The following is a 57099-nucleotide window of genomic DNA, read 5'->3' as shown; positions in this document are numbered from 1 at the left end:
TTGTAGACATAGCAGAAGTAGCCGTTTATGTAGAGTTGCCTGATTTTTTGTTTGCAGAGGCTTGAAGAAGGCATAAGGCTATAAGCCATTTTATATACATCGACATCAGGCTTGTCCTTGTAGAAAGCCTTGAGTTTTTTTATGATAGAATTTATGAACTTTGGGTTATTCTCAGTTACAAAGGTTTCAATACCTGAAGTATCATAAGCGATAGTGGATGCAAGAGTAGTGTTAATTTCCTGGCAAATAGGTTCTGTAATATCTACAAGGTGGTTAAAGAAGTTTTCCAGGTAAATAACGAAATCTTGTTTGAACCGTGTAAACTGAGAGTTATGAGGGACGTCTGGAAGGCCACAGAATTCACGGGCTTCATGGCATAAATTAAGAAAAATAATGAGTAGCGAAACTGTAGGAATGCCAAGAATTTTCTGCAGAACTAATGCTGAAAGCATTGAAGAGAGTGAATATTTACGGTCTCTCCCTAGAGTTTTGTGGTAAGACCAATAAAAATCCTGTGGTATAAGCGAAGATAAATCAAGATGTTGTGAGAGTAGCTTAAGAAATTTTGGCTTATTATTTTGAAAAACATCTTTACATTCTTCGAATGTGTCAGCAAAAGAAATTTGTTTATAAAGTTTTACCATTTGTTTTCCCCTTCTCTTGTTTAAAATTGGATTAGATACCTATATTTTACTAGAAGCGGAGGGGGAAAACAATAAAAATATCAATTTGAAATGCAGTAAATTCAAGCGTTATAGCATTTCGCAAATAACTATTATTAATTTATTTTTGGGGGTGTACTCTTAAAATGTATCAAAGAATGCAGAAACTATCGGCAACGTTAGTTGCATTGGTCATGACAACATCAATATTCACTACAACCTTTGCACAAGAATCAACAAATGTTAAAACTCACTGGGCTCAGGAAAAAATGCAGAGATGGTCAGATATCGGTATTATAAAAGGATCCGGTAACGGAGATTTAAGACCCGATGACAATATCACAAGAGCTGAAGTTGCGACAATAATCAACAAAGTATTTGGACTCATTTCTAAATCATCTATTCAGTTTAGCGACGTAAAGCTAAACTCCTGGTATGCTGATGAACTGTTAAAAGCTAGAGAAGCCGGTTATTACAACGGATATACAGGCAACATTTCAAATGCCGATTCAAAAATCACCAGACAAGACACAGCTGTAATGCTTTTAAAGGTCTTCGGTCTAGATACTTCTAGTGCCCTTGACTCATCCAACTCATTTATAGATGCCGGAAATATTTCCAGCTATGCAACTGCTGCAGTAAATAAGCTATCTGGTGACGGAATTATTAAAGGTTATTCAGATGGAAGCTTTCTTCCAAAATCAAATATAACCAGAGCCGAATTCATTTCTATTATCGATAATCTTGTAAAATTGTTATGCAATGCTTCAGGTACATATGGTTCAAATAACGTGTCAGGTCACGTAATTGTTAATCAACCTTCAGTTGAATTAAAGGATATGACTATTGGCGGAAACCTGTACCTGACTGAAGGTATAGGTAACGGCAGTGTTACACTTAATAACATCACTGTAACAGAAATGACTTATATTTCAGGCGGTAAGGATAGCATAAAATTCACTGACTCAAAATTAAACCTGGTTATAGTTAACGTTAAAGACCCAAATGCCAGTATAATATTTACAGGAACATCAAATATCAGCAAACTGACTGTAAACAGCCCTGCACAAATTCAGTTTGATACAAATGTACAGGCAGAGCTGTTAATTAATTCCGACGGTGTAGTGATAAATGGTCAAACATTAATAAAAGGCATCGCAAAGGTTGGAAATGGAAAAGTTACACAGAATATCAGTGAAACTAATCCTGAAATTCCAGCTGCTGGCCCTTCCAGCACACCTGCAGCCACTCCTGCAATTACACCAACAATCGGAAGTAATTCTGGCAACTCTGGTAATTCTGTTAATTCTGGTAACCCTGATAATTCTGGCGGAAATAAAACAGACATACCTAAAGCAACACCTACTTCTACCCCAACATCGACTCCTACTTCAACTCCTACTTTAACTCCTACTTCAACTTCTACTTCAACTCCTACTTCAATACCTACTTTAACTCCTACTTCAACTCCTACTTCAATACCTACTTCAATACCTACTTTAACACCTACTTTAACTCCTACTTCAACTCCTACTTCAACTTCTTTAATTGTGTCTATATCAGACCTTAATGACGTTACAGTTGTACCAGGTAATATTCCTATACTTCCTGAAACAGTCACTGTAACCTATTATGATGGATCTACTGAAGTTATTGCTGTTACATGGCCAACAGTCGATACTTCAGAGGCTGGTGAACAGATAATTGAAGGTACAGTAGCTGATACTACACTTACAGCTATTGTTAAAGTTATAGTAGTTCCAGAATTGGTACTCGAAAGTGCAACAGTAGATAATCTTATGGAAATAGTCCTTAACTTCAACAAACCTTTATTAGATAGCGATAAAGCTGAAAATGAAGAAAACTATGAGATAAGTGATGATTATTTTATAGAAGATAATTACGTTGCAAACGCAGAACTCTCATCCGATAAGAAAGCCGTAACCTTACTTCTTAAATACCCACTTGGGGAACAGGATGATATTGTGGTTACAATTCTATCAGATATTGGACTAAAAAATGATACTAAAATAACTATTGATAATATTGAAGATACTGTAGCTCCTACAGTTACTGGAGTAGCAGCAGTGGGTAGTTCCATGTTGAAATTAACATTCAGCGAACCTGTTCAAAATTCAAATGTTATTTCAAACTACACCATAGATGGAGAGTTATTTGAGTCTTCACAGCCTGTATTATCTAATAATGGCAAAACAGTAACCTTCTATTTGACAAACCATTTAACATTAGGTTCTCATATGCTGGTTGTAAATAATGAAATTTGCGACTACTCATTTTGGGGTATTGGAGAAAACGAAACCGAATTTACAGTTGTTGAAGATACAACCGCACCAACCGGAGTAATTGAAAGTGCTACCCAAACAAAAGTTGTGATCAAATTCAGTGAAGAAGTTGAATTTTCAGACATGGATAATATATCCACTGATTCAAGTGCTATAATAGAGGCTGTTGAACTCGATGATGATGACATGACACTTTCAATTTATTTTAGTATTGATGCTCCCTTGCCAACAACCGGCAGTCTATTAACTATCAAGAATCTCACTGACTACAGTGGAAATAAAGTTGATTTTAAAATTAGTGTACCACCAACTAATGATATAATCAGTCCGGAATTTGACATGTATTTCTTATCCCAAGATCAGACACAACTTATTCTTGAGTTTTCTGAAGATGTAAGTGCACTTGCTGACATAACGCTTATAGACCAGGAAGGCAATGAAATTCCAGTTACAGTTCTTGGATACTATTATAATACGGAATACGATAAAGTTGAAAAATATAGACTTGTTGTGGAAAGAACAGATTCTAAACCTTTTGATTTGGAAGCATACATTTTGACAATTTCAGATGTAACTGATTTGAGTCCAATTGGTAATAAAATTCTTGAAACTACTGTAGGTATTGATTTAGGCGATCAAACCGCCCCTAATGTTTCAAATATTTATGCAAAACCAGAAGATAACACTCTTTTAATAGTGTTTAATGAAAAAGTAGATGCAGTAACTGCAGAAACTAAAACAAACTATACCTATACCCTATCCGATCACATATGTTATCACTTAAATGCTGATACTTCTGTGACATTATTACCAGATGGGCAAACCGTAAGTATTAAGTTCCCAATTGATGATGACAAGGTTGATGAGGCAAACTGGATAAACATTAATGATATTGAAATTTTCCAGATAAGCGCAGTAACAGACCTTGCTGGAAATAAAATGCCACCGCTTGCATTCACAAGCTTCGATGAAATTGGTAACGAACCTGAAGTTAAATAAGTAAAAACAACTGATATTTATGCCACTGCAAGTAGAAAGGATATGAATTTAAGGCCTCAAACCCCTAAATTCATATCCTTTTATCCTTTTACTATAGATGATCAGACACTAAATACAGGTGCCTGATTTTCTTAATGCTGAACTTTTTTATAAAAACAATGCTCCTTACTTTCCATATTAAATGGAGGTAAAGAGCATTAATACAATTCTAATAATAGGTTATTTACTTGCAAGCATCTGTGATAATAGATCATTTCCCTTTGGTACCATTTCAATAGGTATATCCTTGTCAATAATCCGTTCAGTCTCTAAAATTTCAAACATTGTAGCTGCAACATCCTTGTCATTTGCAATTTTTCTGAGCGTTTCTCCTACTATCTTAGGTCTAATGGTTGCAGCTTTACCAAAATCTACAGCAGCAGTTTTATCTGCTGTACTCCTGATAATGTTAACCTGATTTGCTCCATCCTGCTTAATAGCCGAAGTTACCTGTCTTAAACGATTCACAACCTTGCTCTCAATCTGCCTTATCATTTCCAGATCTCTGAAATGTACCTTACGAACATAACACGACCCTAGCATATAGCCCCATTCGTTGGACTTTTCGGAAACTTCATCCCTTACGGTCTTACTCATTGTATGTCGGTCAACCAACATTTTTTCCAATGGCAAATTACTAAGACATCTTACAGTTGAATTGCCTACATTTGCAGCAAGTGAGCCACGTGGATCGGTATTTCTGAATATATAATCGAGAGGATTGCTGATATACATCTCATACCAGATACCTATACCCATTGGTGCTCCTTCTTCCGAGTTAACAGGCTGACTTCTAAGATACTCCTGGTCAAGCTTCATATTTACCTTATAGCACCTTCCCAGCCAATTTATCACAAGAGCCTGCATTCCAAGCTTTGGCCATAAAAAATGCAAACCAGGCTCATCAATTTGCCCAACCACATTACCAAAGAGCACATATACTAGTGCCTGCCTCTCCTGCACTATAACATAAAAACCGAAAAACCTTAGAACACCTAAAAACAATGGAATACCAATCAAAAATACAAAGAATGATACTAATGCAAATCCAGTAGTAGTCATAATCAGCCCTCCTTAATAATTCTCTTGGTTTTATCCAAAAGACTTAGCTTAACATTGCGTAAATAAACATCCAGAGATTCCTTGCTTCCCTGAGTTTTCAACTCAGATAACTGCTGCGCTAGACGGTTCAATTTTTCAACCTCAGCTTCAGCATTTAGTGTTTCAATCTCAACAGCACGTTTAGATTGAACTACTTTCTGATCTGCTGCTGCTTGTGCAAGGCTGATATCCGAGGATACCTGATTGTGAGCAGTATTAATAGCTGCAAGAGCAGATTCTACTTCTGCTGGAGGATCTATACCTGTTATAAGTGAAGCTTCCAGTACAACTCCGTAACGCGCAACTGATACCTGACATTCTTTATCCATATGGTCATTTAAGTCCCGCAGGTTTTTTCTAAGGTCATTGATAGATATTCCCTGTGCTGCAGCAGCTGGTGTTTCATTATTACCTTCTGATTCTGGAGCTTCAAAATTGGAAATACGTTCCCTCAATACTGAGACAAAGTATCCCATAACGTGGGCAAGCGGATTCTTTACGCCAAATATATAGGCATACAAATTACGTTCCGATACCCTAAAACGTATCTGTCCTGTAAGTCCAATATTCAACTGGTCCTTTGTAACAGCATCCAATACTGTGTTATTATTATTTGCCCTTCTATCTTCCGGATCAAAAGCCATATTTACTGTTTCTGTGGCAATTGAAACCTTATAAACTTTCTCCCAAGGCCACTTGAAATATGGTCCTCCCGGTTGTATTACTCTAAGCTGAGGATAAGCATATCTTGATTGTTCATCCTCACGAAGAAGCTCAGAAATCGGATCATCCAACGTAGTCTTATTTTCAATTCTCTGTGCACGTCCAAACACTGTTTTTACGGCTCTTTGATTTTGGTTTACAATGTAAAACCCTGTAAAAACGAATCTTACAATAAACCAGGCCAATAAACCTAAAAACACTCCACTTAGCATACTCATTCATTTAGCCCCCTTGATAAGTTATTTTTTTGCTCTTTAGTAATTTATACTTAAAAAGCAAAATCTTTACAGACTCTCTCGATACAGTCTTTTCAATATTCTACATTTTTCTTCATATTCCTGCAAGAGCAAATATATCTCTAATATATGTTATATGCTGTATGTCCAATAACTTCGGGCAATAAGTGATAGCGCAATAATATAAAACTAAAAGTTCCCATGAATGCTTGATCCATAGGAACTTAAAAGATTATTCAAATATGTAATTAAATACTCATTTGTAATTACTCCTAACCTATATCAATTTTCCAGATTACGTTTACGCTAAAATCATTTAGACTTTTTTCAACTACTACGGTCTTATCATAACCATTTATATCAACACAATTGAGAGTATACGCAAACTTTGAATCTGATCCGACAAATGATACCATTCCAACTTTCCTGTATTTAACCTTAATGTTAAAACTATAAGGACTTATAACATATTTGGTCCCATCATAAGTGAGAGTTATATTTCCCAATAACCCGGAAACCTTGTATCTGTTTTTTCCGTCCACCAAAACCTGTGTTATATTCATTCCTGAAGGTACTTCACTTACAACTACTCCTTCTGGATATATTTCCTCATAGAGTACATTTTTTAAAGTAACCTTATCCACTGGTTTTTTATATATGTTCCTAATAATTGAATCCATATCATAAACCGCTGACGTGCTGTAATAATGCGTTCCGGTTGATACCTCTTCCGATCCCGCAATTAATGATATAGCTTCAAGTTTGCTTGTAATATCTGAATTGCCAGAGTAATCAATAAAGATTGGTTCAATACTGCTTGAATTAATTATACCTCCGATTTTTTTCGCATAGTCTAAGCCTTTCCCATTAGTATCCAATTTCCCATCTCCAGACGTATAAGCTGCACTTGTATTATCAGTTTTATATGTTGAGTAAGCAGCATCATTACTTGTCCATTTGTTTGGTGAAGATGCACTTAAAGTTATTATATATTTTGAAGCATCGGACGATGGCTGGTTATTTAACGTATGATAAGCCCTTCTTAAGCCATCTCCCATATTACTTTGTGTTGTGTTGTTTACTAATATGTTGTCAATTTCCGCCTTCAAATTTGATACTCCAGCCGAACTAGACAGGTCATAAAGTAAAAAGCTGTTCAAATTAGCAGAATCAGAGTATTGAACTACTCCCATTTTTGTTTCTGAACTTGCGAATTTATCTACAAATTGCTTGGCAATTTCTTTAAAACAAAAACCCGATCCTGTAGCACCATAGTATTTACTTTTAGCATCACCAAGACCTTCTGCTGGATATTCAACTTTTGTATTTGACCCTTGCAAAATAATATCATTTCCAGCAACTACCGAGCCAAAAACTGTATTTCCAATACCTTCTAAAAAGATATTTCCAACTTCAGTAGTATATTTTGGATTTCCTGTTATCCCGGCCGTATACATAATACCCTGTATTGTAGCATAATTGGTACTAAAACGAATCGAACCATATATTGAGTATAGATTAAGAATATCAGCCGAATCAGCAGGTGAGTAATCATTTCCCTGTATTACTATATTTCCGTCAGCCAACAGAAAATTTTGATTTGTGTTTTCCGTTCTGGTTACAGAAATTGTTACATTTCCTTGGAAGTACATGGATGACTCAATCTTTAATGTACCTGAACCTGTTATTAAAAAAGTATTAGTCGAAGAATAGTATGTAATCATAAAATTAGGTTGCCCTGGCATTAGCTTAAATTTGGAATCAACAAAATCTTCAGGCTTAAAAACCATTGAATTGGCTTCTGCATTATTTATTAAAGCTGTATGGAAATCAGGCATTTCTATAGGTTCCACGTTGTTTATAAACCAATTAACATTTAGGTTTGGCGTTGATACTGAGTATCCTTCAGCCGAAAGAATATCCCTTACGTTAAGGGTTGTTATGTTGGAAACTAATTTACTATTTGCATTAACACTTCCATTAATGGTTGCAATATCTCCAACTGATGATATGTTTCTTTTTGCAAACAGTCCATAATCTAAAGGTGTTGAAGCGTCAGAGTAAAGGCTGTTTGTAGCTAATGAATTTTCCATTACAAGTATTATTTCCTTCTTTCCTTTTATGGCTCCAGGAATTGAAATACTTCCGTTCTGTGATAATGACATAGTGGAAGCAATACCAAAATCCACACTGTTCGTTGCAGCTCTTGAAACAGATAAACTTGCAGCTAAATCAGCAGGAGCAGGTGAAGGACTCATTACTAGGGTAGTTGTTGGTGCTGGCGTTGTCGCTGGTGTAGCTGTTGCTGTTGATTTAGCCGTTGCTATTGGCGTTGCTGTTGCTGTAGCTGACGGTGTTGCAGTTGATTTAGCCGTTGCTGTTGGTGTAGCAGTTGATGTAGCCGTTGGTATAGCTGTTGGTGTTGCAGTTGAAGCTTCAAAAACCCTAAGGCAATCAAAATTTGGACCACTGATTGAGTCTGTAGAAGTTAAACGAATAGAATTGCCTCCTGAATTCAGATTCACTGTAACAGATTTTTCTAGCCATGTTGACCAACTGCCAGTGTCTTCAAACATGACCCCACTAAGTACTTTAACATTATTAACATATAAATCCATTGGTCTGCTCGAAGTTGTTCCATTAGCATACCTGAAAGCCAAGTTAGTATTTACCGATTTAGGTAAATTTATATGCCATTCTATATAACTTCCTACTGCATCATTTGGATTCAAATATGCATACCCAGTATATCCCTTATTTATAGATTCAATAACACAATTACAATAACTTGCCGATTCTGCAAGATATAATGTACCAACAGGCGTTGGAGTAACAACCAATGTTGGAGTTATTGTTGGAGAAGGTGTCGCACTTACTAAGGACAAAGACGAACTTCCATAGATTCTCAGGTAATCAATATTAGGTCCACCGTCTGAGGTAACTGCAGAAATCCTGATAATGTTGTTTCCAGCATTCAGATTTGCAGTAAAAGATTTTTCACTCCATGTTGTCCAACTATCGGTTTCGGGAAAAGAAGCACTGTAGTTAACGGTATTACCGTTAACTATTATATCTACTCCTCGCGTTGCATTCGTTCCGTTTGAATATCTTAAAACAAAAGTATTACTTCCAGAGTTTATAGCATTGACCTTCCATTCAATGTATCCTCCAGCTTCGTTATAGAAATTTAAATATGATTCCCCAGTATATCCCAAGTTTGATGTTTCACTATAACATTTACCATAGCTGGCTGATTCCGCCTGATATATCACACCTGATAATGATGGGGTTGGGGTTAATGTTGGCGTTGATGTTGCTGTCTTTGTTGGGGTTGCTGTTAATGTTGGTGCTGGTGTTGGTGTCGCTGTCTTTGTCGGTGTTGATGTTAATGTTGGCGTTGATGTTGCTGTCTTTTTTGGGGTTGCTGTTAATGTTGGTGTTGCTGTTGCTATCTTAGCTGGTGTTGGAACAAACCATGCTTTAAAATATCCAAAAACCCTAAACTCATAAAAACTTGGCTTATAACTTGGTGGAACGCCCGTTATAGTAATTTTTACATACCTTGCAGTTGCTGTAAAGCTGTCACTTTGAGTCTGAGTCTTAGCAGTGTTGTCTGTTTTGTCAACCACCGTAAGCCAGGTTAATTTATCTGAGGATACCTCTATTTTATATTTGTATAAAACTTTATCGAACTGCCATACAACTTCTGAACCAGAAAGAGTATATAAATACTTCAAGTCCACCATCCACCAGTGGTTAGGCTTATCATCCTGTGCTGACCAACAAGTTAAGAGGTTATTGTCATTTCCACCAAAAGCCCAACTTCCAAACTTCATGCTGTCGGAAGTAGAAGCTTTTCCGATAGCAAGATTAAATTCTCCCGCTGCAGATACAGTTGTCGGAAATGATATGCCTAAATTTGAGTATAAAGCCATCGTAAGAAATAGGCATGCCATAAACAATGAAAACTTTCTTTTTCTTGAATTATTTTTATACATTCCAGATCCTCCTCCAGACACTAACATAAAGGTATGTTTTATTGAAATACTAAATAGTTGGGTATGTTTTATAAAATGTGCACTGGTATGCTAAATGAAAATGATTCATTTTAGTAAGAAATTATTATGAAGCGCATATTGGATAAAAATGTCGTTGTACAAGTATTATTAATTTTTAATAAGAATTTATAGACTGTAGAGATAAGAAAGCAAATTTCAGAGTTTATAAAGAGTAAACAATTGAAGATTAAAAATGATGAATATAATTAATAATTTAAATAAATACAATAATATTATACCCTATTTAGCATATAATTGCAAATTGTTATAAAAATTTTTTTAATATGCTATAATATATTAATTCGTATATTTATATGTTAAAGAGGGGGTTAAATATGGCGAAAGCTTTGGTTTTTAAGTTAAATGATAAGGAATATCCGTTTTACCCGGTAAAGATCGAACGAAAAAAGCTTTACGGTTGGACAGAAACAATAGCTTTAGATGACGAAGGCAATGAGTGCAAACTTGTAAGTATGGACGAATCGGGTACTGTTATAATACCTAAAGGAAGTTTGGGACTTGGAGTACTGAACAATAATTTTGAGTGGGTTGACAGGTCTGAAATAATTGCTGTTGATGAAGGAGGCAATGAAATTGAGCCTTTTCCATCAAGCTTCTCTGAACCTATTGAGCTAAGTATAAAAGTAAGTCCGGAAGAGCTGCTAAACCACAGTATAAATGCTGTCTACCAGCTAGATGAAGAAAGTGTATGTGATGATCTGAAGAAAGAAATATCAAATGGAGATATATTCACCTTCAATTTTAATTATAGAGACGGCTATGAAACAAAAACAGCCTTTCTAGTTGAAAGTGAAAGCAAGCTTTTTATGCTTGTAGGAAGCCCTATTGAGTTTACTTTTATTGGTCTCGAGGAGCAAGGTTACATAGATGAGTTGGAATCCGAAGATGAAGAGCTGTCTGAAGAGCTCGGCATTGATTTTAGCATGATGTAGGAGGAGTCTTTATGAGAATGCTTAATATTTCAAACGAAAAAAAGAGAGATGCCGCCGTTGGAATGGAAAACAAAAAGACCACAAGCAAAATATACTTTGCTTTAAAGGACGGTTCTCCAAAAAAGAATGTACGAATTCTCAAGGGCACTCTCCCGGTTGAACTTGATGCCCTTGTAAGTAAATTCGGAGATTTGCACAAGGTTGGCGAATCAATCATTGAAAATGATCCTGAAATTGATTTTGAAAACACCGGAAGAGTTGTTGCCGGTACAAGAAAGCTCTACTTGAATGCTCAAAACCGTATTGCGTATAGAGTTAATCTTGTTGAGGTAGTTAAAAACCCTGACGGAACCGAAAAAGAAAGAAAAGAACTACATAAGACCGAGGCAAATATATTAAATGAAATACCTCTTAAATGGACTGGAGTTAAAATCCCTAAAGACAAAGCTGTAAGAAAATTTGTTTTCTCGCTAAAATACCAAATCAAGCATGTAAACGGTCTTACCTATGACTTTTTATATGATATGGCCAAAAACCTTGAAGAGAGCAATTCACTAATGCTTGTTGGCGGTGGAAAAAAAGGTACTGACCCGATAGTGCTGACAGGCGGTGGTACTCCTTACAGAGGCTTTTTGGAAGGCAGGATTAAAGACGATAAATACTGTCTTATTCTGCACCTAACAAATCTAGAACTGAAGGAGTTGGGACAATGAAGCTATATACAGAAAAATTAAAGAAAACAAAAGGTTATTTGGAAGGAACGTTAGAATCAGTTGATGCTTTGACCTCTACAACTGCTTCCAGCTATAAAAAAAGAGTCTGCAAGAGCTTTATTTCCATATCACCTGACCAAATAGATTCTAGAATAAGCGGTGATGATTTTTATGTCACCAAAAAACTTGACGGAGAAATGAATGTCATATTTTTTGATGGTTCAAATGCGTTTATAATCAACACAGGTGGAAAAGTAAGAACAGGTATCCCCTGTATTGAAGAAGCTGGTGAAATCCTAAAGCTTGCAGGAGTTAAAAGTGCAATCATACCGGCTGAACTATATGTAGAAGAAAAAGACGGCAGGACAAGAGTTTTTGATGTACTTTCAGCTCTTTCCAAGGAAGACAGCATTGGAACTCTTAATCTTGCACCCTTTGACTTGCTTGAAATAGACGGCCAGCCTTTTAATGCAGACAGTTTTGAGCAAACATACCAAAAACTCTCCGAGCTCTTTTCTAAGTCCTGTAAATTAAAGCCTGTTCCATTTAGGAAGCTTTCTTCTAAAGGTGATATCAAAGAACTGTTTGATGACTGGGTCGTAGCTCAAAAAGCTGAAGGGCTTGTAATAAGGAGCAATCTCCCTCTTATATACAAGCTTAAGCCAAAACATAACATGGATGTAGTTATAGTAGGATACACAGAGGCTTCAGGCGAATTAAAAGGTCAGATAAGAACTTTGCTTTTGGCAATGATGACAAGTGAAAACTGCTACCAGATTGTTGGAAAGACAGGAAACGGTTTTACGGATTCTGAGCGAAAAGAATTTTACGAAAAGCTTTCCAAAATGCATATTGATTCTGAATATATTGAAACAGATTCCAATCATGTAGCATTTCACATGATAAGACCTGAAATTGTTATTGAAATAAGTATTAACGATATACTTACAGATGCCAATACAAACGGCATTACCAATCATGTTCTTGAGATATCGGATGGTACTTACAGGCTTTTAAATACTGTGCCTGGAATAAGTTTCATTTATCCGATGTTTGAGCGAATCAGGACTGATAAGCAGGTATGTGTTGAACATGTGCGTTTTTCTCAGGCAAGCGACCTGGTTTACATCCCTGATGTGGATAGCTGTAGTACAGTTGAGCTTCCTCATAGTGAGTTTATCTTGCGTGAAGTTTATAAAAAAGAGGTCAAGGATAAATTAATGGTTTTGAAATTCCTTGTTTGGAAGACAAATAAGGAACTTATTGACGAGAATTATCCTGCGTATGTAATGCATTATACCAACTTCAGCTCAGACAGAAAAGATCCTCTGCAGCGTGAAGTAAGAATATCAAATAGTAAAGATCAGATTCTAGCCATTGCTCAGGAGTATATTGAAAGCAATGTAAAGAAAGGCTGGGTAAAAGCTTAATAAGGCTGTCAAAACGGGGTTGGTAGTAATGCCAGCCCCGTTTTTATGTATTTTCAACCAAAGTGCTTTTATCGCTGATAAATCATATTAATTCTCTCAATACCCCTGCAATGCACTTAAGTCCTTCTACAATTCTATCTTCCGGCATGTTTGAGAAATTAATCCTCAAGGTATTTTCCTTGCCTCCATTAGGGAAAAATGAGCCTCCCGGAACAAACGCAACATTCTTTTTGAGGCATATTTCCAGTACATCCCTTGCATTTATGTGGGCAGGAAGCTCTACCCACGCAAACAATCCACCCTTAGGCCTTGTGAAGGTTACACCTTCCGGGAATTCTTCCTCCATAGTTTTAACCATTATATCCCTACGTTTCCTGTACACCTCGCGAATTTTTTCAATATGTTTATCAATATCATAGAGTTCAAGGTATTTGGCAATTTCCATCTGTGCAATGGTATTGCACTGTAAATCTGCTCCCTGCTTTACAAGAACATACTTTTCAATTGCACCTTTTTCACCTGCAATCCATCCAATTCTATAGCCCGGACAAAATGTTTTAGAGAAGGTTCCAAGACAAAGTACACATCCTGTCTTGTCAAAGGACTTTAACGACGGCAGAGTTTCGCCTTCAAACCTTAGTTCTCCATATGGGTTATCCTCAATCACCACGACCTCGTACTTCATAGCAGCCTTTACAAGCTGCTCCCTGCGTTCTAAACTCCAAGTTCTTCCCGTAGGGTTCTGAAATTCAGGAATAACATATATTATCTTAGCCCTTTCTGTTTTTTCAAGAATCTTTTCAAGTTCGGAAGGTATCATTCCATCATCGTCAGTAGGTACCTCAACAAATTCACAGCCATATGCTCTGAATGCACTGATTGCAGCAAGGTATGTCGGGCTTTCACACAATACAACATCCCCCTCATCAAGGAAAACCTTTCCAGACAAATCCAAAGCCTGCTGTGAACCATGCGTCAGCAGAATGTTATCTGCAGCGAACTGAGTTCTAAGCTTTGAATTCATTCTTTTTGCAATCCACTCCCTCAAAGGAGTGTAACCTTCTGTTGTAGTATATTGTAATGCCTTTGAGCCTTCCTCCGAAAGTACAATTCTGTTTACTTCCTTGATCTCTTCAACCGGAAAGAGCTCCGGTGCAGGCAATCCCCCGGCAAAAGAAATAACTTCCAGTCTTTCGGTTACTTTCAAGATTTCTCTTATCTCTGATGCCCTCAATTGTGACATTCTTTTTGCAAATTTAAAATCCATTTAAACCACCTCCGACATATACCCAATATTTCTGATTTAATCATTTAAACGATAGGGTTTATTTCCACATCGGTATAAACCTCATCATGCTCTTCAGCATCCATCAACTCTTTCATAGCATCGCATAACCGCTTTACCCCTTCTTCTATATCTTTTAATGGTGCAAATGTGAAATTCAGCCGAATAAAGTCATCACCATGGCCTGATACAAAGAAAGGATTTCCGGGTACAAAAGCCACCTTATGTTCTGCAGCTTTTGAAACAAGCTTCCCCGCAGATATTCCCTCCGGCAGCTTACACCATATATAATAACCGCCTCTTGGCTTATTCCATATTAGATCAGCCGGAGCATATTTCGATAAAGCATCATACATAATGTCTCTTCTCATCCTGTACTCCTTGCAGATCTTGGTCATATGGGTTTCGAGAGAACCGTTTGTTATAAATCTTTCAATAATCCATTGTGATAAGCTGTTTGGATGCAAATCTGTTACCTGCTTTACAGCTGCATATTTCTTCACAACTTTTTTATGTGCTACCATCCAACCTAATCTTAAGCCCGAGTATACATTTTTCGAAAATGTACTCAAGTAAATAACGTAACCTTCATTATCCATAGACTTAATCAACGGTAATGAATAACCTTCATAGCAAAGATCCCCATAGGCATCATCCTCTAAAATCATAACCCTGTACTTATACGCAAGCTCTACAAGCCTTTTTCTTCTTTCAAGTTCCATTTCAACACCAGTCGGATTCTGGAAAGTCGGCACAGTATAAATTAATTTTGGCCTGTACCTATGTAAAAGCTGTTCTAAAATATCAATTCTCATACCTTTATCATCAATTGGTACTCCCATTACTCTGGCTCCTATTGTTTTAAAAGCCTGAATCGCCTGAAAAAATGAAGGTTCTTCCACAACAACTATATCCCCGGGATCAAGCAGTATCCTTGCTGCTATATCTATACCTTGCTGCGATCCTGAAAGAAGCATCACTTCATCGGGACTGCAATAAACCCCTCTTTTCTGCATCAAACCGCATATTGTTTCACGCAGTGACATAAACCCCTCTGTCGGAGTATGTAGAAAAGCTTTATAGTTTTTCTTTTCAACCAACTCATGTTCAATTCCAGAGAGCACCTCTATTGGACCCGATTCCGGCGAAGCTATTCCAGTAGCAAAAGAAATCAAATCTTTTCTGCTCGCCAGCGTTAATAAGTCCTTAACCAAAAAGGAGTCAAAATTATTTGAGTATTGACTGAAAATCTGATTCCAAGTGGGCTCTTGCAATTTCCCGCTTCCAGTATCTACTTCCTCATCTGGATATGAAAGCACAACTGTCCCGTTTCCCACATGGGACCCCACCAATCCTTCAGCCTTAAGTTCCCGATAGGCATTTAATACTGTTGTTCTGTTTACGCCAAGACTTTCAGCCAGCTTTCTTTCCGGCGGAAGACGAAAACCAGCGACAAGTTCTCCTGATAAAATTTGACGGCGTACTTGCTCAAAAATCTGTATATATACAGGAGTATCACTTTCTCTACTTATTGTAATCCTCATACCAAATCACCTCATTGGATTAATCCAATTTCATTATATCGATATTTCAAGCAGCAAACAACCACCAATTATTATTTATTTAATCATCCAATTGTTCCGAAATCTTATCTCTGACAAACAAAGTAATAAAAAAATATCGCAGCGGTCTCTTTACTTAATAGCAAATACCACTGCGATATATAAAATCGCTATTCTAAAGCTTTTCTACACACCCACTATATTAATTTTTGGTATGCAACTAAATCAAGCCAATTTCCAAACTTCCTACCTACTTCCTTATAATGAGCACACTTTACATATCCATTTCTCTCAAATAATCTTATACTTTTTTCATTTTCCCCACAAATAGTCGCTATAAGAACATGAAAACCTTTGCTTTTTGCAATACATTCAATAAAAGTAATTGCACGACTTCCTATCCCCTTACCTATATAATCACTTTTCAGGTAAATCGTAATCTCTCCAGTATTATCGTACGCTTCTCGCTTTTTATGTTGTGTTAAAATTACATAACCACATAATTGGGTTCCATCTTTTATAACATAGGTCTCGTATTTTGAATCCTTAAAGATTACCAACTCTCTCATTTCACTTATAGACAACGGCTTTTCATGAAATGTTGCAGTAGTATTTAAAACATAATATGTGTAGATATCCAATAATTCAGGCAAGTACTCCTCTTTTACCTTTTCAAACTCATAGTTCATCATGTTATATATCTCCCTCGAATTTTGATGTGCAGCGAACCAAATGTGTTAGATATTCTTTATCAATCTTCATGCTTTGCTTGTCTTTCTTCCAATTCCGTCCTTTTTCTTTAGATTATTTCAAAATTAATAGTGCAACAGAAATAATAATTATTATTGATATAATGATTATTTGCAATACACCGATCTTTTCGTGGATAACTACACTATTGCAATGTTTATCCCATGAAGTAGCTCCTTTAGAATCTATATTAATAAATGCTATGAACATCGTAATTGAAGAAAATACTCCAAAGCCCAGCCCAATAACAAACAGAAGTACACTTCTTTTGATGGCTGAAGGAAAGCTCAACTTATTTAATTTATAATCCCTTATTTTAGTTTTAAATAACCACTTTCCAGGTGTAGTCCCCCATGATGATAGTAATTGAGCTTCAATAATACCCCATAGAATTAGCCCCGCTAAACCTAGACCCCTATCTTCAATAAAGTTTCTTGAGGGAAAAAAAATAATCTGAATTAAACCCAAAATAATTCCGAATAGATAGATATCTATCATTCGGGAAAAAAATCTTACCCACGGCCTGCACTGTGGTACTTCTTCCGTGTATCTGGTGTTATTTGGTTTCTTATTTTGGTCAAGGTAATAGTCCTTCATTTTATTAACCCCCTAGTATAATAGGTATCTGCCACTATATTTTCTCCACATCTCAGAAAGTTTGCATTATATATAAATTATATAAATTATAAAAATTACTCCAATTATACAAAATAGAGTTCCTATAGAAATAAAAATTGCAGGTATACCCCAGATTGAAAACCAAGTGTTTAATCTGACCTCACTACCGTTCTCATCTCTATAATATCTTAACTCAACTAATAAACATTTTCTCTTGCTCTATTTGTAAATTATGTCCTGCTTTATCTAATACAACAAATGGTGCTCTTGGATAGTTTTCTAGAAGTCTAAACTGGTCTTTGTAACCAACCTCTGTATCTTGCCGCCCTACAACAATAAGACTTGGTTTATCAAATGCTTTTTCCAGTCTATCAACATCATATGAAAACGCTCCATCAAGTACATTATTAATAAAATCGCTATTTTGATTTATTACGGCATTGTATATATTTTCTTTAAAGCTATTCCAAACCCTCTGATTCTGCACTATTCCAAAGTAGATTTTGAGATTACCATATATATCCAATAATCTAATAAAGCAATTTGGTAATATTATATCATAATATCAAATTAGAGCTCAGAATAGATTAAAAACAACCGAATCATACACAATACATTTATGTATGATCGGTTGATTGCTAAATTGGTAATTAATCTGATAACAATAGTTGGTTTGAGACCTAATTGGAGCATTCGTGTTCTGTACTTTAAAGTATAATTATCAAGGAAATCTAAATGTCTTAAACCAATTAATAGACAAACTCGCATCCTTCTTCTTGGCATATTTCTTTAATGCTTTCGGGTCCGGTAAACAAAGCGGTTGGAAGTCCACTAAATCTGCCGGTCCACTGCCCTGCTAAAAATAGGCCCTTTAATCCGGGTAAACTAGTTGGTATAGGTTGTTTTGGATTTCTCCATCCCATATATCCGCCCTTCAATGAATCGGTATACCGATGAAAAGTATATGGCGTCGCAACATCAATAGTTTCAACCTTTCCTTTAGCTTCCGGAAATCTTTCTTCCAAAACCTTAATGACTTCCAAAGCTATACGCTGTTTTTCATTTCGATATAACGCAGAATCCTTCCTCAACTCTTCCCAGTATTCAAAATCAGATGAGATCAATGATATCACAACTGACTTGCCAGGTTCGCTAACTGTCGGATCAAAGCAATAATTCTTGAAAGATAAATTAGTATTTTCCATATTTCCGATTTTAATAGGTTGAAGCAATTTTAAATTGATATAATGTGGCTCAGCCGACAAATCGCAATTTATCCCCATTGACACTTGAACACGTGAAGGAATAATATCTGCCTCATCATATAAATTTTTAATCTCATCATTCATATATTTGCCGTCAAGTAATTTGAAAACTGTTGAATATCCATCTGCCGCTGAAATAATATAATCTCCTTTAATAATGCTTTCATCATCTAACATAATTCCTGTGGTTCTATCATCCTGGACTAAAATTTTCTTAACTTTGGATCGATAATGTATCTTACCACCAAGTTCGGCATACCTTTTCGCAATGCCTTTGGAAAATTCCAGGGAGCCGCCTATTGGCCAACCAGCATCCTGATTATTATACACGGCAGTTTTCATTAAGAAAAAGAATATATTATTTCCGGATATAACAGCTTCAAAAATTTCACGGAGAAATGGATTTTTAAATTGCTCGATAAATTCCTTCTTTGTCATTAAAATATATTTATTGTTGAAATCAGGCTGAATAAGTTTTTCCCATTCTGCCCTGCTGCGTATTTCATCGGCAAACTTCCTGATTACCGGTTCATCCTCAGGAGATATTTTCAATAATTCCTCTTCCAACCTATTTATATCACTGTAAAAAGTGAACTTTTTGCCATTACCTAATTCAACTTGAACTACGGTATCGTGCTGGATAAATTCTTTCCCTTCAATAGCCCCAACACGCTCCCATGCTTTATAAAGCGGATATTTAGGATTAGTACCCATCAACCAATGAATACATCCATCAAATAAATACCCGTTTCTTTTCCAGCCTGTACAAAAGCCTCCAGGGAGATCATGCATTTCATATATCTCGGTTTCAAAGCCATTAATCTGGCCGTAGCAGCCAGTTACTAAGCCTGTTATACCTCCGCCTATAATTAAAATTTTCTTTCTCATATTTCTCAACTCCTCGTATAATATATTTTGTAAGGTTTAAGTCTTAGATTTTCCAGTTGAACCCCTTACATTTCCTTGTTCATTTACCATAAATCAACTGGGAGTTTTCTTTACGAAAACTCTTTGAGGCAATGTAGCTGGGGTGCAAAAAAGTTTTTTAAGTGCGGTTTACAATGAGTGGGGCCCATATGATAGCCTGCTAAGGCTGCAGCCGCCATATCCCCTTTACTCCTTCTCCAAAGACCTCCTTTGGGGATAGGGTGGCTGCCTCTTCGGCTGCCTAATCATATGGGGGAGGCTCGTTGTCAACTGGATTCTTGAAAAAGTTTTTTGTACTCTAGCACTGACTCAAAGCTAATGCTCCTTGATAATTTGATTTTTGTTAGCTATTGAACTTAACTAATGCTCGTGTAACAATAATAGTGGCTATTGAGGATGGTTCTGTTCAACTCCTGTAGGGCATTTTTATGTCGCTTCTGTTAAAGTCAGTTCCCCTGGCCTGATGTTAGCTTTAAACCGCTGGGTGTTTTTCTCTTTTTATCTCTCTCCTGTATGGCAGTTCAAGGAGTCGTGCATAGAGATTCAAGAGGTGTATTCTAATTGCGAGGATGTTGATGCGTCAGGTACCACGGGCATTAGTTAAGTTCAATAGCTCAAAATTTTTAATCAGAAAGGTGGTGATTTCATTGTCAAATTCATTGTTGGTGGGTATTGATGTTAGTCTCAAAGACAATAAAGTCCGTATCCTCCATCCTGATGGAACCAGTCTTGCTAAATTTGTTGTTTTAAACTCAGTTCCAGGTGCAAATACTCTCTCTAAAAAAGTTACACAACTCGCTGAAAAAAACAACTTTGACTCAATCACTATTGGTCTTGAATCTACTTCTGTCTATGGTGATCCTCTTGTTTATTTCTTAAAACAAGATACCTCTGTAAATAGATTTAATACTAAAATACATGTTCTTAATCCCACACAGGTTAACAAGTTTAAAGCAATGTATCCTGACCTTCCAAAAACCGATGATATAGATGCCTGGATTATAGCAGAACATCTGCGTTTTGGTCGTATAAACAAGGAGGTCTACATGGACGAAAGATATAAAGCATTGCAAAAGCTTACGCGAGCTAGATTTCATACTGTTCAAAACCTTTCAAGAGAGAAAAACTGGTTCCTTAATAATTTGTTTCTGAAATTTTCTTCTCTTGCCCAAGAAAAGATATTTTCAGATACATTTGGTGCTACATCCAGCAGCATTATTGAAGAATTCTTTTCTGTTGATGAAATTTCGTATATGCCAATTGAAGAACTGGTTGACTTTATCAGCAAAAAAGGTAAGGGCCGCTTTGATAATCCTGATGAAATTGCAGCCACTCTTCAGAAAGCTGCAAGAAGTTCATACCGTCTTCCCAAAACGGTTACTCATTCAGTAAATCAGGTACTTGCTGTGTCTTTTTCGGCTATAAAAGCTTATAAGGAACAGCTCAAAATCTTTGATAAGGCTATTGAGGAACAAATTAAACTTATTCCTAATCCTTTAACCTCTATCAAAGGAATCGGCCCTGTATACTCTGCCGGAATAATAGCAGAAATTGGTGATATTCATCGTTTCAAAGATCATGCTGCATTAGCTAAATTTGCGGGTATTTCCTGGACAAAACACCAATCAGGAAACTTTACGGCTTCAAATACTAAATTAATTAAGTTTGGTAACCGTTATTTGCGTTACTACTTCATGGAAGCAACTAACAAAGTGAGATTGCACGATCACGAGTTAAAACGCTTCTATGAATTAAAATATAGCCAAACCCCAAAAACAGCTCATAAAAGGGCACTTGCATTAACTGCCAGAAAATTCGTTCGACTTGTCTATGCACTGCTGCATAGCAATCGACTTTATATTCCACCAAAAGGAGATTAATTTCCATTTGGTTAACCATATCCTACCATATTTACAAACTTACTTTGGTAGGCTTAATAGGTGATGCCTTTTTATGCTCAAAACCGGTAAAATATCATCAATATTTCTAAATTTATTTCCAATTTGGTATTGACATTTTACCGCTGGACTTTTGGTTTTATTTTATGAGTATTAATCAATTTAATAGTTTCATTACAGATACGGAACTTTAGACTTAATTTTTATCAGTAATCAAAAAGCATTTATTCAAAACTATGTCCACAATTTGTACATTCTTTCTGATTTACATCCCGTTTACTAAAACAAATCGGACATTCATCCTTTTCTGCTTCTGAAGTTTCGTAATCTAAAGGCAAATCCTGTGTCTCAATTTTCTTTTCCTCATAGTAAGTTTCTATATATTCTCGTCCATCATCAATAAACCATTGGATATAGCCACAAGTATCACATATGTAGTTTAATGCACTTTGACTTGCCCAATCGAGACCTAGAAACGCCATCCCTCTCGAATTAAGTAGGCTACTTCTTTTCTCAAAATTTTTCCCCTTGCAGATAGGACATACCAATTCATAACCATTTACTTTTACCATTAATCTCCACTCCTCAAAATCTTCGATATCATTTTTGGGTTTATTCCTTATGGCACATCCCCACTTTATATAACCTTTAGATAATTATAACAGAACAACAATATATTTGAAAATTTATTTTAATCCTGATGTACCAAATTCGCTACTATCTTTAGACAATTATGACAAGACCATGCCAAATTTGGAGCCTTTCTTTAGAACTCGCCGCAGGACGCGGCAAACCCAAAGTCAATTTCACTTGACAGTTTGTCTTCACGGCGCACCTGAACAGGATCTTAATTACTATTCATACTTCTTAATGTATTTATCTCTCCACGTTCTCATAAGTTGTTTCCTCCAATACAATTCTAATTTTATAACCTGCAAAGCTCATTCCCAGCAAATCATGCTTATGGATGGGCACGCTATCCGCCTCATTTCAGTTGATCCAGTAATAATGGCAACTCTGTTCATGTCAACCCCTCCACTCATCTTCTAAGATTGCATACTCATATGTATCAATCCAAATGGATTCACCTTTCTCATTCTGTTTAAAAAATATATTTTTAAGTAAATGTCCCTCTCGCCTCATCTTTAAGCGTTCTAATAACTTCCATGATGATGCATTTTCCGGATTACACATAGCAACTATTCTACGCGCCTTCAACTTTTTGAATCCATAATCGATAACTGCTTTGCAACTTTCTGTAGCGTAGCCATTACCATAATACTGAGGATTAAAAACGTATCCAATTTCCCAATTTGAAAATTCTTTTGGATCCTGTTGATTAAAATAAATATTACCTATCAATTTATTACTTTCTTTTAAGCATACAGCCCAAAAAGCTTCATTTAATGAACGTTTAGCGGCTTCATTTATACAATCTTCTTTGGTATAAATACCATATGGCTCATATCTTACTACTTGTTCTTTAGAAAGATATTCATATAAATCCTTCCAATCCTCGCAAGAAAATCTCCTTATTTTTAATCTGTCGGTTTCTATTATAGTCATATTATGACACCTCACTTTTATAAAATTTTCAAAACCCTTCCCTATCAATCAGTCCAACGTATTGGACGGTGTGCGCCCGATTTTATGTTGTCATAGGTATCTAACGTTCCTGAACCGGTCCCCCTTTATTCATCACTGATCTGCCTATTTCTTAATTATTTTTTCAAAAATGTAATTATAATCAGCAATAACAATGTCAAGAAATTCATCAACTTCCTCTTCTTGATATCCACCTAAAAACTTCTTTTTAAAAGTCTTATTTTTTATTACATCCGCGTTTAAATAAATACCTGGGCAAAGTTCCTTACCTTTATCTGGTAACTCGTATTGAAAAACTGTTTCCTTATTCTCTTTGCTAAATATAAAACTTGTAAGTAAAATTCTCTTTCCTGTGCTTTTTTCACAAATAAGTCTTACTTCCTGTGAATTTAAAAGAGTCTTGCTGTTCGCATTCATTGTAATATCAATGACACTATATCCCTCATTCATTAGTTCCGTAAAAGTAACCATCAACTTAGGAAACCTTTGCAATAGCAATTTCAGATCTTCAAATATCATTTTTGAGTCAGCCCCTTTAATTATTTTTTTCTTGAACCTAGGCAGCAAGGGGACGTTGTAACGGAACATAAACACTCTGGTGAAATACAATCCTCACATTTTCCACTAACCGCACAAGGCGTTTTTCTATTGTATTTCTTCGCCCAGGACAGGACTGTTAAACCCATTCATTTCCATATGATTTTATAAATTCAATTTCTTTTTGATAGTGTAAAAGATGTCCTTCATTTATCATTTTTTTAAATGCCTCATCACCTTCGTTTGCTTTAGTAACCATTGTTTTACATAAGCTCTCCAGTCTAAGTACAATTTGTTTTATAATATCTATTGGTTTGTTTATACCATAAGCATTAAAAAACAATGCTATTCTTTTCATTCGAATATCTGCATGTTTGATTGAATTATAATTCACTAAACCGTCACCAACTGGTTCAAAAACATATCTGCCCAGTGGTACAAATGTATACAATGTATAAGCAATATCCCATATGCGTGGCCCTGGACAAGCAGTATCAAAGTCAATTATTCCGTTAATTTTCCCATTCGAGAATACTACATTGTATGGTGCACAATCATTGTGACAAATAACCTCTATCGGCAAATCCCCCGGATATGATATCATCCATATGTCATTTATGCCTCTTTCAAAAGAAATTGATAAATCGTGAAACTTTCTTAAAATTATAGCAATATCTACAAGAACCTCATCAGTTATCATATACGGTTTTACACGTGGAAATTCTACTGCTGTTTCTCCATGAATAAATGATAATATTTCGCGATTATTTTCATCGATGCCATAAAATTTAGGAGCTTTATCAAAATTATTATTTTCCAGATGTATCAAAAGCTTATGTATAGTTGGGCTCCAAGTTTTTAATGGTCTTCTCACTGTATCCTTGATCCGGGTAACTTCATTTAAATTTCCACCGTCCAAAATCTCCTCATTTTCATTCATAAATACACCTATACCTTAATATTTTACTTAAGTTATAAAAGCACAATCCTATAGTGAGTGTAAATATAGAAATAAGCTGTGATGTAGTTAAAATTCCTATAAAACCTCTTGGGTCATTTCTTAAGATTTCAATAAAAAATCTTCCTACACTATATAATATTAAATATAGCCCAGCAATTTTGCCCTTATCTTTTTTCCTTTTTGCATATACTAAGAGTATAATTGCTATTAAAAAATCTCCTACGCTTGAAATAAGCTGGGTTGGTATTACTTTGACCCCGTTAGGCGCATAAAGAGAATCTTTAAAAATAATTCCCAAAAACCAATTTGTTTCTCTTCCATAACAACAACCCGCGAAAAAACATCCTAACCTACCAAACCCTTGCGCTAGTGCAATCGATGGCGCTGTTAAATCAAAATATCCCATGAAATCAACTTTTTTTATCTTACTATATATGTAACCTGTGAGTACTCCCCCGATAATGCCACCAAAGACTACAAAGCCACTTGATATATTCATTAATATGGCAGGGTTCTCAAAAATATTTTGAATTTCTATAATAATAAATAATATTTTCGCACCTGCAAAACCACCGATTATACAGAATAACCCAAGATTAAAAACTATGTCTTCCTTTAAACCTAATTTCTTCGCTCTGTATGTTGCGAGCACTATAGCAAACAAAAAACCTATTGCTATCATAAATCCATAACTATTAATATTAACTGGACCACATTTAAATAATTCCGGATGCAAATCTCTACCTCCTTAAATATCTTAACCAATTTTCGATGTTGCATTTCCAGGTATACTTCCACTTTTTACTACCTTTAAACAATCATAACAATGATGGTCGCCCCTTAAATCCCAACTGGAGTTTACTATTTCAAACTGTTTACTTTTTCATTGGCTTCTTTTTAATTTTCAAAAGCTTTATTATGTCTTCAACATCATTTTCATCTCCAACTCTTATCCATAACCACTTTCCGTCGTGAAATTGTTTTGTTTCATTAAAAATCTCGACAGTCTTGGCTCCAAATCGAGAAATATCATCTTGAAACATTTCAACTTCTTTCTTACCCAATACAATAAGAATTGTAAATGCATTTCTTTCAGGGTATAACGCACATAAGCTCTTGTTACTTCGCCGATATTTGTATTCCCAGCCATAGTTTATTCCAGCAAATTTCAATTCTGGTATGTAGTCATAATTCTCTTCTATAAATTCATTAATCCTTACCCAGAGTACTTTTGCATTTTCACCAATATAATCTAATATATTTTCATAATGCGGTTTTCTTGTTTTATCTAACATTCTTTGCGGTTCCATACTCAATTATCTCCTCTTTAAAATGCTATATCATGTAAAATCATTCCATTTGCAGCAAATCCATTAAGAATCTTAGAATTAGCAAAATGCTTCAGTTTAAAACTTTAAGCTTTTTCCGGTATTTAAGAATCTTTGATTTTATTTTTGAGTTTATTCCTTGTGGTATCTCTCCACTTTGTACTATCTTTAGACAATTATAACAAAACCATGCTAGATTTGGAACCATGTTTATTTTATCATGGGGATAGTAAAACAGCTTTCCTGAAATTTAGTTTCAGAAAAGCTGTTTTTTTAAGCTATAAGGTTTACGTTATTACTTTGTGCTTTCATAAAACGAAATTTTAACACCGCCACCTGATCCCATACCTGGGTCTGAACTCAAATATAATTTGCTGTTCAGATATGAATATTTACTATCTGCACGAACTTCAAATGTAGGCACAAGTGACCCAAATTGGCCTGCGTTTCGTACAATAATAATTTCTCCATCATTAGTCTGCCAAAGATACCTTGCATCAATTGTCATAGGGTTTGAAGTATTCTGATAATCCGCTCCGGCTGCTATAATCTTACCATTGAGGCTTCCGGTTACAGTACCTCCGGTTATAGGAATAATATTTCTGCTTATATTATTTTTAGTTGCCCCAACAGTTTGACTACCTGCAAGTGCGACATCTTCGGTAATGAACAATGTTCCTTTTCTTTCGTCGAATGCCTTCCTAAAATCCCAAGATTGATATTGAACATCAGTTGGTTTAGTTACAGCAATAGAGTTTGTTGAATCAGCTCTAACGGTTACACCGGATATATCATAAACACTTATTTTTATTGTTTTAGCAGCAGTGTCTACAATACGTCGACATGCAAATTTACCTGAATTTATCCAGCTATATGATCCGTTGTTGGGAGCTTCAATATTAGGTACAATTCTCACATCATTCTGATTTGCAGCTGTTCCCGCACTTCTGAAATACACGTAGTTACCATCGTTGGTTTTAAATACTAATATTTGTTCGATTTCCATTGCACCATTAGAAAGATCTAGCTGGAAGTCTAGTCCGCCTGACATAACAGAACCTGAAATTTTTGAACCTGTTATAGTACCGCCTTGAATTACAAAAACTTGTCTCTGACCATATTGTGTTTTACCCATATTATAAATCTGATCAAGTTTCATATTTATTTCAAAAGCAAGTACACCGCTTTCCGGCTTTGGAATTCCATCCGCCATTCCACATGTCCATGATTTGTGTGGAATGAGTATCTTATCTTCATCACCAGATTGTGGAGTTGGTGTTGGTTTTGGTGTAGTAGCTGGAAATTCAGTAATAATGCCTAAAAGGAACTTTCTAAAAATTCCAAAATCAATGGAGTTTGCAGATCCGTCTCCATCTAAGTCTGCAACTGAGGGGTCTTCGAATGGGCACAGACCTAACAGACACCTTCTATATAAACCGAAGTCTATTGAGTTTACGTTATTATCTGAATTCAGGTCGCCTAGTTCTGCAGCAAATGAAAAACTTAAGCTGTTCGATAAGATAAATAGTACAAAAATGGTGGTAAAAATCCATTTACTTTTCATACAAAATTCCTCCTCATCACCAATAATTGTATTTTGACGGAATTATATTTTTTCATAATTCTAAAGCTTGATTATAAAATTACAAAAAACAGCTTTTTTGAAACTATTGTTTCAGAAAAAGCCGTTTTAGGGACTCATATCCCTGTATAGGGGTATTTTAACTATTTACCAAGCAATATAAGTCTTACTCCAGCAAAATCAAGTGAGTTAACTCCACCATCATCATTTATGTCTGCAGCTTTAATGCCATTAGCTGATGGGAAAGTAGATATCAAACCAAGAAGGTATTTTCTGATATAGCCAAAATCAATTGAAGTAACTGAACCATCTCCATCAACATCACCTTTTACTATTTTGGATGCAGTTGGAGTTGGTGGGACTGGTGTATTTGTGCTACCCCTTAAAATCGAAATTGTGCTATCATACCAAACTTGAGCTGCCTTTTTGTATCCAGCAATATTCAAGTGAAGTCCATCAGATGAAGTATCAGTGCTTTTTACATAGCCCATATCACTTAACTTAACAAAGTAAACAGCCTTACCTGCATTAGCCTTTTCCTGAACTACCCCAGGAATTGCCTCATTATATGGCAGGACAATATCAGGATTAGGATAATAATCAGATACAAATATTTTCACATTAGGTTTGTTTTTAAAAATCTGATCTATTAAATTGCTAAGGCCAGTAGGGTTTATTTTCCCAGTTTGAAATATATCATTTCCTCCAATCCATAGAAAAACTACGTCAGGATTTTGAGTGTTAAGCCAGTTATCAATATTGCTTGCAACCTGTGGTATTGTCCACCCGGAGTGACCTTCATTATCTCTATCTGGTAAAGAACTCGGTCCACGCTGGTTTGAACCGACGAAATCAAAATCTAATCCAGCATTTTTATATAAATTATATAATTCAGTACGATAGGAGCCCATGTCAGGATCTCCCATACCTTCAGTACAAGAATCGCCGACAGGCATTATTTTTATTGGTGCTGCTTTAACTATTGAAGGTACAGCCATTCCTCCAACAATAATAGTACTGATTAAAAACATTGAAAATAAAGCTTTTTGAAACTTGGTTCTAAATTTTGTCATTTTATTACCTCCCTGATATTTTTAGTGATCTTTTTGGTAGTTATTATCTAGTAAACTAGGATTAACTTGAATTGATGTTAACAACTAAAGTAAAACTTTTTGCCAAAGTAATTGATAATTCCCCTTCTTATGCGCACTCCTTTCTTAGGCATATTTGTATATATTAGTAAAATTTAATCAAACACTATTCCTTTGTCATTGCAGTCCTATGTTTGGATTGGATATGCCTATCTGTCTATCCCGACAGAAGCTTTAAGACATACACTTATACATTTTCCTCCTAAAACTAAATATTAATTTTATATAGGTCTGTAACCCTCAATTTTAAGAGGGTAACAGATACTTTCTATTTTACATATTCGTAATATATATTTATTTTCAGCGGGGATTTTGATTATATTTTTAAAAAGTCGTAACCTTACAGTTAAGACGCCATCGGTAGACTTTCCTATGCCAGGAAGAAATGTACTTTCAAAGAATAAATAGATTTTTTATAGATTTCTAACTAAAAAAAGAGTAGATAAAAAAGTAGCTGCCGGTTACCCAACAACCATGGCATAATAGTTGAAATATCCCATCAGCTTTTTATTTAGCAATCTGCCTTACGATATGGTGGTCTTTGCGTCAGCATGCAACTGCATCCAAAAAACGGTAGGAACGCTTTCTACATGAAACTTATCACAAAATCATAGTTTATCTTAGAAATACTATCAACTATTGTAGATGCACTTGATAAATCCTGTGAGCCAGAATTCATTTTTAAAAGGAGGAATTTTGATATTTTCTGCTATTTCAAACAGAATACGCTAGTCCATAAACTTCACACCCAATTGGGTTAATTTCGCGTTTACCTTAGGCAGTTTATGCGGTACGGTAGTCGCTGTCGCTTTTCGATTAATCACCGCCTCTAGTCCAAGTTTAACGGCTTCTTCAGCAGTGGCTGCACAACATTGAGCAGCATCGATACCAGTAATCTCAACATGTGTAACCTCGTTATCTTTGATCCAACGAACCAGATTCTTATTTGCAAATGCACTCGGTTTCATTTTTTCAAAATAATGATTCCCTACTATCTTAATGCGCCGATCTATGCTACATCCGGGTGTTCCTTTAATAGCGATCCCGACCACCTTTCTGAAAAACCACTTATTCGGTAACGCAATTGCTATGTATGCGATTTCATCACCTGCGGCTTTGTAAGCCTCTATCCGTTCATTCACCGCATCAATCAATTGTTGATGTTCTCGGATGGGGAAAGGCCCTTTGGAAGCCGTTGTACCCGTTGTGTCTTCTTGAAGATCCATTACAAAAAGAACTTTTTTCATTATCATTTCACTCCTTTTCATTCTCTTCAGCGATGAAGAAAATATTTTCTACCGTCTCATGAAAGACTTTCGCTATCTTAAGTGCTAAAAAAGCCGATGGGATAAAAACCCCGTTTTCTATGGTATTGATCGTTTTCCTTGTCACTCCGACGCTTTTAGCCAAGTCCTCTTGGGTCCAATTCATTTTTGCTCTATAAACGCGCAGATTATTTTTAAATAGTTCATTTCCCATTTACTCACCCCTTGACTGAACTATTTTTGATATGTCGCTGACCAAAATTCCGCTATACAAGACGATCTCACTCGGAATAACCATTGACACATGGCCAAGGTCTAACATTAAGCCTAATAGTATCAAAGCAATAATCACGATGAGCATAGCCACAAACCCATGATATCCTGACTTAATCTTAATCATGTAGAAATACTCATCTCGAAAAGCATTCTTCAGATAGGTATTCTTTGAAGCCTTGAGCGCCATCACAACATACTTGATGTAAACAAAAAGCCATAGAGCAGTACAAACCGAAATAATTCCGATTTTGATCAACGTAAAATCCGATCCTATTTCAAAATAAATGGAAAAGTGCAAAAGTATTAAACCAAGTAAAAATGCATTCCGAATAACTAACCATCTGTTCGCCTTTTTAATGAGCAAATTTTCCGTACTGACATTACCCATAACATCCATCTCCTTCTTGCATGTAACTTTTATTTCCCTTATTGAGTAGTTTAGGTTACATTTACAAAATACCATAATACGCCATCCCTTGTCAAGAGGGGGTGCGTAAAAAAACTCGTTTAAAGCAAAAAATGGCCCTTACCGTAAAAGCATGGACCCATAATAAAGTGAAAAATTTCAAATTCTTCTTATCCTATACTGCTGACTAAAATTTCATCTGATAACAATAAAAATCAATATTATACATGAAAACTTCCCCACATTTCTCAAAACCATTTTTATCATATAAAGCTAAAGCTGCAGGATTGGTTTTGCTGACTAACATTCTTATCCCATCAAAACCTTTTTCTTTTGCTGTTTTAATGATGTTTTTAAGAATAGTTGTACCTATGCCTTGCTTTTGCATTGTTGGGATAACTCCTATCCTCGCCAATTCACAAGGCACTTTCAGTGTCCATGGTAAATGTTCTAATTCGTTAAACTCACCTAATGATGTTATAGCAATTATTAGTCCATTCTTTTTCAGAACATATAATGATTTGCTGTCAATATCAGATTCTGCTGTTTCTCTATTTGGATAATCCAAACTCCAAGTACATCCTGGGGTACCTATCAAACTGTGATATATATCCATAATTTGTGAAATTTCATCATAACTCGCTAAAGAAAATTCGTAGCCATCTACCATACCAAAACCTCCACTAATACAAATAATCTAAAGTACACACTTTCAAACTAATATGTAATAAACAAATCTCCATAGTCCTTCTTTCACAATCGGCGCAAGGATGCGCCGCCTTAATAATTCCTTGGCATATACAACTTTGTTCTTAAAGATTCATTAATATGCAAATCATGGTCCAAAAATTAATGTGCCTACAATCCAGTATAGAAATGGTAAGACAAACATTATTACATTACAAATTAGACTCATCATTGATAATTTATTATGTGCTTGTTTAAATGATATAAGACTTAACACAAATCCTACCACTCCTACAAATGGAGCTATCAGCAAGGGCATACCAGCTAACTTCTGAAATGGTGTAATTTTAAATAGCCAGTTTACAATCAACAGAAAAATAACTAAAGACATACAAAGAGATATTAAACTAAGAATATTTTTATTATTTCCTTCAGATAATTCACTTTTCATATAGTGTGTATCCTTTCTGTTTTTAAATATTATTATGGTATTTTCTTATACTTCAAAGCCCTTCTTTCATTTTTTGCCGCCGGATGCGGCGACTTTTGCATTCGATTTTCACAACATGCCGCTCGCTTAGGCTCACATCATAAATAACAACAGAAACATTATACCAAATTTACCTCCCTTTTACTATCATAGTATCATTGGTAACAATACGAATACGTGAGACGTAAATAACTATTACCCTTTTCTTGTCACTCATATTTGCATACCTTCTAACATTATTAGACAATTAAACTGCCTACTGTACTTCTCTTCCCATACTTGGTAACATTTATAGTTTTTCAACTGCATCAAGTATTCTTCCTATAAACTATAAACTCGCAACAAGAATCGGAAAACAAAATTACGTCTTTGCCAAAAATTAACCGGTGTAAAACTATCAAAAATCACTCGGTTGAGCCGGTACGAAATTATAATAAAAATCTATGGTCCAGATATTTTTTGTTGCCCAATTTGTTGTTGTGAGTTTGTTAGCAGATTTGTTTTGAGGGAATAAACTAGAGTTTCCTGAATAAAAGTTTTTAAAGCCCTTCTACCAAGGGTCTATTTTAGTGTACTCATTTTTAGTTACGGGCGAAAAAATGCTGGTATTTTTTAGTGTTTACGGTGTCAAATATGCATAACAAACAATGAATTTGAAACATCAAATCCCCATATAGTCGCATAAGTTCCAGCGGCTTCGTTCATCATGCAATTCTGAAATTTCTGGCGAGTTTGAGGTAACTTGACGTTCTATCCTTTTTAGTCTAGGATAGAGCTTTTTTACACCGAAAACTTCAGAATGTTGGCTAAGTGTTACACGAAGTCAGGTGCCCCGCGTAGCGAGAGTGCATCCACGGATGGTGTACCCTTTAATCTCACACAAGCCACTTTTAACCTTATTTCCGCAAAACATAAGTATTGCAACTTATCATACCACATAATGTGCACAATCTTATACGCGTTTATTTTGCAGTTTCTCATTAACTAATTCTTCATGATAAAAATAGTTGATGCGCTTTATATTATTTTGTTTACAATAATTTTCTATTTGTATTGATAAATCTATCCAGTACATTTTCTCACCTTTAATATATATTTTTTCATATTGACTATATAAATTTGGATATTTTACTTTAATATAGTCTAATATTTTTTGCTTATAATTCCCTCTTAGATTTAGATTTTCAAACCAGTATTCATCAACATAAGTATTAGTTCTTTCTATGATTCCTTTAAAATCCGTAATATATGGAAAAATTGGTGACATAAATAGCACTGTATAAATCCCTTGGTTGTGTAATTCTTTCAATGTGCAAAGCCTGTCATTAATGCTACTTGCATTATCCATATCATTTTTGAAATTTTCATCCAAACTATTTATTGATATAGATACTTTTAAATCATTGCATTTTTTCAACAAATCAATATCCCTTAGAATAAGTTTGGATTTTGTAGAAATTCCAATAGAGCATTTTACGTCAACTAATTGTTCTAATACTTTTTTTGTAACTTGATATTTCTCTTCAAAGCAATTGTAACAATCTGTAACGGAAGAAAGAAAAACAGTTTTGTTTTGTATTTTTTTTAAGTTAATTGGCTTATCGCAAAGTTTTACATCAATAAATGATCCCCATTCTTCTGTATGCCCTGTAAATCGCTTCATAAAGCAAGCATAGCAATATTTACAAGCATGAGAACAGCCAATATAAGGATTTATGACGTAATCGCTTGCAGGTAAATTTGATTTTGTTAAATAATCCTTAACTTGCAATACTTTTTCTTTTATTTCCATTTCTTTTACTCCTAGTTTTATTATAGCAAAATGCTTCAGTTTAAAACTTTAAGCTTTTTCTGGTATTTAAGTATCTTTGATTTCATTTTTGAGTTTATTCCTTGTGGTATCTCTCCACTTTGTACTATCTTTAGACAATTATAACAAAACCATGCTAAATTTGGAACCTTGTTTATTTTATCAAGGGGTAATGTTCCGTCAATTCTTTGACAGTGCCTGTGGTTGCTTCTCAGATTTTCTCCGCAAATTTTGCATCTCCCCCTATCTCTGTTGTAGGAATATTCTCTGTTCATATAATACTCAAAATTATTTAAGCTCTTTTCATCACATTTGAACAGTTCTACATCCTCATAAATTGGAGGGCGGGCGAGTGGGATTGTTTTGTTCCCTTTTTCTCTATTATGTAAAGTTTTCTTCCTTCTTACTATACGGTGTCATTTTCTGATTGTAATTGTACTTATCAACCTTTCTTTTTCTGCGGGTGTTTGCAAAGTTCATACTGTTGCATTCGGAAATTCACTTTCGATAAATCTAATGACTCCTTCTCCTATTCCTTTGTTTTCATAGTCCGGTATCACACAAAGGCAACCGAGGTAATAAGTATCATCCTGATTATCCCTTATACCTATATTACCTACTACCTGATTATTGCATATTATTTTATATGATATTCTATTCAAAATTGAGTCAGTCATATCTTCTTTAGACATATTATATCCAGAGCATTCACCATATTTAGTATAATCTGCATAGAAACTTTTGTTTCGTACATCAATCAAGACTTCAATGTCATTAATAGTTGCTTTTTCAAATCTAATCTCCGTAGTAAATCCCTTTAAAAATTCACAAACAATATCCTTTATTTGTTTTGTTATTAAACTCGACCATCTTATCATGTATTTTCTCTAAAGGCATGCTACATGCATTCTGTGGTATATTTATAATAGCAGTTCCTAAACTTTTGTTAGCATTTAATAATGTTCTTTTTAATTTTGAAACCTTTTGTAAAGTTGCTTCAACATCAACAGGCTCAATTCCTAAAAATTTCTGTCCCATATAATTATATACTTTAAAACTTTTTATTTCACTCCATTTTAGAAATCCAACACTAATAGCCGAAGCGTTGTCTGTAAAACCATCTTCGCTTATGATAACCAAGGGCTTCCTTACAAATAATCTTATAGCAATATAAATCCAACAAAGCCCAAAGAACGAATTGCAAATAACTCCAATTATTCCAATAAGCAATTGGGAATAGCCTTCCTCTATTGAAATATCTATTCCGATATCAATATTAAACCCTGCAATAATCAAAAATGTTCCCATCAATACAAATATACTCGCCCCTATAAACAACCCTAGCAACTTAAGAATACTAGGATAAATTATAATTTCTTTTTTTAATTCCATAAAACTCGTCCTCTCTCATATTTATTTTCCTACACCCATAAACTTATTAAAATTGATTTTGCGGGGTCTTAAACTGGCAGGTTTAAGACGCATAGTAGAGGATTAGTACTTGCCACATCTCCCACTTATCAGGTGGGGGAATTTCACCCCTTGAATTCGACGAAACAGTTTGGTACAATTTCTATATTAAATTGCCCGAAGGATTTATTCCTGCTTGTTGCTCAGGGATTATAGCCCAACAAGGCGTACACAAGGATGTCCGAGCCTTTAATCCTTTAACCTTTCTAAGGCTTCTAAATAATCTCTTTCGAACATAAAACTACTAACTCTCTCATAGATTTCTCTCATATAAGCAACACTACGAGCATAATCATTTCCATTAGGATCAAGTTCATCATATGCAAAAGGAAGATATCCAATGAAAATATGTCTGCAATAAAGTTGATGCTTAAAGTTGATGTCACATTTATTCTGATTAAAATCAAGTAAACCATCTAAATATTGTTTTGTAACATAAATACACATATTTAAATTTTGGCTAAAATAGTCCGCATACTCATCTATAGCATGTTCACATTCATCTTCGTCATATGTATAAGGAGGTAAGATATTCTTATGAAGTAACATTATTTTACTAAGAGTATCTTCTTTTGTTTTGAATTTATCTTTATCCATATAAAATCTCCTCATAAACCTTTTGACTTCATAATTGGAAATGCTTCAAATTCCACCTTATCAAACCCAACGCAGGACGCGTCAGAATGCAGGGAATTCCATATATCGTCAGCATCTCAGACGTCATCAAATGGCCCCGTAAGGTGTAAGGATGACCCACCTCAGTGCGCAACCGCGCCCATGAGGGCATGTAGCGGAGCCCTTCTACATGTCCATTACTCCAGAGCACTTCTCCATGCTCCTTCTCTCGCAGCTTCCACTGAGATGCCTTGATCTCCAACGTATCCTGACCCGCGATTCAGAAATTCCCACGGACGGGAATTCATCAAAAAATTTTGCTACTTTTCCAACTTTCCTCATTCATTTAACTTCATCAAGTCCGTTACCATTTTTAATACTAATCTGACCACGACCACATTTAATTTGACCACTTTCCATTCTTCCAACGGTGTTAATTATTTTAGACTTTTTTCCATTATCCATATCTAAAAAGTCTGTACTGTTTATAATCTTGACATTTATACTTCTATTACCATAAATAATGCTAAACTTTTCATTTTGGCGATACTTATTTGAAATATATCTAATAATTACTTTAAATACATCATCTTGATCATCGTATTGTTCATTTTCAAAAGGATATTTTTCAACAACAAAATTCCCTTCACTATTTTGGGTACAAACTAGGATTTTGTCACAATCTTTAAAACTGCTAAAATTGCACATCAACAAGTTAATATCATCAGTTGACTTCTTTTCTTTAATATCAATAATAGCGCATGTATACACTTTCAATAATTTTATTTTAAATGTATATTTATCAAAATTTAAAGTCATAAATCCTCCAAGTTCACACTAAACAATTGTATCATACTTTTAATCTTTTAGACTAAAAATGCAAATAATTTATATCCTACTGTTGTGTTTCTTATGTTCCAAAACCAGCCTTTAAACTTCTTTATAAAACTAAATTTCTAGTGACTTAACAACATTATAAAATGTAGTTGGTTTTAAATTGAGCTCTTTCATAGCAGCTCTAGCAGTATTCTCTTTATTAACCAAACTTTAAAGAATCCAAAAACGGTTTATTTAATTCAATGGTTAAGGCAATTTAGAATCAGTAAATATAAGTACATTTTCATATTCATAGGGTACAACCTCAACTTTATAATCTGATTTTGTATATATTGTTATTTTAAAGCCCTTATATTTGCGATTGTTCTGTATCCTCCAACGTTCTTCAATTGTCATCCCTTCAGGAAGGTCTAAATAAGGCATATAGCTAACATCATTAATTTTTATAGTTTCATGTAATTTACGTAAGACTCTTTCAAAACCTGAAATAGCCAAATCATTTTCTCCAAAAGTCAAAGCCTTATCATTTGTATCAATCATATATGCAGTTATTGCTTTTTGGAGTATTGATGCGTTAGACTCATCTGCTTTTCCTCCATTACACATATATGATTGATCAAAAAGCCAAAGATAGGCAAGTATAGCAATAGTTAGAATTACAAATACAGAAAGAGTTATAATAGAGATCTTTTTAATATTAACATTAGAATTCTTTCCCATAATTACCTCCTTAATGAGACGGTACTTAATAATATAATTTATATATGAATTTACAAACATCTTTATTAACATCAAAAAATCACTTTATGACAATAATGGCTTCTTTCACGTTAAATACAGGAATGCACTTAACAAAACCATTATCAATTTCTATTCTATATCCAACAGCATTTTTGGTTGAACGTGGTTTAACTTCATCATAAATTGATTTATCACTATTTAACTTCTCTAAATAAGGTCCAAATGGTATATTCTTATAATATATTTTATCATGTAAAGCTATAATTAAAAGTTTTACGGATTGCGAGTCGTTCTGTCTAATATTTAGCAAATTTTTATTTGAAGAATCATATAAACCATTAAAATCAATACAGCCTGAATCGCCGATCAAAGCCATTATAGCGGAAGAAATCATTTTTGAATTAGTTTCATCTAGGTGCCTTTTGTAGTATACACCATCACTAAATCCTGGGCCAAAGCCAACTTGAGAAATCATATGTATAGAAATCGAACCTATAAAGACTAAAATACTAATTACCTTAACAACTTCTTGTAGCCATTTGTGGTTAATATAGATCAAACAAAATCCGATTAACACTGGGGCAAATAACAACATTATAATTGTAAAAGGTTCTGCCTTTAGGTATTCAAAATATGTTGAATAATCTACATATTTAAAATATAAATAAACATTTTTGTAATTCATATATACTAAAAACGGGCCCCAAATAATAAGAAAAATTCCAAAGAGTAACTTTCCATTGACTTTTTGCGTAAAGAAACTTTTGATATTCAAATGAATTACCTCTTTCTAAAAATACTCAAATGTCTTTGTATATTTTTTTGTACATAACAAAAGAAGAATATTCTTTCAAAAAATCTGTTACTTATCCTCTTTAATTCCACAATGTGCAAGTTTGTTAAGTGGAACATTGAATCCCGTCTTAATCTATATTTCTCTCATCCCAAGCAAGTATTGCATCAATAAACCAAAGTCGATTGAATTAAAAACTCCATCATTGTTAACGTCTGCTGCCCACTCTCCTTGTGGATGTGGAAACTTATCTATCATACCAAGCAGATCCATTCTCATAAAACCCAAGTCCATTGAATTTCTATTACAGTCCCCATTAACATCCCCTTTAGGTACTGTAATTTTACCCGGGATTGATTTTACAAGTGCCTCAGTAACACGTACCAAAGCTCCAAGGTGATGATTTATTCTTCCGGGATAGTTTGCCTCTATGAAATCTATATTATCATTAGCTGTATGAAAAATATATCCGAACTTTTCCGTTTCCCCACCACGCTGATGGTTCCAAGCTAAATAAAGAATATAATTAATACCTTTGTCTCTAAAAGGCACATGGTCACTATTATATAGCACTTCACCATTTGTACTTGTCCAAAAGTCAATATTCATCTGCTTTGCAATTTCAAGGCTTTCCTCCCTAAAGTTTTCAAACTCTCCATCGTTTCCGAACACTTCAAGGTTATCACCGGCGCACACACAGTCATAATTTATCATAAGTATAGTTTTATCAATCTCATCCTGTGACATATTATTAACATAATATTTCGATCCTTCCATACCTGTTTCTTCCGCACCAAACGCAATAAACTTGACGGAACATGGAGTATCCACATCTTTAAGCCTTTCAGCCAGTTCAAGTACAACACCTACCCCAGAAGCATTGTCATCTGCTCCTCTGCCTTCATTTCTACTGTCATAATGAGCTCCAATAATTATCTGGTATGGCGAGCTATCCTTTTTTTCTGCTATAACATTATAGTGCTTATACCCACCGTTGGTATTGAATTCTTGAATAGAAGTGGAATAACCCAGTTTCTTAAATTCATCGTCGATATAGTCCCTTGGCTGTATTATATTCTCAGGTCCTCTGGATTGAATATCTTGAGATAATTTTCTAAGATGTCCAAAAGCCATTGAGCCGTATTCATTATCATCAGCATTTACAAAAAGACACGATGTAATACTCATTACTGCAATGATTATTACTGCAAATCCCTTCTTCAAATACATAAAAACATTCCTCCCTAAAATCATTCAGTCCGAATATTTGTTATTCCAAGAACAGTATATTTAAATAATATACAGGTATATATCACAAACATCATATCAAATTTTAGCACAAAGGTATATAAATTCTTACATTTTCACCAATTACCGTTAATCTCAACTGATTAAATTTATTAGACCCTAGTCAAACTATACGTCCCGCCTTCTCTCACTATGAGATTTATGCTAAACTTTTACATATATAACGCCATGAAACTTGAAGGAAATCGCAGAATTTTAAAGGTATTATTATGGTAATAAATATTTTTGCAAGAAGCGTCTCATTTTTCGTCATTTTTCTTGATTATTTTATAGATTTTATATATAATCATTTTTGTTGATTTTTTTGAGGTATTTGGAGGGTAATGATATGGGAAAAGCTTTAATTATTGGCGCTGGTGGAGTTGCTAACGTTGTAGTGCATAAATGCTGCCAGAACCCAGAAATTTTCGAAGAAATTTGTATAGCGAGCAGAACGGTTGAAAAATGCGACGCTATAAAAAATACATTGCCGGATAGCGGTACTATAGTGTATACCGCGCAGCTTGATGCGGATAATACTAACGAAGTAATAAATTTAATAAGGAAGTTTGGGCCGGATATTGTTATTAATGTTGCTCTTCCTTATCAGGACTTGTCAATTATGGAAGCATGCCTTGCAACTGGTGTTCATTATTTGGATACTGCCAATTATGAACCGCCTGAAACTGCTAAATTCGAATATAAATGGCAGTGGGAATATAAAGAAAAGTTCGAAAAAGCCGGTATTACAGCACTGCTAGGTAGTGGTTTTGATCCTGGTGTAACTGGGGTTTTTTGTGCCTATGCGCAAAAACATTATTTCGATGAAATTCATTATATTGATATTGTCGATGCAAACGCAGGTGATCATGGATATCCATTTGCAACAAACTTCAATCCTGAAATCAATATCCGTGAAATAACTGCAAATGGGAGATATTTCGAAAATGGAGCATGGGTAGAAACTGCCCCACTTTCCATCAATCAAGTCTATGATTTCCCTGAGATAGGTCCTAAAAACATCTATCTTTTGTATCATGAAGAATTAGAGTCTTTAGCTGTTAATATAAAAGGACTCAAGAGGGCAAGATTCTGGATGACTTTTTCAGACAATTACCTGAATCATTTGCGAGTACTTGAGAATGTAGGAATGACATCAATAGAGCCAATTGTATATGAAGGTAAGGAAATAATTCCTCTGCAATTTTTGAAGGCTATTCTTCCAGATCCTGCATCTCTTGGGCCGAGAACAAAGGGTAAAACAAATATAGGTTGTATTGTCCGTGGAATTAAAGATGGAAAACCAAAAACTTATTTTGTTTACAATGTTTGTGATCATGAGGAATGTTACAAAGAAGTAGGATCTCAGGCTATTTCCTACACAACAGGGGTACCTGCAATGATAGGTGCAATGATGATTCTAAAAGGCATCTGGAAAAAGCCTGGTGTTTTCAATATTGAAGAATTTGATCCAGATCCTTTTATGGATGCTTTGAAAAAACATGGACTACCATGGCACGAGCAATTTTCACCAACACTTTTAGATTGAGGTATAAAAGATGAACATAGATTTTGCCAGTTTACCAACACCATGTTATATCGTTGATGAAAGACTTCTAAGAAAAAACCTTGAAATACTACATTCTGTTCAGGAACGGACAGGATGTAGTATTCTTCTTGCTTTAAAAGGTTTTTCCATGCACTCTGTTTTTCCTTTAGTCGGCCAGTACCTTAAAGGCGTAACTTCCAGCTCATTATTTGAGGCCAGATTGGGTTTTGAAAAAATGGGAAAAGAAGTTCATGCTTATGCACCGGCTTATATTGAGGAGGAATTTGATGAACTAATTAAATACTGTGACCACATAGTATTTAATTCCTTTGATCAATGGAGAAAATTTAAAGATAAAGTAAAAAATAATAGTTCTAAAAAAATAGAATGTGGTATCCGCGTAAATCCTGAATATTCTGAAATCAGTACTGCTATCTATAATCCCTGCTATAAGAATTCAAGGCTTGGAGTAACTTTGTCAAATTTCAAACCTGATGAGCTTGATGGCATTGACGGGCTTCACTTCCATACCATGTGTGAGCAGAATTCAGATACTCTTTTGAGAACTATCAAGGTTGTTGATGAAAAATTCGGTGAGTTCATTAAGAGAATGAAGTGGGTTAATTTAGGTGGCGGCCATCATATTACAAGGCCTGATTATGATATTGAGACGCTTATTCGCTCAATTTTATATTTTAAGGATAAGTATGGGGTGGATATTTATCTTGAGCCCGGTGAGGCAATAGCTTTAAATACCGGATTTCTTGTTGCAAAGGTTCTTGACATTGTTGACAATGGTATGAAAATTGCTATTCTCGATGCTTCAGCAGCCTGCCACATGCCGGATGTTTTAGAAATGCCATACAGACCAAATATTATTGATGCAGGCTCTCCTGATGAGTATCCTTTCACTTACAGGCTCGGTGGTAATACGTGCCTTGCAGGAGATGTTATAGGAGACTATTCTTTCAAGCAGCCTTTAAAACCGGGTGATAAGCTTGTTTTCTGTGATATGGCACATTATACAATGGTCAAGAATAATACTTTTAACGGTGTTAACCTTCCTTCTATAGCACTTTTTAATGAAGAGGAAGGCATTAAAATCATCAGGCAGTTTAAGTATGAAGATTTTAAAAACCGGCTATCCTAATTAAACAAATGCGAATAACGAAAAAGTCCCTGAAATCAAGACCATAATTTGTACGGTTTTATAATCTATAGATTTTATTAATAATAGCTATGGCATCGAGCCATAGCTATTAATTTCCTTCTATTTTTTTGTTCAAATCATATATCGATAAACACCTATATTCCGTATCATCCTACTGCCCATGATAACCATGAGTCAACAATTTGAGTTACCTCTTTACTTTTCAGATCATATGTTGACGAATCACCAGCAATTGTAAATGTCAAAATCATGCCCTGATAATTTACAACTATAACTTGCTCTTTCATTGCTTGTCCGCTTTCCTTATCCTGTCCTGAAACATTAATACGCAAAGCCTCGTATCCTTTCCACTTGATTATCTCATCTTTTAAAATCTTGCAATTCTTTAAGGAGCCTTTCATGCTTTCTATCATATACGGCTTAATGTCAGATACTGACCAATCTTCACTCATGTACGTTAAATTCACACAAACCACACAAAACTTATTTGGATCGTTCTCATTTATATATGTTATAGATGGGTTTTCGTCGTACATATCAGGAAGGTACCAACCTTCAGGCACATATAACGAATATCCTCCATTAACATTGTAGTATTCATTCATACCCTTAGGAATAGTATATGAATTACTCAGGTCACTTGGTACAGGAACAGTTTCCTGATCATCTAACATATACTCAATTACTTTAGTTATCTTGTATGGCTGCAAACCATCCGCAGTTTCATAATTACCAGTTATTACATACTCCATACGTTTTAGCTCACATATTCGCACATTAATGTCCGGTGTTTTAATTCTATATTCCATTTTAACATGGCATTTACTTGATTTATCCTTTAACACATCAAAATATGTGTCCTTAGTACTGTCAACAGCAAATGCAAGACTATCTCCTTCAAGAACAACACGATCATTGCTCTCTTCATTAATAAAAAGACTTGCCGTTAATGCCCTATTTGTCTCTTCTTTTTGCAATATACTTCCTTCTCCATCTTCTTTTGACTCTTTAAGCCATTCGGCACGTACTTGAGACCTGCTGTAAGTGTATGTTTTATCCTCAAATACTTCAGATGTTCTTGTATTCCCATCTTTTGTTAATGATACGCTGGTGTATTCTATGCCTTTTTCAGAATCACTTTTGACATCATATTTACAACTGTAAGTTTCAGCACCATTTTCCACCACATTTTCATTCTGTGTATAGTGAATGAGTCCTGTTTTTTGTTTTTCTGAGGCCACAAAACTACTAACTTTATCAAAGTTATTCTCCGTTGTTATAACAACACTATTGGTTGAACCATCCCAGAAAACAAGTCGTGATAAACTCTGGGCAACAAACCTGGTAGGAATATATGTACTATTCTTATAAATAACTGGTTCTGTATCCAATTCAATTTCTTCACCATTTACTGTAGCTTTCTTATTTCCAATTGCAAGGAATACCTCTTTATCATCCTTTACTACTTTAACAGTTTTATTCTCCTGATTCCAGATAATATGCTCACTATCATTTGGAACTCCAAGTGCTATCAGTAGTTCCCTCAATCCTAGCAGTACACGACCATTATTGTTAATTGGAGTATTTTTTAGACTCAGTTGTGTACCATCAACAATAACCTTTAGCGTTGGTTTTTCTTTAATTTGTGGATTGCTTGAAGCAAAAACATTACCCACAAACAAACACATAGACAAAAATAACATGGCTAAAAAAACAGATTTTTTCATTTACTAATTCCCCCTATACTTTGCTCATGATATTAAATATATACCCTCTAAAAAGGCATAATTAGATTTCAAATGCCCTTTTAAAAACATTTAAACCAATATACATTATTTTTTTAAGTTATGGAATATACCAATAATGAAGATTTCATAAATTGCTCCTAAAAGTAAGAAAATTTCAAAAGATTTCTTGGAAACCTAACCAATGTACATCCAAACAATTAACATTATAGCAAAAATCCCCTATTTAAGCAATCAATATATACCACCATATAATAAACTATATGTTACTACTATACCAGCAAAGCATATACAGCCCGATTTCCATTGCTACTTCTGAATAATTTTGCTATAATTTTATTAGTTTATTATAAATTTATTATTTTTTTATGAATTATAATCGGGGGTTAAATCATGCAATGTATTAAAAAAAATCCTTTTATCAGGTCTTTCCTGGCAATACTTTCATTATGTCTGATATTTACACAACTCTTTGCCGGGTGCAGTTCGCCGGATAACAACAATACCTTTGTCGGTAGAAATGGAAAACTTAAGGTTATTGGCAGCCAACTTTGTAATCAAAAAAAAGAACCTATCCAGTTAAAAGGCATGAGTTCGCATTCTCTTAACTTATTTGGAAGGTTCGTAAATACTAACACCATTCAATACTTAAGAGACGACTGGGGTATGACTTTATTCAGAACAGCAATGTATACCGAAGAAGGCGGCTATATAAAAAACCCCGATACGAAAAAAAAGGTTCAAGAAGCTGTTCAGGCAGCCATTGATGCTGGAATCTATGTCATAATTGATTGGCATATACTAAGTGATGGTGATCCTAATATATACAAATCCCAAGCAAAAGAATTTTTTAAAGAAATGTCAACACTTTACGGAAAATACCCAAACGTAATATACGAAATATGCAATGAACCTAATGGTAAAGACGTAACCTGGAGTGGTTCAATAAAGCCCTATGCCGATGAAGTCATCTCAGTAATCAGAAAAAATGACCCCGACAATGTAATAATTGTAGGTACCGATACATGGAGTCAGGGTATTGACGCAGTTGAAAAAGATCCCCTTAATTTCAAAAACATTATGTATGCCCTTCATTTTTATGCCGGAACTCATGGAAAAGAGCTCCGAGATAGAATAGATTATTGTATTGGAAAAAACATACCTGTTTTTGCAAGCGAATGGGGTACATCACTCAGCAATGGCTCCGATGGAGTCTATCCAGTAGAAACAACACAATGGATTAATTTCCTTGATGAACGTAAAATAAGCTGGGCAAACTGGTCTCTAAGTGATAAGGCAGAATCTTCCGCTGCACTAACTCCTTCCGCAAATTCAAATGGCGGTTGGACTGACAGTGACCTTTCTGAGTCAGGCCTTATGGTAAAATATATTATGAAAGGCAAAAATGAAGCCCCATTTTTCTGCGAAGGCTTTGAAAGTATGCTTTTCACATCAGGGGGTTGGAATGTTACAGGTGCTATGATACTACAAGATCAACAAGCTCCTGCTGGAAACTATGTTTCAATTTTAAAAAACGATAATACAATATCTAAATCCAAAAGTACAAAAGGATATAAAAGCATTAAGCTTGAATTGGCATATAGTTTAAGAAATCTAAAAGGCAATGATGCATTTACGATTGAATGGTTCGATGGTCATACATGGTCACAATTAGACAAAATAAGCCAAAACAGTGATTGGACTGTAAAAAAATATGCTATTCCAGAAGCCTCATCAAATAATCCGGACTTCATGATTAGATTTACATCATCGCTTTCTGAGCCCTCTGCAAAAATATCATTGGATGAAGTTAAGCTGATTGGTGAAAGAACAATTGAGAATTAAGAAGCGTACTGGAAATACGAAAATCATCATTGACTCTTAAATAAATTATGATATTATTATACCGTAATGGTACAAGATGGAACTATAATATATGAGGTGATTACATTATGAAAAGAAATATCACAAAGGAAGATCTGGCAAGCCTGAATGAAGGACAAAAGATGAGTCTTAGAGATCTATGGCTTCCCGAAAAGTATGACCTTGCAGTGGCATACATATGCACAAATGCAGAGACAGAGGAATATGACGAGATTGAATATGTTGTAGGTGATATTATTTTAAACCGCAATCGCATTACCTTAATTGATATAAGACGCCCTAAAAACGAAGACAATGATGAAATTTCCGAAGACGACAACAACGGAAACTGTAACTGTATGCAAAATGTGGATGATGATCAAAATTCTAATTTTGAAGATGATGATGGCGAATATTCCGATGATGAGGAATTTGAAGATGACGACTTTGAATTCGCTTATGAGCAGCCTACAACCTTCAGTAAGGAAGATTGTCTTCCACTGTTAAGCATTACTCAAATGATAGAAATTTTTGATAGAAGAGGCTTTAAGGACACTAACTTCTATCTTACTGCTAGTGTAGATGAAAAAGGCTGTGAAATTGGCAACAATACAGCTCCTCTTGAAGATTACGGAAATAATTTTGAGCCTGCTGAACTTTGTGATGTACTCTGGGACAATATCAAACTCTTATTATAAAAAAGTCGACTTCGTCGATTTAAATCTAGGGTATTCCTCTACAGCAAAAAGCCTTTCGGTAGACTTTTTTGATGCCAGAAAGAAAAAGCACTTTCTTAGGCATTAAAAAAGTCAGCTTCGCTGATTTATAGATAGGGTATTCCTCTGCAGCAAAAAGTCTTTTGGTAGACTTTTTTGATGCCAGAAAGAAATACACTTTCTTAGGCATTAAAGAACAGGAGGAAATACCTCCTGTTTCTTACTTTGACAATGCAAATATCGTAAAATTAAATATGATCAATTCCTTAAGATAATTATTTATTTTTAACTACCTTATACACAATATATGCAGCGCAAATTAATACCGCAACTGGTAACAGCGTATACGCCAGCCATTTCACAAATCTAAATACAATTACAAACAAAACAATTACAAGTATTATTGTTATTATTTTTTTAATCAAACCCTGATCCATTAAAACCACCTCATTCACTATTTTAATATAAAATACTTTAAAACTCAATTTATGTCTGAAAAAATTAAATATTTTTTATTATATTATAAATATATTCAAGATGATACATAAATACCCCAGTATTTTACACTAGGGTATTTTAACTACTATAATAATTTAATTGAACCAAATCAACTTTTGACTCTAAGGCAATAGAATAGTAACTTTCTTATTTCATTATAGTGAAATTCCAACTGAGTTTATAAGATAATTCAGCTTATCTTTATCAAGCGTTTTCTTTAGCTCGACTCCTTTTAAGTTAAGAAGTCCAACAGGATATACTGGTACATTAAAAAGTTGGAACAAATATTGGCTAAGGCCATTTAACTGCGAACCACCGCCTATAATAAATATCTTTGATATCGGAGTACCATAGCATCTGTCAATATAAAACTCAAAACATTTAACAATTTGCTTTGCAAGCCTTTCAATAAAAGCACTTATCTTTCCATAAGCTACCACATGATCTCTCTTTGAAAGATTGTTTGGTACCACCATTCCATATTGCTTCTTAATCTTTTCTGCTTCAACCAAGCTTATTCCCAATTCCTTTGATATGTGGTCATCCATATTTGAACTTCCAGACAGAATAACTTTGTTAAATTCAAGAACCCTGTCCTTCAAAAAGTTAACAATTGTGGTTTCAGATCCGAAGTCAAGAACAGCATAAGTATCGCTTTCAACTTTATTAAACTTTCTCTTTGCGTAAAAATTCTCCATATCCTTAGTGTAAATTTCTCTGTTAAAAAACTTAGCTGTACTGTTGGCTGGAATATCAACTGCAAGAGGCTTTAAATCCAGTCCCTGCAAGACATCAACATAACTTTGAAGAATGTTTCTTGGCACTGCAGTTACGAAAACCTTGTACTTCTCAGTTTCCCTCTCTTTAATTGTTTGAAGGATTTTATAGTCAACTCTGTAGTTTTCTATATCAACAGGCAGAAATTGCGGCATGGAATTTTTTATAGTGAAATCCTCATTCTCACCTGCCACCTTGTCAATTAAATAGATACGAGTAATAATGTTTGTACCTGACATTATTATTTTAGCGTTCTTCGCTTTCATATTCTGCTCTTTAACAAGTGCTTTAATAGATGTAAGAACCTGCTCAACATCATATATTGCACCGTTTTTTATACTATTTTGCGGTGTTGACACTATACCATAGTTTTCTATAAATATAGAGTTATTCTTCTTGACTGAAACTTCTACTACTTTTATGTTTCTATAACCTACGTCAATACAAACCATCGAAGTCTTACTCATAAACAGATCTAATAGCATCAAATAATCCCCCTCAAACCCCATATCTTTTTAACATTGTACTCGCAAAACAAATAAAATAACCTGTTATACACAACACATTCAGGTAATTGATACTCAACCACCTGTATTTGTATATTCCATATAAAAATGAATCTTATATAATATAGATATGCTTGCTGTTCTATATTTTATATTCTATTTTATTATTTTCTATATCATATTATATTATAGCATACAAGCTATACAATTTCCAACATATAATTTCCTGGAGCAGGACTCAACTGACTGTCATTTTATGTCAATTAATATTTGTTACATACTTCATACTGTCGGATATTTCCTGCAAAGCATTTAGAAGCATATTAATCTCATCTTGAGTATTAAAACAACCTACACTAAGTCTTACAATCCCACCTTTAATTGTACCCATAGTCTGATGGGCAAGAGGAGCACAGTGAAGGCCAGCTCTTGATGCAATACCATAACCTTTGTCAAGTACATAACTTACTTCAGTGGAATCAATTTCCTTAAAATTGAAGGCAATAATACCTGAATTCTTGCTTGGCTCTTTTTTACTATATATTATAACCCCATTTATATTAGAAAGTCCATCATATATTTGATTTATCAACAAATTTTTAAAATTCTTAATATTTAAAAGTCCAAAAGAATTTATAAACCCTATTCCCTGGCTTAGTCCGACTATGCCTGGCGTATTTAATGTGCCGCTTTCTAAAGCATCCGGCAATATTTCCGGCTGAAACATATTTTCGGAGCTGCTTCCTGTCCCACCCTGTAAAATTGAGTCTATTTCAATTCCATTTGCAACATACAATCCGCCTGTTCCCTGCGGACCAAGAAGTGCTTTATGACCTGGGAATGCCATTAAATCTATTTTCATGTATTCCACATCAACCTCTAAAGCTCCAACCCCCTGAGAAGCATCAACTAAAAAAATAATTCCTTTTTCTCTTGTCAACTCGCCAATATCTTTTATAGGCATAATTATTCCATTTACATTTGATGACAAAGTACAAACAATCATCCTTGTATTGCTCTTGATATTGTTCCTGAACTCTTCTACGTCTACCTCACCAAATTCATTTCCGCTTACTATTGTAAGTTCAATACCCATGTCTCTCTCAAGTGTCTTTAAAGGTCTTATTACTGAATTATGCTCCATACTTGTTGTAATTACATGATCACCCTTTTTTAGTACTCCCTTGATGGCAATATTCAATGCTTCAGTGGCATTTTTGGTAAACACAAGCCTCATAGGGTCTTTTATATTAAAAAACTCCGCTATTGCTTCCCTTGCCTCCATAACTGCCCTGCCAGATTTGATAGACAAATCATGTCCTCCGCGCCCCGGATTTGCACAATACTCCTTCATACACCTTAACATTTCGTCATAAACCTTTTCAGGTTTTGGATAGGACGTAGCAGCATTATCAAGATATATCATATAAATTCCCCTTTACTAAAGGCGTTTTTTAAATATTACTTCTAAATTCCCGATTCAATCTTCCAACAGCATATATGCAGATGGAAAAGGTTTTAATGCACGCTTCAAGATTCCTTGCACAGCTGCAATCAGCATTCCATAATTTGTGATAGCAACATTATTTTGTCGTGAAAGATTTATTCTGTACTGCATCTCCAGTCTGTTGAGCATACAGCCGCCACAATGGACAATAAGATCAAATTTCTCTATATCCTTTGGGAAATACGTTCCGGATGCCCATTCAAATTCAATTTCAGCTCCGGACATCTGCCTGATCCAACGTGGTATCTTGACCTTTCCTATATCATCCGCCTGCCTGTGATGGGTACACCCTTCTACAATCAAAACTCTGTTGCCGGGTTTCAGTTCCTCGATCCTTTTAAGACCTTTCACCATCTCAATGAGTTCTCCTTTATACCTTGCAAAAAGTATTGAAAATGAAGTGAGTCTTACGTCTTCCGGAGTATCAGCTGAGACTTTTAAGAAAGCCTGTGAATCAGTGATGACAAGAGCTGGCTTTTTGTTAAGGCTTTCAAAAGTTTCTTTCAGTTCAAATTCCTTTGTAACTACAACTATTGCATCGTTTTCAATTATATCTCTTATCGTTTGCTGCTGTGGAAGAATTAAACGTCCTTTAGGAGCCGCCTTGTCTATAGGAGTTACAAGGACAACAATATCCCCCGGATTTATGAGATCTCCTACAATAGTCAGATTTGACTCATCAAACTTTGCATGTTTGGCAATCAACTGCTTTAGTTCGTCAATTCCCGACTTACTTTTAGCACTTATTTCACAGATAGGTATACCAAGTTTCTTTCTATACTCATCAATTTTAGTCTGTTCTGTTTTTATTTTATCGCTTTTATTCAATACTGCAACAACAGCTACTTCCCTACTTTTAATTTCTTCTATAAACTTTATGTCAAATTCAGTTATGCCCTCATCTGCATCCACAACAAATATAGCAAAATTAGTCTTCCTTAAAACATCATATGTTTTTTCCATTCGTAAGTTTCCTAAATCGCCAACATCATCAATTCCTGCAGTGTCTATTATAACGACAGGACCCAAAGGTAAAAGCTCCATTGTCTTGTAAACAGGGTCAGTAGTAGTTCCCGGAACATTTGAAACCACTGCTATGTCCTGCCCTGTGAGAGCATTAATCAAAGTTGACTTACCGGCATTACGTCTTCCAAATATGGCTATATGAAGCCTGTTTCCAACAGGAGTATTATTCATTTCAAGTACCACCTTTCCCAATTTCCATCGCTTAAGTATTTTTTAAAAACACTCTTTATTTACCCTTTGTACAAGATACACAAAACATTCCTTATGATTTTTTCCCTGGTATGCCAGGCTTTGTCATATCAATCGGATTGAGTATCAAATTTAGAGACTCTTTATCCAATATCACCTCTTCAATAACCAACTCTCTCAATGTTTTGCCGGTTGCAAGACATTTTTTTGAGATGTAAGATGCCTTATCATATCCGATATATGATGTAAGTGCAGTCACAAGTGTAAAACTATTTTCCACCAATTCTCTGCATCTCTTCTCATCTGCTCTGATTCCTTTAATGCAATTGTTTATAAAAGTATTTAACCCATTTCTCAGCAAATCCAGTATTTCAAACAGGTTATCCGCTATCACAGGAAGGAAAGGATTCAATTCAAGCTGGCCAGATTGTGCTGCAAGTGATATTACAGTATCATTTCCAATAACCTTAAAGGCAATCTGATTAATTGCTTCAGGTATAACCGGATTAATTTTACCCGGCATTATGGATGAACCTGCCTGAACCGCAGGAAGTATTATTTCACCAATTCCAGCCCTAGGTCCCGAGGCTAGAAGTCTCAAATCATTCGCTATCTTTGAAAGATTAACTGCAGAAGTTTTTAAGAGCCCGGAAACCTCAACAAATACATCAGCATTCTGTGTAGGGTCCATCATATATTCTGCTCTTGCCAGACCAATTCCCGTAAGTTCCCTAAGTTTCTCCACCACCATAAAAATATACTTTTTGTGGGCATTAAGGCCCGTTCCTGCTGCAGTACCGCCTAAATTTACCTGTCTTAATCTTTCCTCAGCTTTATAAAGCCTCCACCTGTCTCTTGCTATCGCCTGGGCCCAGGCTCCAAACTCCTGTCCGAGCATCACTGGTACAGCATCCTGAAGCTGAGTTCTTCCGACCTTTAGAACCGTACTGAATTCTTCCTCTTTTTCCTGAAGAGTTGTCTGCAGGCTTGCAAAAAGTTCACTTACAGGCTTTAACAGCCTAATTGCAGCAATCCTAACAGCAGTTGGAAATACATCGTTAGTTGACTGAGACATATTTACATGATCCAATGGATGTACCAGTTCATAATCGCCCCTTTTGCCTCCTAGAAGCTCTATAGCCCTGTTTGCAATAACTTCATTGGCGTTCATGTTAGCTGAGGTTCCAGCCCCTCCCTGCATTGCATCCACTACAAACTGATTTCTCAGTGCGCCTGAAAGTATTTCATCACAAGCCTGAATTATTGCATTGCCAATTCTTTCGTCCAAAATACCAATTTCCATATTTGTAATAGCACAAGCTTTTTTTACTGTCACCAGAGCTTCTATGAGTTCCGAATGAATTGTCCGGCTTGACAGGTTGAAATTTTCTAAAGCTCTTACTGTATGAATCCCATAATAGCATTCATCATCTACTTTTCTATCTCCCAAAAGGTCATGCTCAATTCTCATGAAAATCCCCCTTTAAGCTTTGCATCTGAATCCAACCCTGGAACTTTTAAATATGATGGCAGCTTCCTGTTTGCTGCCTTCTCAACTGCATAAACAGCTGCCTCCAGATCTACCATGTTCTTATTATCGTAAATATTATAGCTGGACCTGTATTCTAAAGGTGTATTTATAAGCATTATAGTATTTGCACCGGCATTCAATGCCCACACTTGAGCATCTTTGCTAAGTGATGCAAGTGCTGTTGTGGAAGGTATGTATACTTTCTTGCAGACAATTCTTGTAACCGCTACCGTCCTTAACGTAAGTGCAATATCACCGTGAGGATAATTTTCATAAGGTGACCCCTTTGCAGGAATAAAAGGACCTATACCTATCATATTTATACCCATATCCCTAAAGAATAAAATATCCCCCGCAATATCCTGAATAGTCTGACCTGGCAGGCCGATAATATTTCCCGACCCATTGATATAGCCCAGTTCCTTCAGCCATTTTGAACACTGAAGCCTTTCGTCAAAGTCATCATCTGGATGGATTTCCTTAAAGATATCTCTGTTTGTCGTCTCAATTTTTAACAGGAAGTTCTCTGCACCAGCTTTTTTGAATTCCTCATATTCCTCAAAGGTCTTCTCACCAACGCTTAAGGTTATCCTCATGCCAGTCGTTTCCTTGATTCGCTTAATAATGCTGACAATTTTGTCCGAACTCCAGTACAGGTCTTCTCCTGATTGAAGTATTACAGTCCGTAAACCTATACTTTTAAGATATAAAACAACATCCATGATCTCATCTTCAGTCATTCTGTATCTTTTCACTTCAGAATTTTTCCCGCCAATACCACAGTACTTGCAATTTTTTCTGCAGTAATTTGAAAACTCTATAGCTCCCCTGATTTCTACAACATCACCAACAGTCTCTTTTCTGATTCTATCTGCGGTTGCAAATATTGTGTCAATCTCCCTTTTTTTATCGGTCGCCAAAAGGTAGACAATATCTTCTTTATGGAGTTCATCTCCGTTTTCAATTTTTTTAAGTATTCCAATAAACTGCTCTGATACTATCAATCCAAGTTTTCTATCAATTAGCCCTTGAAGTTTTAGCTTGCGATCCTCAAGAATTGCTGCAGTATGAATACCGGCCAATTCGAGCAGATTTTTTGATTTTTCCAGATCCGAATCGCTAATCTTGACCGCAATTGCGCAAACTGTTCCCCACTCTGGAGGCGCAGGCACTAAGTCTGTGTTTATGTTGTTCTTATTTAAAAGTTTGTTTATCATGAGCATTTCTGACGAATTTTGTGCCATGATCAAATATGATTTTGCATCCAAAAAAAACACTCCCTTTCAGCCGGAATTTTAATATTTTCTAAGTTCTCCTCTATCTTGCAGCCGAACTGTTTTAAAAGTACAAATCCCTTTTGCCTTCTTCTATCTCTTTTAATTTCTTTAAAGTTTCGATTCTCATTTGTTCATTATCTATTTCATCCAAAGCATTCGCTATTATTGATTCACCTTTTTCACGAAACACAGGGTTTCCAAAATCTATGAGGTTTTCCTTGAAAGTCAGTATAGCATTAGGCTGACAAAACTCATGTATTTCTCCCTGTTTGGCATATTCCATAAAGTGTTCTCCTGTACGGCATCTCCTATAACACGCTGTACAGAAGCTTGGAATATATCCCTTGTCACAAATGGTCTCAAGCATATTTGGAAGACTTCTGTTATCACTAATTTCAAATTGATCTGCTTTGTCATCATCTTCTGCATAACCGCCCGGGTTTGTCTTTGAACCTGCACTGATCTGTGAAATACCAAGACTTAGAAGCTCATCTCTAAACTCAGCTCTTTCTCTTGTAGAAAGAATCATTCCCGTATATGGCACCGACAGCCTGTAGATTGCAACAATCTTTCTAAATTGTTCATCGTTAACTACGTGAGGTATTTCCCCCAAGCCCCAGCCAAGTGCAGGACGCAGCCTGGGAACTGAAATAGTATGCGGACCGACTCCGAAACGCTCCTCAAAGTGCATGCAGTGCATTAAAAGACCCAAAACTTCAAATCTGTAGTCGTATAAGCCTAAAAGTGCACCAACTCCAACATCATCAATACCGGCTTCAAACGCTCTGTCTATAGCGGTTATCCTCCAGTCATAATCAGCTTTTAACCCCACCGGATGCATCTTCCTATAAGTTTCTCTGTTGTAGGTCTCCTGGAATATAACATAAGTACCTATTCCAGCTTCCTTTAGTTCTCTATAGTCCTCAACCGTCATTGGTGCTGCCTCGATATTTATTCTTCTAATATCGGTTGACTTATATATAGCCTCCATTGCTCTGGTAAAATGTTTTACGTCTGTCTTCTTAGGATGCTCACCACATATCAAAAGAAGTCTCTTGTGCCCTTGTTTTTCTATCGCTTTCGCTTCATTTACAATATCCTCAAGACCTAAAGTTTTTCTATGTAATTCTTTGTTGTCTTTCCTGAATCCGCAATAAAGGCAGTTATTGACACATTCATTACCGGTGTATAACGGTGCAAATAATACAACCCTTTTACCATAGACCTTATTTTTTATATATTTTGCTGCATCATATATTTCCTCAAGCAGCTCTTTGTCTTCTACAAATAGCAGCTTTCCTGTCTCTTCCAATGTAAGACCTTTGCATTCTCTTGCCTTACTGATAATTTCCCTAACCTGCATTTTTTCCGGATTTACCGATGCGTCCAAAATTGAAAATATTTTACCTTCATCTATAAAATTGCTCATAGTTTGACCCCCTGTTAATATTTAAGTACTCTAAATTCGACTACACTAAAAAACTCTTCGAGACTATAATAAAGTCAAGAAGAGTTCACAAATAAATAATTCATATCCATTCCCCCTTCGATAAGACATAATCCATCTCGTCAGGCAATTATGGGAATCTGCGAAAATACTACTCAGCCTGTATCACAACAAGCCTTTTTAAAACAGTAGAAATTTCATGTCCCCAGCCGTTTTGTTCTCCTTGATATTAGGTATACACCCGGTATCTCAGATACTCACTATTAAGTTATATTATTAATACCACCTAATTAATATGTTAAAGCAACTTTTGCTTTAATTCCGTTAATATTTCCAAGCTTTCCTGCCAATGCACCAATTTCATCATTAGTGCCGTCTACAATTATGGAGATCACCGAAATTCCCTTTTCCTTGTAAGGGATACCCATCCTTCCAACAATAATCGACCCGAAAGCACTTAAGACATCATTCACTTTTCTGGATGTTTCCTCACGGTTATTAACAACTATGCCTATAACAGCAACCTTGTTTTCCTTTTCCATAATCAAACCTCGTTACTTTTTTAACTATGTATCCATTATATCAAATAAGCATAACGTGTAAAGCCTTTTACCAATAAAGTTAAATATGCTTTTCGAGCCTTCTAATAATAGGAATTGCTATAATTCCACCCACTAATGCTGTAACAAGCTGCAGCCACCCAAAATTAGCACTAGCAAGTTTTAGAGCTTGAGTTGCAGGCAACAATTTAAAAAATGGGATTACATATAGCAAGGAACCATAAATAATTGCAAATTTAACAATTGCACCCGAAATAATCCCTATAATCTCTTTCTTTCTAAAAATATAGAATATAAGTACAAGCGAAAAGTTTCCTAATGCTACAAACAGAGCCAACGGTAAAGGTAATAATGCCCCGGTCAGTATAGCCCCAAATGGCGAAAGAATTGATATTACAGCTCCTGCGTAAATTCCAACCAAACTCGCTGAAATGATAAGACATGCATTAACCAGCGGTCCAACTATAAAGTTACTATTACCGCCTAGAGGAAAAAGCCTTCCAAGGAATTGAAAAACTATAGTCAGTGCCAATAGCATAGCCGTTCTGGTCAAATATTTGACATTATTATTCATTTTGTTACCCCTTTCAAAAATGCTTATATATGCTGGAAAAGGCCTGTTTTAATTTATAAACCTTTTTGCGAATCTTAGTATAGCACATATAACATTCATTGAAAAGCACAAATAAAGAGCGATTTAGGCTGCCTTTTTATAACTGACCTTCCTGCATAAAGGGCATATATAAAAATAGAGCTGAATTTCTCCAGCTCTATTTATTACTATTTAGAAATGATGAAATATCACATCAGCTATAACTTTGTGCTCTAGACTTATTTACTCTTACTAACTTTGTTTTCCTTCAATTGCACACAAGAGCAAGCCAGCAGCAAGCCCTAAACGTCTATCATAAATTTGTTCTCTGTCCATAGAAAAATCTACATTTACCTTTACAACAAATGGATTAAAGTTTTGCTTATATTCGCAGACTTCCCTATTATTTATAACACAACTATATGTTTGAGGTATAAGGGTTGTCAGAAACCTTCTTACAAGGGCAAGTGCAGTACTATCCTCTTTAATAACACCTATTTGGTTATCTGATTCGTCTAAAACCAACCACTCATCTTTAAGTATGGACTTGAGACCTTTTCTCCTCAATCCTCCAATCTTTTCATTAGATTGAGCATCAAATACATCATATGTGGCAGAAAAATCTACGATATTGCGGGCTTTTATACTTAGCATGGCTTCCTGCATATCCTCACCGCTGTAAATTGTGATATCCTCTTTTAGTTTAAACGCTTTCATGTTTGCATATAAAACAACATTCCCCATTGGGTCATAAAAGTGAAAAGCTCCACCAACAAGTTTTA

General features: G+C 35.2%; 52 protein-coding genes (1 of these 52 running past the window's edge). 9 read left to right on the top strand and 43 right to left on the bottom strand.

Going from position 1 to position 57099, the window contains the following annotated elements; all coding sequences use genetic code 11:
• Positions 1 to 644 (bottom strand): transposase (locus tag ACECE_RS28040; RefSeq protein WP_010249830.1); only part of this gene is annotated, 644 nt, incomplete at its 3' end.
• Positions 645 to 820: 176 nt separating this feature from the next.
• Between ACECE_RS28040 and ACECE_RS0218170 the strand changes: the two genes are divergently transcribed.
• Entirely contained in the window at positions 821 to 3964 is a 3144-nt protein-coding gene (locus ACECE_RS0218170; RefSeq protein WP_205410202.1) for an S-layer homology domain-containing protein, read from the top strand.
• Between the two features lie 219 nt (positions 3965 to 4183).
• Here ACECE_RS0218170 and ACECE_RS0218165 read toward each other — a convergent pair whose 3' ends face one another.
• The 3 genes from ACECE_RS0218165 to ACECE_RS30725 all read right to left on the bottom strand — a co-directional run bounded on the left by ACECE_RS0218165 (position 4184) and on the right by ACECE_RS30725 (position 10061).
• Positions 4184 to 5065: an SPFH domain-containing protein gene (locus ACECE_RS0218165; protein WP_010249826.1), complete on the bottom strand. Its 882-nt coding sequence runs from the start codon at positions 5063 to 5065 to the stop codon at positions 4184 to 4186.
• 2 nt (positions 5066 to 5067) lie between these two features.
• Positions 5068 to 6045 carry an SPFH domain-containing protein gene (locus ACECE_RS0218160; RefSeq protein ID WP_010249824.1) on the bottom strand — a complete coding sequence of 326 codons (978 nt, stop codon included), beginning with the start codon at positions 6043 to 6045 and terminating at the stop codon, positions 5068 to 5070.
• Positions 6046 to 6335: 290 nt separating this feature from the next.
• Entirely contained in the window at positions 6336 to 10061 is a 3726-nt protein-coding gene (locus tag ACECE_RS30725) for a carbohydrate-binding protein (protein ID WP_010249822.1), read from the bottom strand.
• A 395-nt stretch (positions 10062 to 10456) separates the two neighbouring features.
• Between ACECE_RS30725 and ACECE_RS0218150 the strand changes: the two genes are divergently transcribed.
• Genes ACECE_RS0218150 through ACECE_RS0218140 form a run of 3 tightly spaced genes read left to right on the top strand, consistent with a single transcriptional unit; the run spans position 10457 to position 13217 of the window.
• Positions 10457 to 11074, top strand: coding sequence for a hypothetical protein (locus tag ACECE_RS0218150; RefSeq protein WP_010249820.1), 618 nt, complete (start codon positions 10457 to 10459; stop codon positions 11072 to 11074).
• 11 nt (positions 11075 to 11085) lie between these two features.
• Positions 11086 to 11787: a hypothetical protein gene (locus ACECE_RS0218145; protein ID WP_010249818.1), complete on the top strand. Its 702-nt coding sequence runs from the start codon at positions 11086 to 11088 to the stop codon at positions 11785 to 11787.
• Entirely contained in the window at positions 11784 to 13217 is a 1434-nt protein-coding gene (locus ACECE_RS0218140) for an ATP dependent DNA ligase (RefSeq protein WP_010249817.1), read from the top strand. Before ACECE_RS0218145 ends, ACECE_RS0218140 begins: the two co-directional genes overlap by 4 nt.
• An 82-nt stretch (positions 13218 to 13299) precedes the next feature.
• Here ACECE_RS0218140 and ACECE_RS0218135 read toward each other — a convergent pair whose 3' ends face one another.
• The 6 genes from ACECE_RS0218135 to ACECE_RS0218110 all read right to left on the bottom strand — a co-directional run bounded on the left by ACECE_RS0218135 (position 13300) and on the right by ACECE_RS0218110 (position 19585).
• Positions 13300 to 14484: an aminotransferase-like domain-containing protein gene (locus ACECE_RS0218135; protein WP_010249815.1), complete on the bottom strand. Its 1185-nt coding sequence runs from the start codon at positions 14482 to 14484 to the stop codon at positions 13300 to 13302.
• A 44-nt stretch (positions 14485 to 14528) separates the two neighbouring features.
• Positions 14529 to 16046 carry a MocR-like pyridoxine biosynthesis transcription factor PdxR gene (gene pdxR / locus ACECE_RS0218130; RefSeq protein WP_010249813.1) on the bottom strand — a complete coding sequence of 506 codons (1518 nt, stop codon included), beginning with the start codon at positions 16044 to 16046 and terminating at the stop codon, positions 14529 to 14531.
• Between the two features lie 215 nt (positions 16047 to 16261).
• On the bottom strand, positions 16262 to 16756 hold the full coding sequence (locus ACECE_RS0218125) for a GNAT family N-acetyltransferase (protein WP_010249811.1): 495 nt from the start codon (positions 16754 to 16756) through the stop codon (positions 16262 to 16264).
• 112 nt (positions 16757 to 16868) lie between these two features.
• A complete protein-coding gene (locus ACECE_RS0218120) occupies positions 16869 to 17411 on the bottom strand; it encodes an RDD family protein (protein WP_010249809.1) in 543 nt (180 codons plus the stop codon).
• A 214-nt stretch (positions 17412 to 17625) separates the two neighbouring features.
• Positions 17626 to 17919, bottom strand: a complete 294-nt coding sequence (locus ACECE_RS0218115) for an alpha/beta fold hydrolase (protein ID WP_010249808.1) — start codon at positions 17917 to 17919, stop codon at positions 17626 to 17628.
• A 262-nt stretch (positions 17920 to 18181) separates the two neighbouring features.
• Entirely contained in the window at positions 18182 to 19585 is a 1404-nt protein-coding gene (locus tag ACECE_RS0218110) for a phytoene desaturase family protein (RefSeq protein ID WP_010249807.1), read from the bottom strand.
• A gap of 686 nt (positions 19586 to 20271) precedes the next feature.
• Here ACECE_RS0218110 and ACECE_RS0218105 point away from each other — a divergent pair.
• Positions 20272 to 21504: an IS110 family RNA-guided transposase gene (locus ACECE_RS0218105; RefSeq protein WP_010249806.1), complete on the top strand. Its 1233-nt coding sequence runs from the start codon at positions 20272 to 20274 to the stop codon at positions 21502 to 21504.
• Between the two features lie 242 nt (positions 21505 to 21746).
• On the opposite strand, the gene ACECE_RS0218100 is transcribed toward ACECE_RS0218105, so the two are convergent.
• From ACECE_RS0218100 to ACECE_RS28025, 22 genes are all read right to left on the bottom strand, one after another.
• Positions 21747 to 22094, bottom strand: a complete 348-nt coding sequence (locus ACECE_RS0218100; RefSeq protein ID WP_010249805.1) for a hypothetical protein — start codon at positions 22092 to 22094, stop codon at positions 21747 to 21749.
• A gap of 454 nt (positions 22095 to 22548) precedes the next feature.
• A complete protein-coding gene (locus ACECE_RS0218090; RefSeq protein WP_010249803.1) occupies positions 22549 to 23088 on the bottom strand; it encodes a GNAT family N-acetyltransferase in 540 nt (179 codons plus the stop codon).
• A gap of 144 nt (positions 23089 to 23232) precedes the next feature.
• Positions 23233 to 23646 carry a DivIVA domain-containing protein gene (locus tag ACECE_RS30720; protein WP_010249801.1) on the bottom strand — a complete coding sequence of 138 codons (414 nt, stop codon included), beginning with the start codon at positions 23644 to 23646 and terminating at the stop codon, positions 23233 to 23235.
• A 157-nt stretch (positions 23647 to 23803) separates the two neighbouring features.
• Entirely contained in the window at positions 23804 to 24604 is an 801-nt protein-coding gene (locus tag ACECE_RS0218080; protein WP_010249799.1) for an aminoglycoside phosphotransferase family protein, read from the bottom strand.
• Positions 24597 to 25361: a prolipoprotein diacylglyceryl transferase gene (locus ACECE_RS0218075; protein ID WP_010249797.1), complete on the bottom strand. Its 765-nt coding sequence runs from the start codon at positions 25359 to 25361 to the stop codon at positions 24597 to 24599. The genes ACECE_RS0218080 and ACECE_RS0218075 overlap by 8 nt, the downstream gene beginning before the upstream one ends.
• A gap of 139 nt (positions 25362 to 25500) precedes the next feature.
• Entirely contained in the window at positions 25501 to 25935 is a 435-nt protein-coding gene (locus tag ACECE_RS0218070; protein ID WP_010249795.1) for a DUF3788 domain-containing protein, read from the bottom strand.
• A gap of 313 nt (positions 25936 to 26248) precedes the next feature.
• On the bottom strand, positions 26249 to 27517 hold the full coding sequence (locus tag ACECE_RS0218065; protein ID WP_010249794.1) for a DUF3237 family protein: 1269 nt from the start codon (positions 27515 to 27517) through the stop codon (positions 26249 to 26251).
• Positions 27518 to 27678: 161 nt separating this feature from the next.
• The gene (locus tag ACECE_RS0218060; protein WP_010249793.1) at positions 27679 to 28608 is read right to left on the bottom strand and encodes a GDSL-type esterase/lipase family protein; all 930 of its coding nucleotides are present in this window, start codon (positions 28606 to 28608) and stop codon (positions 27679 to 27681) included.
• A gap of 806 nt (positions 28609 to 29414) precedes the next feature.
• The gene (locus tag ACECE_RS0218055) at positions 29415 to 29933 is read right to left on the bottom strand and encodes a cysteine hydrolase family protein (RefSeq protein WP_010249792.1); all 519 of its coding nucleotides are present in this window, start codon (positions 29931 to 29933) and stop codon (positions 29415 to 29417) included.
• Positions 29934 to 29940: 7 nt separating this feature from the next.
• Positions 29941 to 30165, bottom strand: coding sequence for a helix-turn-helix transcriptional regulator (locus ACECE_RS0218050; protein ID WP_010249791.1), 225 nt, complete (start codon positions 30163 to 30165; stop codon positions 29941 to 29943).
• Positions 30166 to 30690, bottom strand: coding sequence for a hypothetical protein (locus tag ACECE_RS0218045; RefSeq protein WP_010249790.1), 525 nt, complete (start codon positions 30688 to 30690; stop codon positions 30166 to 30168).
• Positions 30691 to 30820: 130 nt separating this feature from the next.
• Positions 30821 to 31303 carry a GNAT family N-acetyltransferase gene (locus tag ACECE_RS0218040; protein WP_010249788.1) on the bottom strand — a complete coding sequence of 161 codons (483 nt, stop codon included), beginning with the start codon at positions 31301 to 31303 and terminating at the stop codon, positions 30821 to 30823.
• Positions 31304 to 31468: 165 nt separating this feature from the next.
• Positions 31469 to 31771 carry a hypothetical protein gene (locus ACECE_RS0218035; RefSeq protein WP_010249786.1) on the bottom strand — a complete coding sequence of 101 codons (303 nt, stop codon included), beginning with the start codon at positions 31769 to 31771 and terminating at the stop codon, positions 31469 to 31471.
• Positions 31772 to 32762: 991 nt separating this feature from the next.
• Positions 32763 to 33602, bottom strand: coding sequence for a radical SAM protein (locus ACECE_RS0218030; RefSeq protein WP_010249784.1), 840 nt, complete (start codon positions 33600 to 33602; stop codon positions 32763 to 32765).
• A 35-nt stretch (positions 33603 to 33637) separates the two neighbouring features.
• Positions 33638 to 33895, bottom strand: a complete 258-nt coding sequence (locus ACECE_RS0218025; protein WP_010249782.1) for a hypothetical protein — start codon at positions 33893 to 33895, stop codon at positions 33638 to 33640.
• Between the two features lie 201 nt (positions 33896 to 34096).
• Positions 34097 to 34498, bottom strand: a complete 402-nt coding sequence (locus ACECE_RS28035) for a GNAT family N-acetyltransferase (RefSeq protein ID WP_010249776.1) — start codon at positions 34496 to 34498, stop codon at positions 34097 to 34099.
• Entirely contained in the window at positions 34446 to 35012 is a 567-nt protein-coding gene (locus tag ACECE_RS28030) for an STM3941 family protein (protein ID WP_010249774.1), read from the bottom strand. Before ACECE_RS28030 ends, ACECE_RS28035 begins: the two co-directional genes overlap by 53 nt.
• Before the next feature lie 267 nt (positions 35013 to 35279).
• A complete protein-coding gene (locus tag ACECE_RS0218010; protein WP_010249772.1) occupies positions 35280 to 35687 on the bottom strand; it encodes a hypothetical protein in 408 nt (135 codons plus the stop codon).
• A 360-nt stretch (positions 35688 to 36047) separates the two neighbouring features.
• A complete protein-coding gene (locus ACECE_RS0218005) occupies positions 36048 to 36524 on the bottom strand; it encodes a hypothetical protein (protein ID WP_010249770.1) in 477 nt (158 codons plus the stop codon).
• 264 nt (positions 36525 to 36788) lie between these two features.
• Positions 36789 to 37262: a hypothetical protein gene (locus ACECE_RS0218000; RefSeq protein ID WP_010249769.1), complete on the bottom strand. Its 474-nt coding sequence runs from the start codon at positions 37260 to 37262 to the stop codon at positions 36789 to 36791.
• 79 nt (positions 37263 to 37341) lie between these two features.
• Positions 37342 to 38058 (bottom strand): hypothetical protein, encoded by a 717-nt coding sequence (locus tag ACECE_RS0217995; protein WP_010249767.1) that lies wholly within the window; start codon positions 38056 to 38058, stop codon positions 37342 to 37344.
• A 153-nt stretch (positions 38059 to 38211) separates the two neighbouring features.
• On the bottom strand, positions 38212 to 39306 hold the full coding sequence (locus tag ACECE_RS28025; RefSeq protein WP_010249765.1) for a M20/M25/M40 family metallo-hydrolase: 1095 nt from the start codon (positions 39304 to 39306) through the stop codon (positions 38212 to 38214).
• A gap of 406 nt (positions 39307 to 39712) precedes the next feature.
• Here ACECE_RS28025 and ACECE_RS0217985 point away from each other — a divergent pair, with 406 nt between their 5' ends.
• Both ACECE_RS0217985 and nspC read left to right on the top strand, forming a co-directional pair.
• Positions 39713 to 40912 (top strand): saccharopine dehydrogenase family protein, encoded by a 1200-nt coding sequence (locus tag ACECE_RS0217985; protein WP_010249763.1) that lies wholly within the window; start codon positions 39713 to 39715, stop codon positions 40910 to 40912.
• 10 nt (positions 40913 to 40922) lie between these two features.
• Positions 40923 to 42062, top strand: coding sequence for a carboxynorspermidine decarboxylase (gene nspC, locus ACECE_RS0217980; protein ID WP_010249761.1), 1140 nt, complete (start codon positions 40923 to 40925; stop codon positions 42060 to 42062).
• A gap of 167 nt (positions 42063 to 42229) precedes the next feature.
• On the opposite strand, the gene ACECE_RS0217975 is transcribed toward nspC, so the two are convergent.
• On the bottom strand, positions 42230 to 43810 hold the full coding sequence (locus ACECE_RS0217975; protein WP_010249759.1) for a copper amine oxidase N-terminal domain-containing protein: 1581 nt from the start codon (positions 43808 to 43810) through the stop codon (positions 42230 to 42232).
• A 411-nt stretch (positions 43811 to 44221) separates the two neighbouring features.
• Here ACECE_RS0217975 and ACECE_RS32190 point away from each other — a divergent pair, with 411 nt between their 5' ends.
• Positions 44222 to 45673 (top strand): glycoside hydrolase family 5 protein, encoded by a 1452-nt coding sequence (locus ACECE_RS32190; RefSeq protein ID WP_010249757.1) that lies wholly within the window; start codon positions 44222 to 44224, stop codon positions 45671 to 45673.
• Between the two features lie 107 nt (positions 45674 to 45780).
• A complete protein-coding gene (locus ACECE_RS0217965; protein WP_010249755.1) occupies positions 45781 to 46389 on the top strand; it encodes a hypothetical protein in 609 nt (202 codons plus the stop codon).
• Between the two features lie 293 nt (positions 46390 to 46682).
• Here ACECE_RS0217965 and ACECE_RS31250 read toward each other — a convergent pair whose 3' ends face one another.
• The 10 genes from ACECE_RS31250 to ACECE_RS0217910 all read right to left on the bottom strand — a co-directional run.
• On the bottom strand, positions 46683 to 46844 hold the full coding sequence (locus ACECE_RS31250) for a hypothetical protein (protein WP_162862578.1): 162 nt from the start codon (positions 46842 to 46844) through the stop codon (positions 46683 to 46685).
• A gap of 216 nt (positions 46845 to 47060) precedes the next feature.
• On the bottom strand, positions 47061 to 48167 hold the full coding sequence (pilM, locus tag ACECE_RS0217950) for a pilus assembly protein PilM (protein WP_010249751.1): 1107 nt from the start codon (positions 48165 to 48167) through the stop codon (positions 47061 to 47063).
• A 280-nt stretch (positions 48168 to 48447) separates the two neighbouring features.
• Positions 48448 to 49614, bottom strand: a complete 1167-nt coding sequence (locus tag ACECE_RS0217945) for an aminotransferase class V-fold PLP-dependent enzyme (RefSeq protein WP_010249749.1) — start codon at positions 49612 to 49614, stop codon at positions 48448 to 48450.
• A 54-nt stretch (positions 49615 to 49668) separates the two neighbouring features.
• Positions 49669 to 50892 (bottom strand): [FeFe] hydrogenase H-cluster maturation GTPase HydF, encoded by a 1224-nt coding sequence (gene hydF / locus ACECE_RS0217940; RefSeq protein WP_010249747.1) that lies wholly within the window; start codon positions 50890 to 50892, stop codon positions 49669 to 49671.
• A gap of 91 nt (positions 50893 to 50983) precedes the next feature.
• Positions 50984 to 52381, bottom strand: coding sequence for an aspartate ammonia-lyase (locus ACECE_RS0217935; protein WP_010249743.1), 1398 nt, complete (start codon positions 52379 to 52381; stop codon positions 50984 to 50986).
• Positions 52378 to 53718, bottom strand: coding sequence for a [FeFe] hydrogenase H-cluster radical SAM maturase HydE (gene hydE, locus ACECE_RS0217930; RefSeq protein WP_235715971.1), 1341 nt, complete (start codon positions 53716 to 53718; stop codon positions 52378 to 52380). Before hydE ends, ACECE_RS0217935 begins: the two co-directional genes overlap by 4 nt.
• 61 nt (positions 53719 to 53779) lie before the next feature.
• Positions 53780 to 55147, bottom strand: a complete 1368-nt coding sequence (gene hydG / locus ACECE_RS0217925) for a [FeFe] hydrogenase H-cluster radical SAM maturase HydG (protein WP_010249740.1) — start codon at positions 55145 to 55147, stop codon at positions 53780 to 53782.
• Between the two features lie 308 nt (positions 55148 to 55455).
• Complete coding sequence (locus ACECE_RS0217920; protein WP_010249739.1) at positions 55456 to 55707, bottom strand: TM1266 family iron-only hydrogenase system putative regulator; 252 nt, start codon at positions 55705 to 55707, stop codon at positions 55456 to 55458.
• Between the two features lie 79 nt (positions 55708 to 55786).
• A complete protein-coding gene (locus tag ACECE_RS0217915) occupies positions 55787 to 56299 on the bottom strand; it encodes an ECF transporter S component (RefSeq protein ID WP_010249738.1) in 513 nt (170 codons plus the stop codon).
• A gap of 270 nt (positions 56300 to 56569) precedes the next feature.
• A protein-coding gene (locus tag ACECE_RS0217910; RefSeq protein ID WP_117385876.1) for an LURP-one-related/scramblase family protein crosses the window boundary here: on the bottom strand, positions 56570 to 57099 show its 3' portion. Its footprint extends 49 nt past the window's final position; only the last 530 of its 579 coding nucleotides appear in the window; the start codon falls outside the window, past its right edge — the gene reads right to left on this strand; it ends in the stop codon at positions 56570 to 56572.

The organism is Acetivibrio cellulolyticus CD2, from assembly GCF_000179595.2.
In the GTDB taxonomy this organism is placed as follows: Bacteria; Bacillota; Clostridia; order Acetivibrionales; family Acetivibrionaceae; genus Acetivibrio; species Acetivibrio cellulolyticus.
This window is presented reverse-complemented; position numbering and strand designations above follow the sequence as displayed.

Coding starts and splice junctions, on each gene's coding strand:
- ACECE_RS0218170 (WP_205410202.1), top strand. CDS start 821: ATGCAGAAACTATCGGCAACGTTAGTTGCATTGGTCATGACAACATCA.
- ACECE_RS0218165 (WP_010249826.1), bottom strand. CDS start 5,065: ATGACTACTACTGGATTTGCATTAGTATCATTCTTTGTATTTTTGATT.
- ACECE_RS0218160 (WP_010249824.1), bottom strand. CDS start 6,045: ATGAGTATGCTAAGTGGAGTGTTTTTAGGTTTATTGGCCTGGTTTATT.
- ACECE_RS30725 (WP_010249822.1), bottom strand. CDS start 10,061: ATGTATAAAAATAATTCAAGAAAAAGAAAGTTTTCATTGTTTATGGCA.
- ACECE_RS0218150 (WP_010249820.1), top strand. CDS start 10,457: ATGGCGAAAGCTTTGGTTTTTAAGTTAAATGATAAGGAATATCCGTTT.
- ACECE_RS0218145 (WP_010249818.1), top strand. CDS start 11,086: ATGAGAATGCTTAATATTTCAAACGAAAAAAAGAGAGATGCCGCCGTT.
- ACECE_RS0218140 (WP_010249817.1), top strand. CDS start 11,784: ATGAAGCTATATACAGAAAAATTAAAGAAAACAAAAGGTTATTTGGAA.
- ACECE_RS0218135 (WP_010249815.1), bottom strand. CDS start 14,484: ATGGATTTTAAATTTGCAAAAAGAATGTCACAATTGAGGGCATCAGAG.
- pdxR (WP_010249813.1), bottom strand. CDS start 16,046: ATGAGGATTACAATAAGTAGAGAAAGTGATACTCCTGTATATATACAG.
- ACECE_RS0218125 (WP_010249811.1), bottom strand. CDS start 16,756: ATGATGAACTATGAGTTTGAAAAGGTAAAAGAGGAGTACTTGCCTGAA.
- ACECE_RS0218120 (WP_010249809.1), bottom strand. CDS start 17,411: ATGAAGGACTATTACCTTGACCAAAATAAGAAACCAAATAACACCAGA.
- ACECE_RS0218110 (WP_010249807.1), bottom strand. CDS start 19,585: ATGAGAAAGAAAATTTTAATTATAGGCGGAGGTATAACAGGCTTAGTA.
- ACECE_RS0218100 (WP_010249805.1), bottom strand. CDS start 22,094: ATGGTAAAAGTAAATGGTTATGAATTGGTATGTCCTATCTGCAAGGGG.
- ACECE_RS0218090 (WP_010249803.1), bottom strand. CDS start 23,088: ATGACTATAATAGAAACCGACAGATTAAAAATAAGGAGATTTTCTTGC.
- ACECE_RS30720 (WP_010249801.1), bottom strand. CDS start 23,646: ATGATATTTGAAGATCTGAAATTGCTATTGCAAAGGTTTCCTAAGTTG.
- ACECE_RS0218080 (WP_010249799.1), bottom strand. CDS start 24,604: ATGAATGAAAATGAGGAGATTTTGGACGGTGGAAATTTAAATGAAGTT.
- ACECE_RS0218070 (WP_010249795.1), bottom strand. CDS start 25,935: ATGGAACCGCAAAGAATGTTAGATAAAACAAGAAAACCGCATTATGAA.
- ACECE_RS0218065 (WP_010249794.1), bottom strand. CDS start 27,517: ATGAAAAGTAAATGGATTTTTACCACCATTTTTGTACTATTTATCTTA.
- ACECE_RS0218060 (WP_010249793.1), bottom strand. CDS start 28,608: ATGACAAAATTTAGAACCAAGTTTCAAAAAGCTTTATTTTCAATGTTT.
- ACECE_RS0218055 (WP_010249792.1), bottom strand. CDS start 29,933: ATGAAAAAAGTTCTTTTTGTAATGGATCTTCAAGAAGACACAACGGGT.
- ACECE_RS0218050 (WP_010249791.1), bottom strand. CDS start 30,165: ATGGGAAATGAACTATTTAAAAATAATCTGCGCGTTTATAGAGCAAAA.
- ACECE_RS0218045 (WP_010249790.1), bottom strand. CDS start 30,690: ATGGTATTTTGTAAATGTAACCTAAACTACTCAATAAGGGAAATAAAA.
- ACECE_RS0218040 (WP_010249788.1), bottom strand. CDS start 31,303: ATGGTAGATGGCTACGAATTTTCTTTAGCGAGTTATGATGAAATTTCA.
- ACECE_RS0218035 (WP_010249786.1), bottom strand. CDS start 31,771: ATGAAAAGTGAATTATCTGAAGGAAATAATAAAAATATTCTTAGTTTA.
- ACECE_RS0218030 (WP_010249784.1), bottom strand. CDS start 33,602: ATGGAAATAAAAGAAAAAGTATTGCAAGTTAAGGATTATTTAACAAAA.
- ACECE_RS0218025 (WP_010249782.1), bottom strand. CDS start 33,895: ATGAACAGAGAATATTCCTACAACAGAGATAGGGGGAGATGCAAAATT.
- ACECE_RS28035 (WP_010249776.1), bottom strand. CDS start 34,498: ATGATAAGATGGTCGAGTTTAATAACAAAACAAATAAAGGATATTGTT.
- ACECE_RS28030 (WP_010249774.1), bottom strand. CDS start 35,012: ATGGAATTAAAAAAAGAAATTATAATTTATCCTAGTATTCTTAAGTTG.
- ACECE_RS0218010 (WP_010249772.1), bottom strand. CDS start 35,687: ATGGATAAAGATAAATTCAAAACAAAAGAAGATACTCTTAGTAAAATA.
- ACECE_RS0218005 (WP_010249770.1), bottom strand. CDS start 36,524: ATGACTTTAAATTTTGATAAATATACATTTAAAATAAAATTATTGAAA.
- ACECE_RS0218000 (WP_010249769.1), bottom strand. CDS start 37,262: ATGGGAAAGAATTCTAATGTTAATATTAAAAAGATCTCTATTATAACT.
- ACECE_RS28025 (WP_010249765.1), bottom strand. CDS start 39,306: ATGTATTTGAAGAAGGGATTTGCAGTAATAATCATTGCAGTAATGAGT.
- ACECE_RS0217985 (WP_010249763.1), top strand. CDS start 39,713: ATGGGAAAAGCTTTAATTATTGGCGCTGGTGGAGTTGCTAACGTTGTA.
- nspC (WP_010249761.1), top strand. CDS start 40,923: ATGAACATAGATTTTGCCAGTTTACCAACACCATGTTATATCGTTGAT.
- ACECE_RS0217975 (WP_010249759.1), bottom strand. CDS start 43,810: ATGAAAAAATCTGTTTTTTTAGCCATGTTATTTTTGTCTATGTGTTTG.
- ACECE_RS32190 (WP_010249757.1), top strand. CDS start 44,222: ATGCAATGTATTAAAAAAAATCCTTTTATCAGGTCTTTCCTGGCAATA.
- ACECE_RS0217965 (WP_010249755.1), top strand. CDS start 45,781: ATGAAAAGAAATATCACAAAGGAAGATCTGGCAAGCCTGAATGAAGGA.
- ACECE_RS31250 (WP_162862578.1), bottom strand. CDS start 46,844: ATGGATCAGGGTTTGATTAAAAAAATAATAACAATAATACTTGTAATT.
- pilM (WP_010249751.1), bottom strand. CDS start 48,167: ATGCTATTAGATCTGTTTATGAGTAAGACTTCGATGGTTTGTATTGAC.
- ACECE_RS0217945 (WP_010249749.1), bottom strand. CDS start 49,614: ATGATATATCTTGATAATGCTGCTACGTCCTATCCAAAACCTGAAAAG.
- hydF (WP_010249747.1), bottom strand. CDS start 50,892: ATGAATAATACTCCTGTTGGAAACAGGCTTCATATAGCCATATTTGGA.
- ACECE_RS0217935 (WP_010249743.1), bottom strand. CDS start 52,381: ATGAGAATTGAGCATGACCTTTTGGGAGATAGAAAAGTAGATGATGAA.
- hydG (WP_010249740.1), bottom strand. CDS start 55,147: ATGAGCAATTTTATAGATGAAGGTAAAATATTTTCAATTTTGGACGCA.
- ACECE_RS0217920 (WP_010249739.1), bottom strand. CDS start 55,707: ATGGAAAAGGAAAACAAGGTTGCTGTTATAGGCATAGTTGTTAATAAC.
- ACECE_RS0217915 (WP_010249738.1), bottom strand. CDS start 56,299: ATGAATAATAATGTCAAATATTTGACCAGAACGGCTATGCTATTGGCA.